Source organism: Mesorhizobium sp. M0276, assembly GCF_040321755.1.
GTDB lineage: Bacteria > Pseudomonadota > Alphaproteobacteria > Rhizobiales > Rhizobiaceae > Mesorhizobium.
In genome coordinates this window covers 55484-113154 of the sequence record NZ_JAMYSC010000018.1, presented here as the reverse complement: position 1 = coordinate 113154, position 57671 = coordinate 55484, and the positions used below count along the sequence as shown (strand labels likewise).

General features: G+C 62.7%; 50 protein-coding genes and 1 pseudogene (2 of these 51 running past the window's edge). 27 read left to right on the top strand and 24 right to left on the bottom strand.

Annotated elements, in window-relative coordinates; genetic code table 11:
- Positions 1-7333 carry the 5' portion of an inverse autotransporter beta domain-containing protein gene (locus NKJ01_RS16485; RefSeq protein ID WP_352729411.1) on the bottom strand. Its footprint begins 3425 nt before the window's first position, so 7333 of the gene's 10758 nt are visible here — the first part of the coding sequence; the start codon lies at positions 7331-7333; its stop codon lies off the left edge, out of view.
- Between the two features lie 320 nt (positions 7334-7653).
- On the opposite strand from NKJ01_RS16485, the gene NKJ01_RS16480 reads away from it, so the two are divergent.
- The gene (locus tag NKJ01_RS16480; RefSeq protein ID WP_352729410.1) at positions 7654-8202 is read left to right on the top strand and encodes an invasion associated locus B family protein; all 549 of its coding nucleotides are present in this window, start codon (positions 7654-7656) and stop codon (positions 8200-8202) included.
- A 110-nt stretch (positions 8203-8312) separates the two neighbouring features.
- On the opposite strand, the gene NKJ01_RS16475 is transcribed toward NKJ01_RS16480, so the two are convergent.
- Complete coding sequence (locus NKJ01_RS16475; protein ID WP_352729408.1) at positions 8313-9320, bottom strand: AraC family transcriptional regulator; 1008 nt, start codon at positions 9318-9320, stop codon at positions 8313-8315.
- Between the two features lie 218 nt (positions 9321-9538).
- Here NKJ01_RS16475 and NKJ01_RS16470 point away from each other — a divergent pair, with 218 nt between their 5' ends.
- The 9 genes from NKJ01_RS16470 (at position 9539) to NKJ01_RS16430 (ending at position 19235) form a co-directional block, all read left to right on the top strand.
- Positions 9539-10921, top strand: coding sequence for an FAD-binding oxidoreductase (locus NKJ01_RS16470; RefSeq protein ID WP_352729406.1), 1383 nt, complete (start codon positions 9539-9541; stop codon positions 10919-10921).
- Positions 10922-11098: 177 nt separating this feature from the next.
- Positions 11099-11629 (top strand): hypothetical protein, encoded by a 531-nt coding sequence (locus NKJ01_RS16465; RefSeq protein WP_352601592.1) that lies wholly within the window; start codon positions 11099-11101, stop codon positions 11627-11629.
- A 60-nt stretch (positions 11630-11689) separates the two neighbouring features.
- Positions 11690-11896 (top strand): hypothetical protein, encoded by a 207-nt coding sequence (locus NKJ01_RS16460; protein ID WP_352601590.1) that lies wholly within the window; start codon positions 11690-11692, stop codon positions 11894-11896.
- Positions 11897-11994: 98 nt separating this feature from the next.
- Positions 11995-15090: an ATP-binding protein gene (locus NKJ01_RS16455; protein ID WP_352729403.1), complete on the top strand. Its 3096-nt coding sequence runs from the start codon at positions 11995-11997 to the stop codon at positions 15088-15090.
- Positions 15090-16238, top strand: a complete 1149-nt coding sequence (locus NKJ01_RS16450) for a YcaO-like family protein (RefSeq protein WP_352729401.1) — start codon at positions 15090-15092, stop codon at positions 16236-16238. The genes NKJ01_RS16455 and NKJ01_RS16450 overlap by 1 nt, the downstream gene beginning before the upstream one ends.
- A gap of 61 nt (positions 16239-16299) precedes the next feature.
- Positions 16300-16968 (top strand): TfuA-like protein, encoded by a 669-nt coding sequence (locus NKJ01_RS16445; RefSeq protein WP_352729399.1) that lies wholly within the window; start codon positions 16300-16302, stop codon positions 16966-16968.
- A 65-nt stretch (positions 16969-17033) separates the two neighbouring features.
- On the top strand, positions 17034-18233 hold the full coding sequence (locus NKJ01_RS16440) for a gluzincin family metallopeptidase (protein ID WP_502905883.1): 1200 nt from the start codon (positions 17034-17036) through the stop codon (positions 18231-18233).
- Positions 18234-18261: 28 nt separating this feature from the next.
- The gene (locus NKJ01_RS16435; RefSeq protein ID WP_352729395.1) at positions 18262-18984 is read left to right on the top strand and encodes a hypothetical protein; all 723 of its coding nucleotides are present in this window, start codon (positions 18262-18264) and stop codon (positions 18982-18984) included.
- A 17-nt stretch (positions 18985-19001) separates the two neighbouring features.
- Complete coding sequence (locus NKJ01_RS16430; protein ID WP_352729394.1) at positions 19002-19235, top strand: hypothetical protein; 234 nt, start codon at positions 19002-19004, stop codon at positions 19233-19235.
- Positions 19236-19257: 22 nt separating this feature from the next.
- On the opposite strand, the gene NKJ01_RS16425 is transcribed toward NKJ01_RS16430, so the two are convergent.
- Complete coding sequence (locus NKJ01_RS16425) at positions 19258-20187, bottom strand: LysR substrate-binding domain-containing protein (RefSeq protein WP_352729392.1); 930 nt, start codon at positions 20185-20187, stop codon at positions 19258-19260.
- Positions 20188-20466: 279 nt separating this feature from the next.
- Between NKJ01_RS16425 and NKJ01_RS16420 the strand changes: the two genes are divergently transcribed.
- The 10 genes from NKJ01_RS16420 to NKJ01_RS16375 all read left to right on the top strand — a co-directional run bounded on the left by NKJ01_RS16420 (position 20467) and on the right by NKJ01_RS16375 (position 30111).
- Entirely contained in the window at positions 20467-21057 is a 591-nt protein-coding gene (locus tag NKJ01_RS16420; RefSeq protein ID WP_352729390.1) for a DUF308 domain-containing protein, read from the top strand.
- A gap of 355 nt (positions 21058-21412) precedes the next feature.
- A complete protein-coding gene (locus tag NKJ01_RS16415) occupies positions 21413-21832 on the top strand; it encodes an acylphosphatase (protein WP_352729388.1) in 420 nt (139 codons plus the stop codon).
- 93 nt (positions 21833-21925) lie between these two features.
- A complete protein-coding gene (locus NKJ01_RS16410) occupies positions 21926-22579 on the top strand; it encodes a Rieske 2Fe-2S domain-containing protein (RefSeq protein WP_352729386.1) in 654 nt (217 codons plus the stop codon).
- Positions 22576-23421 (top strand): aromatic ring-hydroxylating dioxygenase subunit alpha, encoded by an 846-nt coding sequence (locus NKJ01_RS16405; RefSeq protein ID WP_352729384.1) that lies wholly within the window; start codon positions 22576-22578, stop codon positions 23419-23421. The genes NKJ01_RS16410 and NKJ01_RS16405 overlap by 4 nt, the downstream gene beginning before the upstream one ends.
- Positions 23418-24077: a glutathione S-transferase family protein gene (locus tag NKJ01_RS16400; protein WP_352729382.1), complete on the top strand. Its 660-nt coding sequence runs from the start codon at positions 23418-23420 to the stop codon at positions 24075-24077. The genes NKJ01_RS16405 and NKJ01_RS16400 overlap by 4 nt, the downstream gene beginning before the upstream one ends.
- Before the next feature lies 1 nt (position 24078).
- Positions 24079-25458: an amidohydrolase gene (locus NKJ01_RS16395; protein ID WP_352729380.1), complete on the top strand. Its 1380-nt coding sequence runs from the start codon at positions 24079-24081 to the stop codon at positions 25456-25458.
- A gap of 26 nt (positions 25459-25484) precedes the next feature.
- Positions 25485-26582 (top strand): BMP family ABC transporter substrate-binding protein, encoded by a 1098-nt coding sequence (locus NKJ01_RS16390; protein ID WP_352729427.1) that lies wholly within the window; start codon positions 25485-25487, stop codon positions 26580-26582.
- Positions 26583-26585: 3 nt separating this feature from the next.
- The gene (locus tag NKJ01_RS16385) at positions 26586-28106 is read left to right on the top strand and encodes an ABC transporter ATP-binding protein (protein WP_352729379.1); all 1521 of its coding nucleotides are present in this window, start codon (positions 26586-26588) and stop codon (positions 28104-28106) included.
- A complete protein-coding gene (locus NKJ01_RS16380) occupies positions 28103-29203 on the top strand; it encodes an ABC transporter permease (RefSeq protein WP_352729377.1) in 1101 nt (366 codons plus the stop codon). Before NKJ01_RS16385 ends, NKJ01_RS16380 begins: the two co-directional genes overlap by 4 nt.
- Positions 29200-30111 carry an ABC transporter permease gene (locus NKJ01_RS16375; RefSeq protein ID WP_352729375.1) on the top strand — a complete coding sequence of 304 codons (912 nt, stop codon included), beginning with the start codon at positions 29200-29202 and terminating at the stop codon, positions 30109-30111. Before NKJ01_RS16380 ends, NKJ01_RS16375 begins: the two co-directional genes overlap by 4 nt.
- Positions 30112-30302: 191 nt before the next feature.
- Here the strand turns inward: NKJ01_RS16375 and NKJ01_RS16370 are convergent, their stop codons facing one another.
- Positions 30303-30506 (bottom strand): CsbD family protein, encoded by a 204-nt coding sequence (locus tag NKJ01_RS16370; RefSeq protein ID WP_352729373.1) that lies wholly within the window; start codon positions 30504-30506, stop codon positions 30303-30305.
- Positions 30507-30815: 309 nt separating this feature from the next.
- On the opposite strand from NKJ01_RS16370, the gene NKJ01_RS16365 reads away from it, so the two are divergent.
- Positions 30816-31454 (top strand): CPBP family glutamic-type intramembrane protease, encoded by a 639-nt coding sequence (locus NKJ01_RS16365; RefSeq protein WP_352729371.1) that lies wholly within the window; start codon positions 30816-30818, stop codon positions 31452-31454.
- Positions 31455-31473: 19 nt separating this feature from the next.
- Here NKJ01_RS16365 and NKJ01_RS16360 read toward each other — a convergent pair.
- Positions 31474-31648: pseudogene (locus NKJ01_RS16360) on the bottom strand (IS5/IS1182 family transposase); the annotation flags it as partial.
- Between the two features lie 23 nt (positions 31649-31671).
- Positions 31672-32715, bottom strand: coding sequence for a LacI family DNA-binding transcriptional regulator (locus NKJ01_RS16355; protein ID WP_502905884.1), 1044 nt, complete (start codon positions 32713-32715; stop codon positions 31672-31674).
- A gap of 647 nt (positions 32716-33362) precedes the next feature.
- Between NKJ01_RS16355 and NKJ01_RS16350 the strand changes: the two genes are divergently transcribed.
- The 3 genes from NKJ01_RS16350 (at position 33363) to NKJ01_RS16340 (ending at position 37027) form a co-directional block, all read left to right on the top strand.
- Entirely contained in the window at positions 33363-34325 is a 963-nt protein-coding gene (locus NKJ01_RS16350; protein ID WP_031260946.1) for a sugar-binding protein, read from the top strand.
- A 114-nt stretch (positions 34326-34439) separates the two neighbouring features.
- Positions 34440-35978: a sugar ABC transporter ATP-binding protein gene (locus tag NKJ01_RS16345; protein WP_352601844.1), complete on the top strand. Its 1539-nt coding sequence runs from the start codon at positions 34440-34442 to the stop codon at positions 35976-35978.
- Positions 35979-36031: 53 nt separating this feature from the next.
- On the top strand, positions 36032-37027 hold the full coding sequence (locus NKJ01_RS16340) for an ABC transporter permease (protein WP_352729367.1): 996 nt from the start codon (positions 36032-36034) through the stop codon (positions 37025-37027).
- 21 nt (positions 37028-37048) lie between these two features.
- Here the strand turns inward: NKJ01_RS16340 and phnN are convergent, their stop codons facing one another.
- The 9 genes from phnN to NKJ01_RS16295 all read right to left on the bottom strand — a co-directional run bounded on the left by phnN (position 37049) and on the right by NKJ01_RS16295 (position 46656).
- A complete protein-coding gene (gene phnN, locus NKJ01_RS16335; protein WP_352729365.1) occupies positions 37049-37672 on the bottom strand; it encodes a phosphonate metabolism protein/1,5-bisphosphokinase (PRPP-forming) PhnN in 624 nt (207 codons plus the stop codon).
- Positions 37669-38823 (bottom strand): alpha-D-ribose 1-methylphosphonate 5-triphosphate diphosphatase, encoded by a 1155-nt coding sequence (locus NKJ01_RS16330; RefSeq protein WP_352729363.1) that lies wholly within the window; start codon positions 38821-38823, stop codon positions 37669-37671. The genes phnN and NKJ01_RS16330 overlap by 4 nt, the downstream gene beginning before the upstream one ends.
- 47 nt (positions 38824-38870) lie before the next feature.
- Positions 38871-39578, bottom strand: a complete 708-nt coding sequence (locus NKJ01_RS16325; protein ID WP_352729425.1) for a DUF1045 domain-containing protein — start codon at positions 39576-39578, stop codon at positions 38871-38873.
- A gap of 153 nt (positions 39579-39731) precedes the next feature.
- Positions 39732-40544 (bottom strand): 5-deoxy-glucuronate isomerase, encoded by an 813-nt coding sequence (gene iolB, locus NKJ01_RS16320; protein ID WP_352729361.1) that lies wholly within the window; start codon positions 40542-40544, stop codon positions 39732-39734.
- A gap of 5 nt (positions 40545-40549) precedes the next feature.
- Positions 40550-40762, bottom strand: a complete 213-nt coding sequence (locus NKJ01_RS16315) for a hypothetical protein (RefSeq protein ID WP_023761908.1) — start codon at positions 40760-40762, stop codon at positions 40550-40552.
- A gap of 58 nt (positions 40763-40820) precedes the next feature.
- A complete protein-coding gene (gene iolE, locus NKJ01_RS16310) occupies positions 40821-41738 on the bottom strand; it encodes a myo-inosose-2 dehydratase (protein WP_352729359.1) in 918 nt (305 codons plus the stop codon).
- A gap of 184 nt (positions 41739-41922) precedes the next feature.
- Positions 41923-43773 carry a 3D-(3,5/4)-trihydroxycyclohexane-1,2-dione acylhydrolase (decyclizing) gene (gene iolD, locus NKJ01_RS16305; RefSeq protein WP_352729357.1) on the bottom strand — a complete coding sequence of 617 codons (1851 nt, stop codon included), beginning with the start codon at positions 43771-43773 and terminating at the stop codon, positions 41923-41925.
- A 33-nt stretch (positions 43774-43806) separates the two neighbouring features.
- Positions 43807-45741, bottom strand: a complete 1935-nt coding sequence (locus NKJ01_RS16300; RefSeq protein ID WP_352729356.1) for a bifunctional 5-dehydro-2-deoxygluconokinase/5-dehydro-2-deoxyphosphogluconate aldolase — start codon at positions 45739-45741, stop codon at positions 43807-43809.
- Positions 45742-45927: 186 nt separating this feature from the next.
- Positions 45928-46656 (bottom strand): SDR family oxidoreductase, encoded by a 729-nt coding sequence (locus tag NKJ01_RS16295; RefSeq protein WP_352729354.1) that lies wholly within the window; start codon positions 46654-46656, stop codon positions 45928-45930.
- A gap of 138 nt (positions 46657-46794) precedes the next feature.
- Between NKJ01_RS16295 and NKJ01_RS16290 the strand changes: the two genes are divergently transcribed.
- Complete coding sequence (locus tag NKJ01_RS16290) at positions 46795-47685, top strand: AraC family transcriptional regulator (protein WP_352729423.1); 891 nt, start codon at positions 46795-46797, stop codon at positions 47683-47685.
- Here NKJ01_RS16290 and NKJ01_RS16285 read toward each other — a convergent pair.
- Positions 47682-48527: a MurR/RpiR family transcriptional regulator gene (locus NKJ01_RS16285; RefSeq protein ID WP_352729421.1), complete on the bottom strand. Its 846-nt coding sequence runs from the start codon at positions 48525-48527 to the stop codon at positions 47682-47684. The two genes, NKJ01_RS16290 and NKJ01_RS16285, sit on opposite strands and share 4 nt — an antisense overlap.
- Positions 48528-48683: 156 nt before the next feature.
- Between NKJ01_RS16285 and NKJ01_RS16280 the strand changes: the two genes are divergently transcribed.
- Positions 48684-49793, top strand: a complete 1110-nt coding sequence (locus NKJ01_RS16280) for a Gfo/Idh/MocA family protein (RefSeq protein ID WP_352729352.1) — start codon at positions 48684-48686, stop codon at positions 49791-49793.
- Between the two features lie 231 nt (positions 49794-50024).
- Here the strand turns inward: NKJ01_RS16280 and NKJ01_RS16275 are convergent, their stop codons facing one another.
- Positions 50025-50720: a helix-turn-helix transcriptional regulator gene (locus NKJ01_RS16275; protein ID WP_352729350.1), complete on the bottom strand. Its 696-nt coding sequence runs from the start codon at positions 50718-50720 to the stop codon at positions 50025-50027.
- Between the two features lie 128 nt (positions 50721-50848).
- Here NKJ01_RS16275 and NKJ01_RS16270 point away from each other — a divergent pair, with 128 nt between their 5' ends.
- A complete protein-coding gene (locus NKJ01_RS16270) occupies positions 50849-51484 on the top strand; it encodes a LysE family translocator (RefSeq protein ID WP_352729348.1) in 636 nt (211 codons plus the stop codon).
- Positions 51485-51697: 213 nt separating this feature from the next.
- On the opposite strand, the gene NKJ01_RS16265 is transcribed toward NKJ01_RS16270, so the two are convergent.
- The 7 genes from NKJ01_RS16265 to NKJ01_RS16235 all read right to left on the bottom strand — a co-directional run.
- Complete coding sequence (locus NKJ01_RS16265; RefSeq protein ID WP_352603085.1) at positions 51698-52789, bottom strand: 3-deoxy-7-phosphoheptulonate synthase; 1092 nt, start codon at positions 52787-52789, stop codon at positions 51698-51700.
- 223 nt (positions 52790-53012) lie between these two features.
- A complete protein-coding gene (locus NKJ01_RS16260; protein WP_352729346.1) occupies positions 53013-53297 on the bottom strand; it encodes a type II toxin-antitoxin system Phd/YefM family antitoxin in 285 nt (94 codons plus the stop codon).
- A gap of 73 nt (positions 53298-53370) precedes the next feature.
- Positions 53371-54165 carry an SDR family oxidoreductase gene (locus tag NKJ01_RS16255; RefSeq protein WP_352729344.1) on the bottom strand — a complete coding sequence of 265 codons (795 nt, stop codon included), beginning with the start codon at positions 54163-54165 and terminating at the stop codon, positions 53371-53373.
- Positions 54166-54202: 37 nt separating this feature from the next.
- Positions 54203-55198 (bottom strand): inositol 2-dehydrogenase, encoded by a 996-nt coding sequence (gene iolG / locus NKJ01_RS16250; protein ID WP_352729342.1) that lies wholly within the window; start codon positions 55196-55198, stop codon positions 54203-54205.
- A 172-nt stretch (positions 55199-55370) separates the two neighbouring features.
- On the bottom strand, positions 55371-56138 hold the full coding sequence (locus NKJ01_RS16245) for an ATP-binding cassette domain-containing protein (protein WP_023761106.1): 768 nt from the start codon (positions 56136-56138) through the stop codon (positions 55371-55373).
- Positions 56139-56140: 2 nt separating this feature from the next.
- Positions 56141-57217 (bottom strand): ABC transporter permease, encoded by a 1077-nt coding sequence (locus NKJ01_RS16240; RefSeq protein WP_352603091.1) that lies wholly within the window; start codon positions 57215-57217, stop codon positions 56141-56143.
- Between the two features lie 101 nt (positions 57218-57318).
- Positions 57319-57671 carry the final stretch of a sugar ABC transporter substrate-binding protein gene (locus NKJ01_RS16235; RefSeq protein ID WP_023761108.1) on the bottom strand. Its footprint extends 589 nt past the window's final position, so 353 of the gene's 942 nt are visible here — the last part of the coding sequence; its start codon lies beyond the right edge, outside the window; the stop codon is at positions 57319-57321.

The following is a 57671-nucleotide window of genomic DNA, read 5'->3' as shown; positions in this document are numbered from 1 at the left end:
CCACGGCCGTAGTGCTGGTTAGGCCGATGCTCAACGAGTTGAAATTGAGCCCCGCGCCGAGTGTGCCGGTGACGTCCACACCACGTGAACTGATGCCTTGCAGGTCGACCGTGCCGAGATTGATGGCACCGCCGGATGAAGCGACGTTTGTGAGCGCGATGCCGGTGGTCACGCCGCCGCTGGTCGAAACCGAGTTGAAGTTGATGTCGCTGCCAACGGTCACGGCGTTGAGGCTGAGCGCGTTCCCGGTCGACGTGATTGTGTTGGTGGTGCCGGCCACGCTGATCGTGCCGCCGGCCTGGGCGGCGAAGCCGACGCCGCTGGTCGTGTTGATGGCCAGGCCACCATTGCTGAAATCGATGGTGCCATTGGTGTTGCCGACCAGGTTGACGCCGGCGGTCGCACCCGACTGGATCTGCTTGCTGAGGCCGGAGAAGGCGACAGTTGCCGCGGTGCCGTTGTTGATGTTGGCCACGACGATATTGCCGCCGCCGGCAGCGTTCGTATCGCTCAGATTGCCTGACAGTGTCACCGAGCCGCCGGTCAGTTCCTGGATCGAGACGGCTGCACCCAATCCGGCGCTGACGATGGTGCCGGCGTAGGAAATATCAGCGTTGCCGCCGCTGAGATCGGTGCCCGAGCCGACATTGAAGGCGGCGCCCGCGCCCAAATTGTTCAGCGTGCCGGTGCCGAGATCGAGCGAGCCGGTCAGATTCTGCAGATTGATGCCGTGGCCGGCGCCGAAGGAGGCGCTGGTCGAGGTCAAAGTGCCGTTGACGTTTGCCGAAGTGATGTCGACGGCCTCGCCGGCCTGCGCGGTGATGGTCTTTGTGCCGCCACCCGTGAAGCTCAAGCTCGTATTGGCGGGCGTGGCGCCACCGACAGCACGCAAACCGGTGCCGGTGCCGGTGGTGATCGCCAGCGTGCCATCGAAGATGGCTGACGTGGCGCCGGTTGCGTTCTCGATGTTGACGCCGCGGCCGAACGACTGGGAATTGTCGATCGTCGTGTTGCCGAACGTGTAGGTGCCGGCCGAATTGAGGATTTCGATGCCGGCGCCGTTGGAAGTTGTCACGGTGACGGCGTCGAGGTCGACCGCGCCGCCGCTGGCGCCGCTGATCAGCACGCCCTGTGTGCCCGCGTTGGTCGAAGTGACACTGTCGAAATGGACACCGCCGGCGCCGAGTGCGCCCTGCAGCGACAATGCCGTCTGGCCGGTCCCGTCGATCGTCATCGTGCCGGCATCGGCAACGGTCAGGCTGTTCAGCCCGGCAAGGCTGAGGCCGGTGGCGGTCGATGCGGTGATGGCGAGGCCGCCGTTGAAATTGACCGCCGCCGCCCCGCTGCCGCCCGAAATCGCGACGCCGCCGCCATTGACCGTCACCTGGTCGGTGAAGGTCACCGCGCCGCCGGTGCGGTTGGCGATGGTGATGCCGCCGCCGGTCAGCGTGCCTGCCGGTCCGGCGTTGGGCAGGAAGCCGCGCGAGACCGAGATGGTGCCGGTGCCGCCATTCACGTCGAGCAGGGTACCGGCGACGTTGATGTTGTTGTTGATGACCGACAGATTGCCATCAAGGCCGGCAACCTGGACGGCCCTCTGGCCCACCGCGACATTGCTGATCGTCACGCCTTCGATGGTGATGCCGCTGGCATTGCTGAAGCCGACCGCGCCCTGGTCGATGAGGAAGGCAGCGCCGGTGGCGCCGCTGAAGTCGAAGGCGGTGTTACGCACGGCATTGTCGCCGAGCAGCTGCATGAGATTGGCCGTGCCGCTGACCACGGCCTCGTCGCCGGTGATGTTGCCGCCGGTGGCGCCGAGATTACCCTGGACATTGGCCGGCTGGATCGTGCCGGTCGAAACGACGCTGCTATTGCCGAAGCCGGCAATGGTCTGTCCTGAGTCGAGCGTGAAGGCGGTGGCGCCGAGATCGATCGTGCCGACGAAGACGAAGTTCTGCGCGCCGGTCAGCGCATCGGCTGCGGCGAGCGAGATGGAGTTCACGCCCGTGCTGAGATTGCCCGTCGTGCCGGCCGCGATGAAGCCACCCGATTGCGAAACCAGGGTGACCGAACCGGGCGCCGTGGCCAGATTGGCGCTGCCGGTGAACAACACGTCGTCGAAATCGTAGCTGCCCTTCGTCGGATCCAGCCCGACGGTGTTGACGGTGTAGCCACCGGATGCCGCGATGATGAAGGATTCCAGCCCGTCGGTCGAATCGCCGTCGCCGAAGGTAAAGGTGGCATTGGCAGTGGTCGCGGTGCTGAGGCCCGACGACAGGTCGACGCCGATGCCGACATTGTCGATCTTGGAACCTTGCAGGAAGGTGACAGTCTTATTGCCCGTCGTCGACGACAGGTCGATACCGCGTGAGGTCAAGTCGCCGGTGCCGGTGATCGTGGTCAGGCCGAAACCGGCGGTCGTGGACGATCCGCTGAAGTCGATGCCGGTCTGGTTGGCGCCGACATTGCTGATAGTCGTGGTACCGAACAGGACGTTGGCATTGGTGCCGCTGAAATTGATGCCGGCCGTGTTGGCGGACGCGCCCAGCGTCACGGTGGTCACGCCCGAGAACGTCACCGGGCCGGCATTGTTGCTGATGTTTATGCCATCGCCGCCGGCGGTGGTGAGGTCGAGCCCGCCGGTGAAATTGATTGCGCTGCCATTGCCGCTCAAGTCGATCGCGTTGGCCGCACCGGTGCTCGCGGTGATCTTGCCGGCGAAAGTGGCGCTGCCGCCGGTCAGGCCGGAGATCTTGACTGCGTTGGCCGCCGTCGCCTGGTTGATCGTACCATTATAGGTGACGTTGGGCGTCGCGACGTTGATGTTGAAGGCTACATCGCCCGTATTGGTGATGGAACTCGCGGCCCCGAAAGTCAGCGTGCCACTCGAGCCGGTCCAGATAGCGACGCCCCCGCCGCCGCCACTGATGTCGAGGTCGTCGAAGGTGGCCGTGCCGTCGAAATCATTGGCGAACAGCCCGACATTGGCGGCATTGGCGATCGTCGTGCTGCCGGTGAAATTGACCGTCGCGCTCGAATTGGCTAGCGCGATGCCGGTTTGGCTTGCGTTCTGGATGTCAAGATCGTCGACGGAGACCGTGCCCGTCACGCTATTGAGGAAAAGACCTATCCCGGCACTGCTGACCGTCACGCCGTTGATCGTTGCGCCGTTGACGCCCAATCCGTAGATGGCAAAGCCGGAGCTGCTGACGGTGAGGTTCTCGACGACGTTGCCGTTGGCCAGGTCGATGGTCTTGCCGGCTGAATTGTTGAGCGTCGCACCGCCATTGCCGAAGGGGTCGTCCTGCACCTGCGTGCCGCTGATGACATTCGCACCGGTGACATTGGCGGGCGGCGAGCCAAGGCTCACGGAAGCGCCATTGGCGAAGGACACGATCGATTGGCCGTCGGCCAGCGTAAAGCCGTCGGAATCGGTATTGATGTTTCCGGCGCCGTTGTTGACCAGAACGAAGATGGTGTTGGCCGGGGCCGCCAGCGCGTCCGCCGCGGTGGCGTTGATCAGGTCGTTGACGCTGGAGCCATCGCCGAGGCCCGTGTTGGCGGCGCCGACGTAGATGACATTGGCGATGTCGAACAGCTGCGGACCGTTGAGCACCGTGGTGTTGAAGGCATAGGTGCCGCTGCCTGGCGACAGGCCGCGCATGTCGAGCGATGCCGTCGTGCCGGTGATGGTCGCGCCGCCGGCGGCGCCGAACGAGAAGATCGTGTTGGCGGTGGTTCCGGACGCGCCATGCGTGCCCATCTGCACGCCGGTGTCGGCCGAAATGGCGCCGGTGCCGATTGTCACCGAGCCGCCGGTGGTGCCGGAAAGATCGATGCCTGTCGACGTGGCGCCGCCGAAAATGTTGAGCGAAGTGGCGGTGAAGGTCGACTGACTGCCCGACAGGTCGAGCCCGGTGGCCTCGACGCCGCCAATGTTGGTATTGCCAAAGCTGATCGTGCCGTTGACACCCTGGACGTCGATGCCGTTGAGGCCCGGGAGACCGATTTCCGTATAGCCAAAGCTGACGGCGCCGCTGTTGGCGCTGAGCGCGATGCCACTGCCGAGCACCTGGGTGACGAACACGTCGCCGCTGAACCCGACCGTTGCAGCGCTGCCGCTGACCGAGATTCCATCGCCCGTGGTGCTGTCGATTGTCGTCGGGCCGGCAACGCTGAAGCTGCCGGTGACGCCCGAAAGGCTGACGCCGGTGGTGCCGCCGACCTGGCCGATACCCCCAAGAGTGACGCCAAGCCCGATATTTGCCGCCGAGAAGGCGGATGTGGTGTTGTTGAACAGGCTCCCGCCCGTCGTCGACAGTGTGCCGGCGCCGGTCGACGTCGCGCTGACGCCGCTGCCGCCATTGCCGTCCGAATTGAGCGCGCCGAACCCATAGGTTCCGTTGCCGTTGATCAGCAGGCCGTCGCCAGCGTTGCTCGACAGGGTCGTCGTGCCACCGAAAGCGTAGGTGCCGTCGCCCTGGATCGACAGGCCCGCGCCGCCATTGCCGCTGGAGCCGAGGTTGGTGCCGGAAACGGTGTTGGTGCCGTCGAACAGCACACCGCTCATGCCTGCGCCGGAAACATCCACGCCGGAGATCGTTACCGTACTGACGCCGTTGCCGTAGATGCCGTAGCCGGCGCCGCCGGAAATGTTGAGGTCGAGCACCGCCGTATTGTTGGCCAGCGTCACGACGTTGCCGCTGGAAGCGGTCAGCGTCGCCGCGCCGCCGCCGGGGTCCGAGACGATCTGGTCGTGCTCGACATTGTCGCCGGTGACGTTGATCGGAATGCCGCCGAGCGAGAAGCTACGTCCGTTGCCGAACGAGCCCAGTGTCTGGCCGTCGTCCAGCGTGAAACCACTCCCGGCGTCGATCGGCGTGTTGGCCGGATTGTTGACCAGCACGAAGATCGCGTCGCTGTCGTGATTGTTGTTGGCGGTGATCGCCGATGCGAGATTTGACAGCGACGACCCATCGCCGCTGCCGGTCGCCGCGGCGCCGACGAAGATGACGTTCTGCACGTCGAACAGCTGTGGGCCGACAAGGTCGGTCGGGCCGAACGCATAGAGCCCAAGCGTCTGGTTCAGCCCGCGCGCGTCGAGTGATGCGACCGTGCCCGTGATCGTGCCGCCGCCGAAGGAGAACGATGTGTTCGCACTCGCACCCGCCGCGCCATGCGTGCCCAATTGCACGCCGGTGCCGACGGCGATGGTGCCGCTGCCGATGGCCACCGATCCGCCGGTGGCGCCCGAAAGGTCGATGCCCGTCGATGTGCCGGCGCCGGTGATGTCGAGCAGCAGGGCGGTGAATGTCGATGTGCTGCCCGACAGGTCGAGCCCGGTATTGCCGCTGACAAGCTCCGATATGTAGACGTTGCCGAAGCCGATCTTGCCGTTGATCCCCGAGACGTCGATGCCGCCCGCATTCGGCGCCTGGATCGTCACATCGCCGCCGAAGCGGATCTCAGCCGGCGAATTGGTGATCTGGATCGCCACTCCGGTCGTGTTCTTGGTCGTGGTCGTGCCGGTGACGGTGAACTTGCCCGAGACCTGATCGAGCACCACGCCCGCCGGACCGCCGTTCTGGTCGATCGAATCCAGCACCACATGCGCGGTGATCGGATCGATGAAGACAGCCATACCGCCATTGCCGGAGATGGCGCCGCCGGTGGTGGTGACCGTGCCGCCTGTTGACGTGCCCTGCACGGTGATGCCGCGGTCGGCGTTGTCCTTCGCATTGACGGTGGCGAAGGTGTAGGTGCCCTTGCCGGTGATATCGAGGCCGTCGTCGAGATTGCCCTGCAGCAATGTCGTGCCGGTAAAATTGTAGGTGCCGTCGCCTTCGATGTGCAGGCCGTCGAGGCCGTTGCCGGTCGCGGTGAAATTGGAACCGGTGATGCCGGTCGAGCTGCCCGTGAAGTCGGCGCCGTTGCCGCCCGCGCCAGTGACCGTGACATTGGTCAGCGTCGCGCCGGTGATGTTGTCGCCCAGGATGCCATCGCCGCCGCCGGTGATGGTGATGCCGTTGAGCGTGTTGCCATTGCCCAGCGTTATGACCGGGTTGGCGACGTTGGTGCCCTGGATCGTGCCGTCGCTGCCGCCCAGGTTGAAGGTGCTGGTGCCGCCGCCAAAAAGCTTGGCGGTGACGCTTTCGCCGCCGCCGATGACGGTCTGGCCATCGGCGAGCGTCACACCGTCGGTTGTCAAATTGCCGTTGCCGCCGAGCGCTACCACAAACCCGCCGCCGCCGGCCTTGGTGACGGCATCGTCCAATGTTGTCGGATCGGCTTGGGTGCCTGCGCCCGCCAAGCCGCCATCGGCAAAGTAGAATTTTCCGAAGGCCGCATTGGAGGCGGCGTTGATGGCGACGCGCGTCGTCGATCCGCCGTTCAGTTCCTGCGACTGGATCCTGACGCCGATATCGCCGCGCACCCGCTCGTTGACGCGTTTGCGCAGCCCCTCGCTGACCGGATAGACCGGCTCCGGCCCGCTGTCGGCCCCGCTGTCGGCATTGTCCGAACCGTGGCCTGGATTGAACGGGATGTTCAGTCGCACGCTGCCGGCGAACTGGGTATCGTCGTGATTGTCGTTGCGGACCTCGCCGGCGAGCACCAGCTCGGTGCCGCTGCCGAAGACATCGCCGATCGTGTATTCGAACCCCGCCTTGGCGCCGGTGACGCTGTGGTCGTTGTCGTGCGGATCCTCGAAATGATAGCCGCCGATGTCCAGCCGCAGCGAATGCTTGTCGGGTAGGTTGACCGGCACCTGCGCGCCGATCTCGCCTTCGATACCCCATGCCGCGTAGTCGCGATGGTCGAGGACCGAAATCTGCTCCAACAGCTGGTTGCCGACCATCGACAGCGCCGAACTCGACGACTGATCGGTGTGGTCGCCCTTGATTGGCAGATAGACGTTCACATGCGCGTCGAAATGCGGCGTGATGGCCTCGGCGCCCAGCGTGGCTGATGTGAACTGGTTGGAGTTATAGTTCTCGACGTTGAGATAGGCGTAGCCGCCGATCATCAGGTCAGGGTTGACGATGCGGCGAATGCCGAGGCCGACATCCTGGCCGAAACTGTCCTTGAAATCATGCTTGGCCCGGACATCCAGGAACAGCACTGATTCGGCCGTCTGCTTGAGCGGGATGAAGCCTTCGAGCGCGGCGTTGCCGCCATTGTTGTCGGCGCCGATGATGGCGCGGATCTGCGGCTGCCACAGCCCGTTCGGGTCGCCATGGGCGGCCATGCCGGAAAGGCCGATCGCCAATGTCGTAAGCGCCGTCGTCTTCCACAGATACCTTGCAATTCGTAAACTGCGATAGCCGGCGCGCACGTGGAAATCCTCCCCATGCGCCGCCGCCCCACCAACTTGCCGAGAATTCTCGGTAGTTCCCATCCCTGGCGAGTCCTTCCGGGACTACACGTGCCCCGTGTAAATTCTTACTCGAATTCTATTGTATAGCGAGTCTCTGGCCCTTAAATTTCTAGAAGTTTCCTGCAAAGTCGCGTGGTGTGCCCGAAAGGTCACAGTATCTTAGTCGGCTTTCTTGTCTCCGGCCCAGCTTTCGGAACCGTCCCGACTGTTGTATCAAGCCCTACCGAGGCGAATACCTGGTGGGGCGAGGAAACATGCAAGGCATCCGACAAAAGATCATGGTATTTATTTTAGCGCAAGCTAATCTACTTGGCGTGGCGGCGGGATGCGGCGCCCTGTGGCTGGCCTTGGCGGCAGCGGGACCGGCCCTTGCCGAAGACGCCAAGCCGGCCCAGCCGAAACCTTCCGATGCCAATCCGTGGGCGGTGAACTGCTCCAGCGGCTCTGCGAACGCCGAGCTTCAATGCCAGGTGTCGCAGAACCTGACCGAAGCCAAGACCGGACAGCGCGTGCTGACCGTGACCGTGCGCCGCGACAGCGGCAACGGTGGCCTCGCCATGCTGCTTGCCTTGCCGCACGGGCTGTTCCTGCCGTCCGGCGCCTCCTTCCAGATCGACCAGGCCCAGAAGACGACCCTCGCGATCCAGACCAGCGACCAGAACGGCGCCTATGCCGCCACGCCGCTGTCGGCGGACCTCGTCAAGGCCATGAAGTCCGGCACAAATCTGAACATCGCCATGGAATCGGTCACTCGCAAGCCGGTCACCATTCCGGTGTCGCTGGCCGGCTTCACGGCCGCCGTCGCCAAGCTGGAATCGATCAAGTAATTGGGCTGTCCGCTGACGGCCGGTTGGTTGCCGGCAGAAGCGGGCATTCGAGTTCTGCGTCGACGTCGGCTTGGCACGCAGCCCGCGCCGTGAACACGCGCCATTTTTGCCTACTGAACGACGACAGACGCCAACTTTTGGGCTTTCAGCAAAGTCGAACGTCCCTTGCGCCAGGTACCAGGTGGAATGCCGACGAACTTTTTGAAGGCGCGATTGAACGCGGCCTCCGACTCGTAGCCGACCTCAGCTCCCACCTGCGCGATGCTGACATCGGGCCGTTCGAGCAGGCGTCCCGCCAGCTGCAGACGCCAGCGCGCAAGATACTGCATGGGCGAGACCTCGACGTAGTGGCTAAAGCGGCCCGCAAAAGCAGTGCGCGAGAGCCCTACGGCGCGGGCGAGACGGTCCAATGTCCATTCCTCCGTAGGGCGTGCGTGAATGAGTCGGAGCGCCTCGCCGACGTGCGGATCGCGAAGGCCGGACAGCCATCCACGCGAGTCCTCGGGCAGGGTCTCAAGATAGCCGCGGATGACCTCGACAAACATCAATTCGCTCAACTTGGCGAGAACCGTTTCGCCACCGGCGCGCCCGCTGCCACCCTCAGCTAGCGCCTGGCGAAACAGGTCAGTAACCCAGCTGCTGCCGTCGGCAGGTTTGTGGGCGCACAGTATGGCCGGCAACGCGGCGAGCAGCGGATTGAAGGGACGCGCATCGCAGCCAAGGTACCCGCAAATAAACCGGGTCCGCTCGTCTCCACCACCGCCATGAATCACCGCGAACGGCAGGTTCTCGTCTACCGGCCGGTAGTACATTGCCATGTTGGCTTTGCCCCGCGTCCCCGGCGAGGAACTCATGACATTCGGGGCACCTCCGGGGAAGACGACGATATCGCCGGCGTTAACCTGTACCGGAGGCATAGAATGGTCTCCCAGCGCAGCCCAGCACGATCCAGACATCACGGCATGAAAGGAAATGACGTGCTCGGCCTCCGGCATGATGGCGGCGGCAATCTGGGCGGTACCCGGCGACTCGCCGACCCAGGGAGAACTGGCGTCGATATCGAAATAGATCGCACCCGTCAGGCGAACGGCTCGGAGCACATCGGAAAGGACATCCATGCACTACACCTCCGGAAACGATCGACTACCCCCTGAATGACGAATTTTTCGGCCGGACATCCGAACTATCCAGCAATACGGCCATATGAGCAAGCGCGCATATGCGCGATCCTACTCTGAACGATCGGGCAACAGAATTGGACGATGTGACATTTTCGCGAGCACCGGATGGGCTAGCGTCCATCGACCGGCCGACAGGTTCGGTAGGGAGGAATGCCATGAACGACGAAGACATCACCAAATTCGCAGCAAGCCTGCGGGGCGAAGTAATCCGCACAGGCGACGCGAACTATGACGAGGCCCGCAAGCTCTACAACGGCATGATCGACAAGCGACCGTTGGTCATCGCTCGCTGCGTCGACGTCGCCGACGTGATCACAGCGGTGAATTTCGGTCGCGACAACAAGTTGCTGGTTGCGGTACGTGGCGGCGGCCATAACGGACCGGGGTTAGGGAGCTGCGACGACGGTCTGGTGATCGACCTGTCGGCGATGAACGGCGTGCGCGTCGATCCGGACGTCTGTACGGCGCGGGTAGGCCCGGGCTGCACTCAAGGCGACGTCGACCACGCCACCCATGCCTTTGGGTTGGCTGTCCCGGCGGGCATCATCTCGACCACTGGGATCGCCGGACTGACGCTGAGTGGCGGCCACGGCTATCTGACGCGCAAATACGGTCTGACCATCGACAATCTGATCGAGGCCGATGTCGTGCTTGCCGACGGAAGCTTCGTCACCGCCAGCAAGGAACGGGACCCCAACCTGTTCTGGGCGCTGCGTGGCGGTGGCGGCAATTTCGGCGTCGTCACCAGCTTTGTGTTCCAGCTTCACCGGGTCAACATGGTCTTTGCGGGGCCGATCGCATTTGATCAACAACACGCCCGTACCATCATGCAGCGTTATCGCGAGTTCCTGCCGGACGCGCCCGAGGAACTCGGGATCTTCCTCGGGCTCAAGACGGTCCTCTCGAGCGCGCCGTTTCCGGAAGAGTTTTGGGGCAAGCGGATGTGTCTCCTGATGTGTTGCTATAGCGGTCCGGAGGAAAAGGGTAGACAGGCGCTGGCCCCGCTCATCGATGCGCTCCCTGCGCCTTGGTTCAATTGGATGGGAACGATGCCCTATCCCGCCGTGCAGAGCATGTTCGACGGGCTCTACCCGAAGGGGATGCAGTGGTACTGGCGGGGCGATTTCGTCAAGACACTGTCTGACGCGGCGATTGACGCTCATCTCAAGCAGGCGGCGAAGACGCCGAGCGAGCTATCGCTCATGCATCTCTATCCGATCGATGGCGCCGTCCATCGTATCGGCAAAGACGAGACAGCTTGGAATTGCCGTGATGCGACCTGGTCGATGGTTATCGCAGGGATCGATCCGGACCCACAGAAAGCGGGGCCGGTGACGCGCTGGACCAAGGCCTATTGGGAGGCGGTGCATCCGTTCGATCTGGGTGGCGCCTACCTGAACTTCATGATGGATGACGAGGGCGATGCAAGGCTCAAGGCTGCTTATGGAGACAACTACGAGCGCCTGGCTACGCTGAAGAAGACATACGACCCGAACAACCTCTTCCGGGTGAACCAAAACATCCGGCCGGCTGCCTGACGGGCGGCCGCTCGTCAGGCGGACCGGCGTCACATCCTGAGTGACCCCCGGTAATATGAGGAGTATCTTATGTATTCGGCGCGTTCCAGGTCCTAGGGCAGCAGCCAACTCCAAAGAGCGGGAGCTGTGCTCGTTGCGAACGCGCCGGCAAAATCTGCGCTCGCTAAGGAGGAGGAAATGCGCATCCATTCAAGCCCTGTGGTCCTGGCAGCTATTGCCGCCGCTTGGGCATTCCCCGCACCTGCGGCTGATAAAAGCGATGAGCAGTTGATTGAGAATGCGATTACGGCAGCACCGGACGCTGTCGGCAAAAATGCCGCCGTCGTGAATTGGGAGATGAAGACGTTGAGGAAGGGCACGAACGGCTTCACTTGCATCCCGGACGACCCTGGAACTCCCGCCGACGATCCGATGTGCACAGATGAGAACGGGATGGCGTGGATGCACGCGATCATGTCAAAGAGCGAGCCGCCGAAAGGCAAGGTCGCTTTCGCTTACATGCTGAAGGGCGGCGACGCAGCCAGCAATACCGACCCCTTTGCAACCAAGCCGGCGGAAGGGGCCGAATGGCTACATGACGGTCCCCATGTCATGATCATGAACGCACCGGAAATCATGGCGTTATATCCCCACGAACCAAACCAGACACAGCCATATGTCATGTTCCCCGACACGCCCTACGCGCACCTGATGATTCCAGTGAAGTAGTCCAAGCAAGACCTGCCGCTTAACGCAGTGGCAGGTCACCCTCGTGGACGGGAGGTTTGGGTGTTCAAGCTCGCGGCCATGACGTTAGCAGCCGTGCTTATTGCAGGCGCTGCGCTGGCGCACAAAGAGGCGACGGGTACCATCGCCGAGCGCATGACGGCGATGAAAAACATGGGCCGCGAGCTGAAGGCAAGCGAGAGGTCCCGAGCAGCCGTCGCAGGTTGCGGCGATCGCCGCTCTGTAATTTGTGCTCTGTCATACTTTTGATAGTATGCCCTGTCAGCGAGGGTGACATGTCGCATAAGAGCCGAGTTGATGTTCCGAAGGCGGGGACTGGCTCGCGCCTTCCGATCGGCAGGGGGTTGATGGACGACGGCGTCGAGTCCCGTCACGAGCGGCGCGTATTAACCGCCCTTTGCTACGATCTTGTAGGCTCCACCGAGTTGCTCGGCCTGCTCGGCATCGAAGATTTTGAGGAACTTATCTTGGCGTTTCAAATGGCCGCCAAGAAAGCAATCGTATCGTGCTCCGGAACCGTGAGGGTCGAGGTCGGCGACGGCGGCGTCGCCGTGTTCCCAGTCGATCTGGGTGCGAAGGATGCGGCGTCGCTGACAATCGGCGCCGGACTTGAGATCGTCAGGGCGTGCAAGCTCCTTGCCGCGGAGAAAGGGAGGAGCGACCTGCATGTAAGGGTCGGCGTGGCGACCTCGATGACGCTAATCCTGAAGGGCGACACCGCTGTAGGGCAAGACACGGTAACCGGTCCTGCATTTGCGCTGGCAACCAGGCTGCAGGCAATCGCCCGGCCAGATACCGTCGTCGTGTGCAACGAGACGCGCAATCTGACACGGCGCTCACACGTATTTAGCTTCTGCGGTTCTCACGTCATCAAAGGCTTCGCGCAACCCGAGCAGGTCTGGCAGGCGCTGAGCCACAAACGGGGGGTAGACCGTTTCTTCGCGTTCGGACGCCTCACCAGCCCCTTGATCGACCGCACGGATGAGGCCGAGCTGATCCATGAATGTTGGAATGAAGCTGTTTCGGGACGTGGCCAGGTCATCGTGATCGAGGGCGAAGCCGGTATTGGCAAGTCGCGCATCCTGCACGAGGTGCGCCGGCGAACGCGTTTCCAACGCAACAGGTTGCTCCTCTTCCAATGTATGCCAGGCGACTCGCGTTCGACGCTGTATCCACTGCGGCAGGCGATGCTGGGCAATTTCGACGACGGCGAGCGTGCACTTACCCCTGCGCTTCTAGCCGAGGCGTTCGCCGCACATGACGTTCACGACGCCGAAGTCGTCGACATCTTTTCTTTTCTGCTCGGCGTGGAAGGCGCGGGGTCCGGTTTCCATGAGATGGGCCCGGAAGCAATCCGGGAGAAGGCCGATTGGGCCGCGCGCCATGCGTTACAAGCAACGTGCGCCGGTGGCCCAGTGGTGTTGATCGTTGAAGATATTCATTGGATCGACCTGACGTCGAAGCAGCTGCTGGGTGAACTTGCAAAGCTGGTTCCGAGTTCCCCCGTGCTCTTGATCGCAACGACGAGGCCGGGATCTGGCGACTGGCTGGACGAAAGAAGCAAGCATGTCCTGCTCGCTCCCCTTGAGCATGCCGACACCTTGCGGGCAATCGCAACGATGTGGCCTCAAGGCAAGCGAGCGCCTGCGCCTGAGTTGATAGAGTTGGTCGAGCGCGTCACCGGCGGTGTACCCCTGTTCATCGAGGAGGTTTGCCAATGGATGGCGGAGAATGCCGCTAGCGGTACGGAGCAGCTGCCACAGGACGTTTCGCTCGGCCGCGCGGCGGTGTTGGAAACCGTGATAGATGCCCGGCTGGAGCCTCTCGGCCGCGCCCGTGAGGTGGCGCGAGCGGCCGCCGTCGCCGGCAACAGATTCAGCCTGGACTTGCTGTCGGCGCTCTTGCCGGAATTTGACCGGGGCACAATCTCTGCGGCGCTCGATGCCCTGGCCGAGGCAGGCTTCGTACGTGCCAGGCACGCAGCAGCGACAGTGTACGCGTTTCGGCATACGCTCATCCAAGAGACGATCTACAATGGAACACTGCGGAAACGGCGGCAGACTCTGCATCAGCGTCTTTACGTGGTGGCTAGCGGCAACCGCAGCCTCGTTGGCTGGCTAACAACGGCAGCTCTTGCCGATCATGCTGAGCGAGGCGGCCTGCTTGACGAAGCGATCGGCGAGTTCGTCAATGCCGGCATGGAAAGCTCATCCCGCTCGGCCATGGCTGAGGCAAGGCAGCTGCTCGAGCATGCCATTGCGCTTTGCGGGCAGGTTTCTGATCATGACAAACGGGATGCGCTGCGGCTCTCGGCGATGGTGGCGCTCGGGCCGATACTGACTGCCGTCGAAGGACCAAATTCCGAACACGCCCGCAGGCTCTATGACGACGGCGTAATGATCACCCGGCGTCGGCCGATAGCGGAGCGCGCCAAGTGGTTCCCGATCTATTGGGGTTGGTGGTTCACGGGTTCGGTCGTTGATGGCGAGCGGGCGCAGGCCGTCGTCAATGATTTGAAGGAGGTTAACGACCCCGAGATTCAGCTTCAGGCCAGGCACTGCTTGTGGGCAGTCGATTTCAATCGCGGAGACCATGGCGGATGCATAGCCGCGATTGATGCTGGATTGCCGCTCTATGACGTGAGCCAGGGGCACGCGAATGCCACGCGTTTTGGGGGGCACGACGCGCGCGTGTGCGGCTTGGCCCATCGTGCACTGTCGCTGTGGTTTTCGGGACGAGCAACGAGCGCTCTCCGCTCCATGTCGGAGGCCCGCCGCTTGGCGCAGCAGACTGGCCATGTCAGCAGCATTGCGCATGCCTGTATCAACGACGCGATGCTGAGTTGCTATCGCCGCGACTTCGCTTCGTTGCGTGACGTGATTGAGGATCTGCGACAGCTGACCGCGCTTCATCACCTGCCTTCGATAGTCGTCTCGGCACAGATCTTCGAGGGCTGGTGCGATGGCAACGCTGGCCAACTTGAGCGGGGCAAGGACAAGATGCGTGAGGGCCTCGGGCTGCATGGACAAGTGCAGACACCCGAGGACGAGCCCGTCTATTGCGGCATGCTGGCGGAACTTCTCGCGCGCTCGGGTGAGATCGGTCATGCGCTTGCGCTGCTTCATTCGGCGGTGGCGCAGGCCGAGGCGGGTGGCAGCCGATATTGGCTGGCGGAACTACACCGGCGAATTGCACAACTGCTCGTCCTTGACAGGGCGGCAGCCAGCCGGGTGGCAGCTGCCCTTGAGAAGAGCCTCAATACTGCAGCCGAGCAAAATGCCGTGCCCATCCTCATCGCGGCCTACGAGACGCTCAGCGCGTCAAATCTCTCGCCCGTACTGCTTCGGAGCTACAACGACCGTGTCGAAGCGGCAAGGAAGTCGGTTGAGCCCGGCGAACCGCTGGTCGTGAACCCTGAGCCGGAACTGCGGGCCAGCCGATAGTGGAACAATATGAGCGCATTGGTCCTCCGGCAGACGAAGCGCTGACCTGTCTGATGTCGATGCGACAAGCGTTGGGCATCACCCGTATTGCGGACATTACCGGCCTGGACCGTGTCGGCATCCCGGTCGTGCAGGCAACGAGGCCGTTCTCGTTTTCAAATGCGGTCGCGCAGGGAAAGGGTGCCAGCCTGGCTCGCGCTGCCATATCGGCCATTTTGGAATCCGCTGAGAGCTTTTTCGCCGAGCGCATCGAACATCTTGATGCAGCTTACGCTTCGGCCAAGTTACTCGGAATACCCTACGGGCGATTTGAGACGTGGCTGCGAGAGCCCGCACCTGCTGATTGGCGCGGCCGAGAAAACGCTTGGGTAGAGGCGGAGAACCTGCTGGGCGGCGGCCGTGACTTCGTTCCGCTGGAATTGGTGCACACGGCCTATCTCGTACCGCCCAGCCCCCGTGACGGAATTTTCACGCCGACGACAACCGGACTGGCGGCCGCGCTTGATGAAACAGACGCCATCACACACGGAATATTGGAATGCGTCGAACGCGATGCCATCGCCCGCGCTCTCAAGACACATGGTTTTCTGCAACACCAGCGAATCGATCCAGCGACCATCGATGACGCAAGGGTCTTGGCCCTATTGGATGAACTTGCACGAAAGGACATGATCGTCGGCCTTTGGCTTGCGCCGTCGCCTGTTGGCCTGCCTGTGATTTGGTGCCATCTGATGGAAAGCAATCCTCGCGAGACGGCATTGCTCCATCTGCCAGCCGACGGCTCGGCCGCTGCATTCGATCCGGCGGCAGCTGCCGTCCAAGCGATCCACGAGGCGGCGCAGGCGCGGCTTGCGGCAATCTCTGGTGCACGCGATGACATGACACGGGCGTCTTATCCGAAATATCCCGACTGGCAGCTTATCGAGGCGCACCGCCAGCTGATCACCGGCGGCCGCAAGGACGTGAGCTTCACCCGTCAGCCTGCCTATCGAGTGGCGGGCGGGCAGACCTTGCTTGGTAGCCTTCTCGCGAGACTGGAGGAAAGCGGAATCAACGCCGTGTATCTGATCCGCCTCAACACCAGCCCTTGGAACCGACTGTCGGCCGTCAGGATAGTTATCCCCCAATTGTACCCTTTGGTGGAGTGACCGGATGCGACCTCGGCTCGTTTTCACCGGCCCCACGCTATCGCATCCAGAGGCACAGCAGGTGGCCGACGTGATCTGCCTGGCGCCCGCGGTGCAAGGCTCGATCATAGCTGCGGTGCAGCGTTATGACCCGGCTGCAATTGTCATCATAGACGGCGCCTTCCAGGCTGAGCCGGCAGTGAGGCATAAGGAGATACTGTGGGCGATCAGCCAGGCCATCCCGGTGATTGGTGCCGGAAGCATGGGAGCCTTGCGAGCCGCCGAGCTTTACCCATACATGCACGGTGTTGGCCTTATCTATCGATGGTACCGCCGCTTTGCTTTCCTGCCTGATGACGCAGTGGCAGTGCTGTACGGTCCGAAGGCGGTGAATTTTTCGCCCCTAACGCACGCTTTGGTTGATTTGCGAATGACCGTTCGCGCCGCTTGGAGGCGGAACCTGATCTCCACCGATTTGTCAGGAAGGCTTGAGAATGCGGCGCGGAACCTCAATTTTAGGGAACGTACGCTGTCGCGAATGGTCCGCGAGGCATTACGGGAAGCCAGTGACCATGATATCGAAGCCTGCCGGCAAATTCTCGCAGGAGCTTTCGTTCAGCAAAAGAAGCGCGATGCACTGTCAGCTCTGCAACTTGTGCGAGAAAATGCATTGGTGGCGGCGGAATTGAGGAATTTCAGAATGACGGTCGCGTTTGCCCAAGATCTGGAGGACGCCGGCTTAGCAATCTGACGACAGAGTTGCCGGCGATACTTGGTGCAATTTACGAAGTGCAGACTTCGTGCTAGTGTCCGACCATGAGAGGGGCCGCGCAGGTGAACGCGCTCGATGTGGCCGGTCGGGCGGGGATGTCGGCCGGAACACGCTTCCTGCTATACCCACAAGCGCCTCACGTTTCTGGGTACGAGCAACCCGAGGCGGTCTGGATTTCAACATCGCCTGGTTTGATCCGTCCGGGCCCGGAGGATCATCGCATATACGTGCGTGATCCCTTGCTGGACAAGCAGCCGTACGGGTATGCCTACCTGCCGCCCTTCGTTGGTGCGTATTTCCCACCCGCCGAACCCGGCTTTGATGGTCATTTCGACCACCTCGCTCTTCAGTCGCGCCAGTTCCTTGCAGCGCATGCGTTCGCGGCTGCGAGCCGGGTGCTGGACATCTGGGAAAGCTATCTGGGCAAACCGATTGTCTGGTATTTCGCCGAAACATACGAGCGGCTTGAGATCATTCCCTGGGTTGACTGGGAGAATGCGCAATCGGGGTATGGCTATCTGGAGCTTGGCCGCGAGCGTGGAGCCGACGGGAGCGGCCATCCGTACGCCCTCAACTTCGATGTGATCGCGCATGAAATGGGTCACTCCATACTCTTTTCTCTCTTCGGAGTGCCCACGCAGGGCCTGCAGAACGGCGATTTCGGGCCGTTCCACGAAGCCAACGCCGATCTTATTTCGCTGCTTTCGTTCCTGCATTTCGACAGCGGGATGGATCGATTGTTACGGCACAGCCAGGCAAACCTGCTTGTCCTCAACGAGCTCAACCGCATCGCCGAACTGACGGGCGACCGACAGATCCGCCTCGCCAGTAACTCGCGCAAGATGACGGAAGTGACCGAAGAGATTCATGACCGGTCTCGCCCATTCACGGGAGCGGTGTTCGATACCCTGGTCGATCTCTACCATGCCGGCCTGGTGCGGCAGGGCCTGGCCGACGAGCGCCTGCTTCGCTTCGACATCAGGCAGGTTAGTGAAGCCGACATGCGGCGCATCTCTAACTTCACGGGCGATGCATTCCGGGCCAGTCCGTTCCTTTTCAAGACCGAGCTAATCAAGGCGCGCGACGATGTCGCGCTTTCGCTCGCGCGCGCGTGGACGCGCCTCGATGCCGACCATCTCACATTCGCAATCGCAGCCTCCACCATCATCGAAGTGTCCGACCGCGTCGGCCCGGCGATAGCGGCAAGCTTCGAAGAGAACTTCAGATGGCGGGAAATTTTATGAATTGGTGATTGCAACGGAGGGTAACGACATGAGCGACGATTTTCACCGACCGACACTGACCTTTCCCGATGGCGCATATAACGCCAGCCAAGTAAGGCTCTACGGCATCCCCGGGAGTGGTGGTCTCGTTTTCCCAGGGAGCTCAAAGGCCGTCGGCACAAAAAACACAAGTATTTCGTCAAACATGTCGACGGGTGATCCCAAAAAAGATGAGAAAGCAAACGCAGAAGTTAAGAAAATCGTAGAAGAATTAAGAGGTAAAGGAAGAAATATATTATCTGATGAAGAAATATTCAAGAAGCTTATTACACTACCGCCGTTTCCATTGCCTACAGGAATGTCGTACCACATTGTACTCGACACGCGAAAGTTTGGAAAAATTGCTTTATCAACATTAGTAACACTCGAAGAGGCAGCAAGGGAAGGGAAACTTCTTTCCTGTGGCATTATTGTTGGTTATTCATATGAAGGACAGTGCTATGATTTACCAAAACCGAAAATCATGCTGATCTCGGCCTTTCCTCAAGAAATTCCACTCGACGATTGCGGCTATGACAAGAAAAAGCCGAATGTGGGGGACAGATACATGCTTTGGATAGTCGACAAGCTTGATCAGTGCATTGAATTCGAAACGAACCAGGGGTTCGTCGAGCAGATCGTTCTCGAAGCCAATATGCCGGGTAAGCGCTCGCCCACGATGTATGCTTCCCGGATGATGACGGGCCATCGCGGGGGGAGACTTGGCGACTGACAGACGCGAGTGCGCGCATGACCGATGGCGAGTTGTTGCCGGCTAGCCCCCCGGCTCGGCTTCCATGGTTGTTGTCCAAATCCACCGGCCTGTGGCGATTATACACTGCTATAACTCAGCTTGCCGGACTACTGGCCGCTTTGACCGTTGTTGGCGAATTGGCGGTTTTCGCCACGGTGGTGATGCGGCAGTCGGCGGCAAAATCGCACAAGCTTTCGCTTGGCGCGATGATCTCTGGAAGATCACGCTGAGGCGTCGCGTGATCGTCAGTTCTCAAGTTATGAAACTGGCAGCGACCTCTTCGAGCGTCCGTTCCATCCATAGATGGCCGGGATCACTGTCGTTCCGCCGGTGCCAGTAGAGCCGTTCCTCGATGATCGGCATCTCGAAGGGCACTGGAAGCGCCCTCACATTGTAGCGGTCGCTCTGCATCGCAACCAGCAGCGACGGCAGGATCGTCGCCATGTCAGTCCTGCCGACCGTATTCAAAGTGAGATGGAAGTTCGGCAGCCACCCGCATGTGTGCGGTTGCTTAGGCTGCTGGCGCCAAAGCTGCTCAGCGACGCCAGCGATCACCCCGCCAAACCGAATCTCGATATATCCCATCACACATAGCTCGTCGAAAGTGATGGTCTTGGCGGTGTGCGCATTATCTTTGGAGATCGCCACAACGAATTTGTCGGTGAATAGTTTCTGCGACCGTATGAACTCGTCATAGGCCTGCATCTTGTCGAGCAGTCTGGCTGAGATTGTGATCGCGAAGTCGATCTGACCGTCCAGAATGCGGTCTGCGGTATCCGCCGACAGCTCCTCGAACTGCACGCTGATCAGCGGAGCGATCTCCCGCAGCCGAGATATCAAATGCGTGGCCAGAAGCTCGCAGCAGTAGGTTGTCGCAGAAATCCGAAAAACACGTCGCGCGGCCGACGCATCGAAGCTGGTCGGCTGATCGTTAAGCTCGCTGACCTGAGAGAGAATAGTCTTGACAGGGTCGGCGAGCGCGCGGCCCCTGGCGGTCAACTCGAGATTGCGGCCGATTTGCTCTAGCAGCGGATCGGCGAAATGGTGGCGCAACTTCCGCAGCGCCGCGCTCATCCCGGGCTGAGAGATGTGAATGCGCTCCGCGGCGCGGGTGACATTCCTTTCGGTGAGGAGCGCATCGAGCGCAACCAGAAGATTGAGATCGAGCCCTCGAAGATGCATCCGCTCCCCCAACATGTGCCCATAAGAGCGAGGGTTTCTGGCTTTTTAGGTCCGTTCGAGCACCAATGCAAATAAAACACCTGGTTAGCACGGAGCCTTCTCTGCCGATCTTGCGGGGGTTCGCGGATTACAGACGAACTCGGCGCCCTCGCGGCAAGGGACTGATGATCAAGGGATTCCTGCGAGGAATATCCGAGCTGGATTGCTGGTATTTGAACAAACGATTTCCGTGCCGATGATCCGTCTTCTAGCTGATAGGCAATGAATAGGAGACTCGACATGGTTACGCAGACGATCGAACACCGATCCGCCCCATCCGCCTCGGGCTGGCTCAAGCGCTATTATTTCACCCGGTTCGCCTTCTCGGCGGCGTGGGTCGTGATTGCCTTCTCGGTCGCCAAGAGCGTGCCACCGCTCGCCGCGATCATGCTCGTCGGCTATCCGGCCTGGGACGCGCTCGCCAACTTCATCGATGCCCAGCGCAGCGGTGGCCTCGGCCGCAACAAATCGCAGCTGCTCAACTTCATCTTCAGCATTCTCACCGCGATCGCCGTCGCTGTCGCGCTTCGCAGCAGCATGCACAGCGTGCTGATCGTCTTCGGCATCTGGGCCGGCTTCTCCGGCATCTTCCAACTCGCCACCGCCGTTGGTCGCTGGAAATCCTTCGGCGCCCAGTGGGCGATGATCCTGAGCGGCGCCCAGTCCGCCCTTGCAGGCGTCTTCATGATCTTGATGGCCCACGGACCAGACCCGGTCGGCATCGCCAACATCGCCCCCTATGCGGCGTTCGGCGCCTTCTATTTCGCCGTCTCGGCCATCTGGCTCGCCATCAGCGATGCGCGAAAAGGCGTGATTCGCACCGCGAGCTAAGACGCGGCGCCAGCCACGCCTTCGGGCCGCGGCTCCGGCTCCATTTCCCAGTAGGATTGATCCCTGCCTCCGGCCCACGTGCGCTGCTTCTAACCCAGAGCGGCAGCGCACATCCCACCACCCGAGCTGCCAACTCAGGACAGTCGGCGCCAGACAGGCGTCCGGTGAAGCCATCGGCCGCTCACTACACCACACTGCCTGCTGAGCATTTCAACGATTCGTTAGAGGAACGGACATGACCTCGACGTCAAATATCGCACGAGCGCCACCGCCACCGCACCAGTCCGGCCAGGTGCGGCTCTAACCATTCGGCTTTGGCTTTTTATGCCCTTTCGCCCCTCGCAGCCATTCGCGTATGGATCCGCTGCAATTGCACGCGTCGATTACCACTTCCGCCCGTTCGGTCAGACGCTATGCTGCTGACCATGATACCAAAGCCGCGAGGTCCTTCTTGATGAAGCAAGGTCAGCACCATGAGCGGATGACCATTCGCGGCCAGCTCCAACCGGCGTCCTTCCTGCCTTGGATCATGCGCCATGCGACCAAGCTCGGTCTCGCGCACCATGTCACTCATGCAAGTACCGATCGCATCGAGCTCGATATTGCCGGTGCGGCGGAACTGATCGACATGATGGAGATGGGATGTTCGCTCGGGCCCATCGAGGTCTGGGTCGAGACCATCGACCGCGCGCCTGTCGAGCAAAAAACACATGGCTTTGCGCGTGGTTACCGTCCGTCTGCACTTAATTTAATCAATATTGCAGTTGCGAAATAATTATGCATACGTCAGACTATCGAGCGGTTCGCCAACTCCTTGTGCTGGCATCTCTGGCCGGCAAACAGTGGTATCAGTACGGAAAGTAAGGTCATGCTGTCCGACAAGACGGACACCTGGGTGCCGGTCGCCCTTTCCCAGGATCTGCCGACAGGACAGGCAATGCCGGCGCGGACGCCCGCCGGTCCCGTTGCCCTCTGGCGAAGCCAATCGGGGCGCTTGGCGGCATCGGCGGATCGCTGTCCGCATCGTGGCATGCGCCTCTCCCATGGCTTCGTGCGCGGCGAGGCGCTCTCCTGCATCTATCACGGCTGGACCTATTCGCAGGCCGGTCGGTGCCTGCGCATTCCCGCCCATCCCAATCTCACGCCGCCGGAGACGATTCGCGTTGCGACCCGCTCGGTCGAAGAGGCAGGCGGCATCGTCTGGGTCGCTGATGGAGAGCCTGAAGGCAAGCCGCCGCTTTTCGAAGGTTACGTGCCGCTCCGTTCATTGACGGTCCGTGCTGGAGGTTCGGCGCTCTCTGCGGCTGCCGGAACGAAGGCCGCCGTTGAAGGATTCGTCTGGCAGGCGCCCGGCGCGCCGGCAATCCGCCTGCTGCCCGTCCCGCAGGAGACCGGCGAGACGCTGGTCCATGTCCTTGTTCCAGCCGATTGCGGTGCGTCCGAGCGCATTGCCGCCTCGCGAGCCGCCGAGAGCCTTCGCCGCATGGCCGAACGGATCGAGGCGAAAGAGGCCGTGTCATGAACGACGATGCGATGCGCGACGAATGGTATCCGGTCGGGCTTTTCAGCCAGCTCGACCGCGATGGGTGCGAGACCACCCTGATGGGCGCGCCGATCAAGGTTGCGCTCGACGCCAATGGCGCGGCGAAAGTGACAGGCGAAAACGGTCGCCTGCTGCCGGTCTCGGTGCGCTATGGCCATATCTGGTCATCACTCGGTGAACCCAAGAAACCGGTCTTTCCGATTCCCGAGGCGGACCAGCCCGGGCGCCGCTTCGTCGATGTCGGTGTGGTGCGGGTGCGCTGCTCGCCGCTCCGCGCCGTCGAGAACTTCCTCGACATCGCACACTTCCCCTTCGTCCATACCGATATCCTCGGCTCGGAGCCGCATACCGAGGTCGAAGACTACAAGGTCGAGATCCGCGAGGAAGAGGACGAGGTCTGGGCAACCCAGGTGAAGTTCTACCAGCCGCAGGCGGCGAAATCGGCGAGCGGGGGTATCACGACGGAATATATGTACCGCGTGCCGGCCCCGACCTGCTCGGTCCTTTACAAGACCTGCCCGCCGCGCCCAGGCGAATGGGATGTCATCGCGCTGTTCGTCCAGCCGCTTGCCGAGGATCTCTGCGACGTCTGGCCGTGGATGGCGCTCTTCGACGACGAGACCCCACTGACCGACCTCATCCATTTCCAGCAGACGATTTTCCTGCAGGACCGCTCGATCCTCGAAAACCAGATCCCGCGGCTTCTGCCACTCGATCCCGGCATGGAAATCCCGACGCGCGCCGACCTGACCTCGGTCGCCTATCGCCGCTGGCTGAAACGCCACAATTATACCTACGGCGCGCAGCTGGTGGCACAATGAGGCTTTACGACTACGTCCTCTCCCCAAGTTGCTACAAAGTGCGCCTGATGGCGTCGCTGTCAGGCGTGAAGCTCGAAATCCGTCCGGTCGACTTCCATCCCGGCGCCGAGCATCGCCGCCCCGAGCTTATGGCGCTTAATCCGGGAGGCTCCATCCCGATCCTCGAGGACGGCGACCTGATCCTGACCGAATCTTCCGCCATGCTTGGCTATCTCGCCGCGAAGGCAGCACCGGCCTGGCTCGGCAGCGGCGCCCCCGAGGAGACGGCGCGCATCCAGCAATGGCTTTCCTTCTCGCACAGGCTGACCGCCAGCCTCGGCGGCGCGCGCCTGCACGAGATGCTGCTGCGCCCCGGTGACATCGGTGCGCTTCAGGCCAATGGCATAGCGGCACTGCGTGAACTGGAAGCCGGCCTCTTCGAACAAAAAATGCGTGGCAATCGGTTTCTCGCGTGCGACCGGCCGACGATTGCCGACATTGCCTGCTTTCCCTATGTCGCGCTCTCGCCCGACGGAGGCGTTTCCCTCGACCCGTATCCCACGATCCGGCTCTGGTCGCGAGCGCTCCGCAGCCTCGACAACTTCATCGAGATGCCCGGTATCCACCGGCTGCACGAGCTGAAGCCCGAACCGCGACCATGCCCGGACGAGGCTTGAGATGACCGGCTATCTCCTGAAAGATTGCGCGGCGGTCATCATCGATGACGGCAGGGGTCCGAGCGTCCGGCGCAATGTCGATGTGCTGACGAATGGGCCGCGGATCGAGGCAATCGGGGAAGGCCTGCACAGAGGCGAACTGCCGGCCGGCACCATCGTGCAGGACGCCGACGGCTGGTTCGTCTATCCCGGCCTCGTCAACACCCATCATCATTTCTTCCAATGCTTCGTGCGCAACCGTGCCGAGCTCGACTGGACGAAGCTGTCGGTCATCGAATGGCTCGACCGGATCTATCCGATCTTCTCCCGGCTCAACGAGGATTGTTTCTACCACGCCTCGGTCACGGCGATGGCAGAGATGATCAAGCACGGTTGCACGACGGCCTTCGACCACCAGTACAATTTTCCCCGCCATGCCGGAAAGCGGCTCATCGACCGGCAGTTCGAAGCGGCCGATCTTCTCGGCATGCGTTTCCACGCGGGCCGCGGCGGCAACACGCTGCCGAAGTCGGAAGGCTCGACCATTCCGGACGAGATGCTGGAGACCACGGACGAATTCATCGCCGACTGCGCTCGCCTCATCGACACTTATCACGACACCAGCCCCTTCAGCATGCGCCAGGTCGTCGTCGCTCCCTGCCAGCCGGTCAATTGCTACCGCGAAACCTTCGTGGAATCGGTTTCGCTGGCGCGCGATCGCGGGTTGCAGATGCACACCCATGTCGGCGAGGGCGAAAGCCCGGTCATCGAAGCCCGCCATGGCATGCGCACGGTGGACTATCTCGAGGAACTCGGATTTGCCGGCCAAGACACTTTCTATGCCCATTGCTGGGAGCTGACGCATGACGAACTGCGGGTGATGGCGGCGAGCGGCACCGGCGTTTCGCACTGCCCGGAGCCGGTCTATCTGGTGGGTGCGCAGGTGACCGATATTCCCGCCATGTCCGCCTTCGGCCTGCGCGTCGGTCTCGGCTGCGACGGTGCCGCCTCGAACGACAATTCCAACCTCATGCACTGCATCCATTCCGCCTACATGCTGCAATGCCTGGCGGCCTCGACGCGCGCTCATCCGGTGCCCGCGCCGGCCGATTTCCTCGGCTATGCGACAACGGGCGGCGCCGCGCTTCTCGGTCGCAAGGACATCGGCCGACTGTCGCCCGGCATGGCCGCCGATCTCTTCGCGATCGACACGCGCCGCATGGATTATGTCGGCACGCGCCACGATCCGTTGAGCCTGATTGCCAAGGTCGGCATCGGCATGCCAACCGACATGACCATGATCAACGGCCGCATCGTCTGGGAAAAGGGTGCGTTTGCCGGGCTGGACGAGGCCCGGCTTGCCGCGGACGCGGAAGCCGCGCTTGCTACGGTGGAATTCTGACAACTTAAAAAAGGGGAACTGACATGCTGAACTACCTGACCCGCAGAACTCTAATGAAGGGCCTTGCCGCGACGGGGCTTGCCGGCGCGCTTGGCGGCCGTCCCGCCTTTGCGGCCGACGAGCCGCTGGGTATCACGCTCGTGCTCCCGTCGCCGGTCGGCGATGTCGGCTGGGGCCATGCGCTCGCCGCCGGCCTCGAGCCGGTCAAGGCCGCATACGGCGACAAGGTGAAGATCACCGTCATCGAGAACATCGCCGAGGGGCCGGACGCCGACCGGATCATGAACAAGACCGTCGCCGACGGGAACAAGTTCCTGATCGCCGGCTCGTTCGGCTACCAGAATGGCGCACTGCAGATCGCCCGCCGCGATCCTGGGGTCACCGTGCTGCATGCCTCCGGCTTCCAGACCGCGCCGAATTTCTCGCCCTTCGCGGCGAAGTATTTCCAAGGCACTTACCTGCTCGGCATGGCCGCCGCAGCTCTTTCCAAGACCGGCAAGCTGGGCTCGGTCTCGGCCTTCGCCATTCCGGAGCTGATCACCTCGATCAACGCATTTACGCTCGGCGCACAGACCGTAAACCCCGCTATCGAGGTATCGGTCGTCTGGGTGAACTCCTGGTTCGACCCGGCCAAGGAACAGGAAGCCGCCAAGGCACTGATGGCGCAGAACTGCGACGTGATCTTCTCGAACGCGCAGGATACGCCCTCGGTCATCTCGGCCTGCGAAGAGGCTGGCGTCTACGCGTTCAACCTCAATTCGTCGATGAAAAAATATGCGCCGAAGAAATATCTCGGCTGCATTGCGACGGACTGGTCGCCCTTCTTCAAGGCTTCCGTGGATGCCCATATCGCCGGAACCTTCAAGGGCGCCAACGCCTTCCTTGGCGTCGCCGAAAAGGTGGTAGAGGTCGTGGACTGGAACTCGGATGTCCCAGCCGACACCATGGCGAAGATCAAGGAAGTGGCGGCGAAGATCGCCGACGGCAGCTTCTCGCCCTTCACAGGCCCAATCACCAAGGCCGACGGCAGCGCAGCCGCCGCCGCCGGGGCGACGATTGCGGATCCCGAGATCGTCGCGATGGACTGGCACGTCAAGGGTGTCACCACACCGCTGCCGAAGTAAGTCATGACCCCGCCCCTTCTGTCGCTTCGCGGCATCTCGAAAAGCTACGGCCAGATCCGGGCCAACCAGGCTATCGATCTGGACGTGGCGCCCCAATCGATCCATGCGATTCTCGGGGAGAATGGGGCGGGCAAATCGACGCTGATGAAACTCATCTATGGCGTTGAACAGCCGGACGAGGGCACCGTCGTCTGGAACGGAGAGCTCCTGAGCCTTGCCTCGCCGGCCGAGGCACGGCGTAGGGGCATCGGCATGGTCTTTCAGCATTTCTCGCTGTTCGAGACGCTGACCGTTGTCGAGAACATCCAGCTCGTCGTGCCCGGCAGCAAGGCGGAGCTGGCGGGGCGCATCCGCATTCTCGGCCAAGATTTTGGCCTTGAAGTAGATCCGCTCGCCGATGTGCACGCGCTTTCGGTCGGCGAGCGGCAGCGGGTGGAGATCATCCGCTGCCTGATGACGGATCCGAAGCTGCTCATTCTCGACGAGCCGACCTCGGTGCTGCCGCCGCAGTCGGTGAAGAAGCTGTTCGAAACGCTCAGGCGCCTTCGCGACCGGGGCGTGTCCATCCTCTTCATCTCCCACAAGCTGGAGGAAATTCGCACGATCTGCGACCGGGCGACCATCCTGCGTGGAGGGCGCGTTACGGGCACCGTCGACCCGCGCGACCACGATACGCACGATCTCGCCCGCATGATGATCGGCCGCGACATGCCGGAGGTGATGCCGGCGTTGGCCATGCCCGAGGGGGAGAAGCGGCTGGAAATAATAGGCATGGATTACACGCCGGATGACCCCTTTGCCACGCCGCTCTCCGGCATCAGCCTCACGGTACGATCAGGCGAGATCCTTGGCATAGCCGGAATCTCGGGCAATGGCCAAGGCGAACTTGCCGCGCTCATCTCAGGCGAAGCGATGCTGAAGGAACAGCGCGACCGGATCTACATGATGGGCCGCGACGTAGGCACACTCGACGCGGCGGCGCGCAGGAGACTCGGGTTCGCCTTCGTGCCCGAAGACCGGCTCGGACGCGGCGCGGTCCCTGAAATGTCGCTCGTGCTCAACACCGTTCTTACCGCCCATCCTTTCGATCTCGTGAGGCACGGCCTCATCGACAACGCCGGAGCGACGGCTTTCACCAGCGAATGCATCCGCCAGCACGATGTCCGCGCCTCCGGCCCGGCTGCCGAAGCGGGCTCGCTGTCGGGCGGCAACTTGCAGAAATTCATCGTCGGTCGCGAGATGATGCTCTCGCCAAAACTGCTCTTCGTGGCGCAGCCGACCTGGGGCGTAGACATCGGCGCCGCGTCCGCCATCAGAAGGCGGCTCATTGCGTTGCGCAACGAGGGCATGGCGATCCTCGTCATTTCCGAGGAACTCGAGGAACTTTTCGAACTCTGCGATTTCATCCAGGTGCTGCATCATGGGATGCTCAGTCCGCCTCTGATCACGCGGGACACGCGCCCCGAAGACATCGGCCGATACATGATCGGCGCTCATGCCTCGCCAGAGAAGGTTTCTGCATGAACATTTCGGCCGCGACGTTCCTCCCCGCGCTCGTCCGCCGGGAGCATGCCTCGCTCGTCGCGGCCATGCTGGCCCCGGTTGCCGCGCTTGGCATGGCGATCATCCTCAATCTGGGCCTTTATGTGCTGATAGGCCGAGATCCGGCGACCGTGCTGTACGCGATGCTTCTCGAGCCTTTCCTGTCCTGGGCATCGTTCGCGGAGGTGCTGCTCAAGGCCGGGCCTCTTCTCCTCATCGCGCAGGGGCTGGCGATCGGTTTTCGAGCAAAAGTGTTCAACATCGGCGCGGAGGGCCAGTTCATCCTCGGCGCTATTTTCGCCTCGGCGATCCCTGTCTGGTTTCCGCAGGCGACCGGGCAGTGGATCTGGCCGCTGATGCTGCTTCTCGGGGCCGTCGGAGGTGCGCTTTGGGCATCTATCACCGCCTTCTGGCGCGTCAGGTTCAATGCGAACGAGATCCTGGTCTCCCTGATGCTGAGCCTCGTTGCCGCGCAAGTCCTCAACTACCTGCTGCTCGGCCCGTGGAAGGACCCGGCCGGCTTCAATTTCCCGCAATCCGTGATGTTTCAGAACGACGCGATGGTGCCGACCCTGATCGCGGGTACCCGCGTCAACGTCTCGCTGCTCATCGCACTCGCGCTTTCGCTGGCGGCCTGGGTTTTCATGCAGCGAAGCTTCATGGGTTATAAGCTCCAGGTCGGCGGCCTTGCCCCGCGCGCGGCCGGCTACGCCGGCTTTAGCGAAGCGCGTGCGATTTGGCTGTCGCTTCTGATCGGCGGCTTCGTGGCGGGACTGGCAGGCGCCGCGGAAGTCGCGGGGCCGCTCGGCCAGTTACAGCGCTCGATCTCGACCGGCTACGGCTATGCGGCCATCATCGTCGCCTATCTCGGCGGCTTGCATCCGGTCGGCATCATCTTTTCTGCGCTCTTCATGGCCGTCCTTTACATCGGCGGCGACAATGCGATGGTGTCGGCAAACTTGCCGATCGCCGCCGTCCGCGTCTTCCAAGGCAGTTTGCTGCTCGCCTATCTCGTCGCCGTGGCCTTCGTGCGCTACCGCATCGAGTGGCGCCGCCCCCATCTCCGGAGCCAGCCATGAACGCCGTCGAGTTCATTATTTCGGGCATGCTCGCAGCCGCAACCCCCTTTCTGCTTGCCGCACTAGGCGAGCTGGTGGTCGAGCGCGCCGGCGTCCTTAACCTCGGCGTGGAGGGCCTGATGGCCCTCGGCGCGGTGCTCGCGTTCATCGTCGTCTACCACGGCGGTGGACACCTGCTGGGCTTCGTCGCCGCCGGCCTCGGCAGCGCCGTCCTGTCCCTCGTCTTTGCAGTGCTGGCACTCGGTTTCAGGGCAAACCAGGTCGCCACGGGCCTTGCGATCGGCATCCTCGGCCAAGGCCTTTCGGCGCTGTTCGGCAAAAGCTACGAGAGCCTGACGGTCAAGGGGCTCCCGAAACTTGCCTTTCCCGGCCTCTCGGAAATCCCGGTAGTCGGCAGGCTGTTTGTCGAAGACGTCGTCGTATGGCTTTCCCTTGCCGTGACGTTCGCGATCTGGGCGATGTTTGCCTATACGAGGGTCGGCCTTGTCGTGAGGGCAATCGGCGAGAATCCCAAGGCTGCCCACGCCATCGGCTATCCGGTCATCGCCATCCGTGTCGCGGCAATAGCCTTTGGTGGCATGATGGCTGGTTTTGCCGGCGCCTATGCGGCAGCGGTGTACACGCCCCTTTGGGCGGACGGCATGATTGCCGGACGCGGCTGGATCGCGATCGCACTGGTTGTCTTTGGTACGTGGCTCGCTGGCCGCATCTTCCTGGGTGCCTGCCTCTTCGGAGCGGTTTCGCTGATGAGTCTCGCCGCCCAGGCGACCGGTCTGGACGTGCCGTCGCAACTGCTTTCCAGCCTTCCCTATCTCGTTACGATCGTCGTGCTCGGTATCATCTCGGCGGACCGCCGCCTGCTCAGGCTGAACGGCGTCGCCTCGCTTGGCGAGCCCTTCGAACGCTAGCCACGATGTGGATTTGCGAAGCTCGGCGCAAGTTGAAGCGCCCTTGGCGGCGGTCTACCGCTCGCAGGCAATCAGGCAGCGACTGGTAAAGACTTACGGCACTCGACGTGGCGGTCGAAAACCGCCGAGATCGCTCCAACGAAGGCGTCGCAATTCCATAACGCCTTAAAAATTGATTGGTTCAAAGCTGTCTACCAGCCTTGCCGGCCATACCATTCGTCGATGTCTCGGCGTACGCAATCCTTCGCCAAGCCGTAGCGTTCCTGGATTTTGCCTTCGAGCTGATCGCGCTTGCCGGCGATGCGGTCGAGATCATCATCAGTGAGCTTGCCCCACTGTTCCTTCACCTTGCCTTTGACCTGCTTCCAATTTCCTTCGACGCGGTTCCAGTCCATGGTGGCGAACTCCTTCGTTTCTCTCGTGGAAAAACGGTCGTATGGGCGTGGGGTTCCGCTACAATGCCGAGAAGCGACAACCGCGATTGGAAGCGGATTTCGTTTCGATCAAACAGCCTCGATGGAACATTAGCAGTTTCTAAATGTTGATGTGTGCGGCAGGCGATGCCCTCCATCGCCTGCTGAAGATTGGGGCGACAGCCCCGATCGGCCCGCGCTCTCCGCCAGAGGCGCGGGCTTTATGATCTGATCAAGGGAATAAACTGGCCCGGGGAATTAACTGGCCAAGGGAAGCGATGACCGAGGGACATGGCAGGCTTCTTTAGGCCCTCGCGGCGGGTTTTTCTATTTAGGGTTTGTCGATTACTGTTGGTCGCTGGAGGTGCGGCGATGACGGCTTGCGATGGTTCGGCTACCGGCCAGTCCTGGCGGCGTCTCGGCCTGCGGATCTTGCCGCGCGGCGCCCATCCGCTGGTCATTGCTATCGGTGCCGGCCTTGCCTTTGGCGCCTACATGGCGTTGGCCGATGCCATTCTGTTCCGCGACGTCACGCCCGCTGCACAGATTGCACTCGTGGCGGGATCGTCGGCTCTTGAACGGATCGCCCATTTCGCCCGTCTCGCGGTGCTGGATGAACTGGAATTCCGCCTCGTCGCGATGTCGATAATCGCATGGCTCCTGGTCAGCGTGGCGGGTAAGCAGGCATGGTGCTTCTGGGCAGCGATCCTCCTCACGGCGCTGGTTGTCTTTCCAGCATTTCACCTCCCCTATCTGTCGGCGCTGACACCCTCATTCCCAACAGCATTGCGAGAGATCATGCTGCATGGCGGCGCCGGCATCCTGTGGGGATATCTTTATTGGCGGCACGGTTTGGTTGCCGCCATCGCCGCACACGTCAGCGCGCATCTTTCACTGCAGCCACTGTTGGCGATCGGTCCCATGCACTGAAGGTGTCGTCTGGCTAAAGCCGCTGGATGAGCTTGGCATCGGTCGGGAACATGACGTTCTTCGGCTGTACGGTGGTGTCGACGATCACTTGGCGCGTGTCGGCCGGTTTCATCGCACCGGTCTTGATCGTAAATGCCGAGGCTTTCCTGCAGGAGCACGACGACCCGCTCCTCGCTCATGCGGCTATGCCAGCGTCATCGACGAGCGGCCGCCATGGCTAGGGCAGTGTCCCCATCCCCCTTACACTCTCCCGCTCCACCAGCGGGCATTCCAGCTTGGTGATCGGATACCTTCCCCGCCCCGGCACCGCCGGCGCTTCGAGCTGTTCGATCGCCCATTGGCCCATCGCCATGTGCGGCAGGATCGAAGTCGTCAGCGGCGGGAACAGATGGCGGGCGATTTCCTCGTCGTCGTAGCCGACGACGGAGATATCCTGGGGGATGTGCAGGCCGGCTTCCTTCAGCGCTTCGTAACAGCCGATCGCGGTGCGATCGTTCTGGCAGAAGATGGCGGTCGGACGGTCCTTCAGCGCCAAGAGCTTGACGGTCGCGGCATAGCCGGCACTGGCCGACCAGTCGCCCTCGACCACCAGCTCGGAATCGAACGGGATGTCGGCGGTGGCGAGTGCGCGGCGATAGCCCTTCAGCCGGTCTTGGGCCGCCTGCATCCACGGCTCGCCGGTGATGGTCGCGATGCGGCGGTGGCCGTGGCTGATCAGATGGCGGGTCGAGTTCTGGCCGCCGGCGATCTCGCTCGGCACCACGGCCGGGAAGGCGTAGTCCGATGTGTAGCAGTTGAGCAGGATCACCGGGATGTCGAGGCCGTAGAGATAATCGGGCGCGGTGATCTCGCGGGTGAAGATAGTCATGTAGATCAGCGCCGAAATGCCCCGCTTGGTGAGTGCCGCGATGGCGCGCGGCTCCATGACTGCATCGCCCAGCGTCTGCGCCACCAAGAGCACGTTTCCGGCATTCCACGAGGCCTGCCGCGCGCCCTCGATGGCGACGACGGCTTCCGGGCTGGTGGCGAGCTGGTCGACGACGAAGCCGATCACACCGTCGAGTCCTTCGAAGGCGGGCTCCTTGAAGGCAGGCAACGCCGGGTGAAGCGCCGAGAAGGCGGGCGCCGTATAGCCAAGGGTCCGCGCGGCCTCGATCACCCGTTCGCGGGTCTGCTGCGACAGCTTGATCCCTGGCGAATTGTTGAGCACGAAGGAGACGGTCGCCTGCGAGCATCCGGCCGCCCTGGCGATATCGGTCATGGTGACACGACCCCTGGCGCCCTTCGCCGGCGCCTTGCGGCGCCTCGCTTTGTCGATGGCCGGACTATCGCTCATGTCACTCCCTCAGCCCGTCTGGCGATGGCCTGTCGGGGCCGCCAAGATGGCGTGGACGTTGTCGGCTTATAGAAATCGCCACAGCTCATTTATATGTATTAGCGACCTTGAGGTCCACTCGCTACGCGAATCTGGACAACTCACAACTCAAGTGTCATAAAGCCCAGGCGTTGTCGCAGCCAGGCGACGGCTCGCGGCAGATACGCGCGAAACCGAAATCCCGTCCCGAGTGCCACCGCGAAACTAATACTGTTTACTAATACAAGAATGCGCTGTACCGTCGATTTGTCGCGTCCGGGCCGCCTGGGCCCGGGACCGGGGGTGTGCGCAAATGGCCGATGGCGAGCGGATATCATCTCCGCGAGCCTTGTCTCGGACTTACGATATGTCAGACAAATCGGACTATTTACGAACGAGAGATGAGTCTCTAAGGTCCATGATCGTGGCTGGAAGGGCGCCATTCTTTCGTTGCCGGAAACCCTTTGAGGAGGAGGGGCGTCCAAGCTGCAAACGGCAAATTCAGGTGACTAAGACCAGTCTGTCTGATGACTAAACCAAATGGGAGGTTGAACATGAAATCTTTGATACGAAACGCATCCGTGGCCACCGCGGCGCTGCTGCTCGGCCTGTCGGCCACGGCAATCGCGCGCGCCGACGACAAGCCGACGCTGGCCTTCGTCGTCAACGGCGCTTCCGATTTCTGGAAGGCCGCCGAAGCCGGCGTCAAGAAGGCGCAAGGCGAACTGCCGGATTACAATCTCGAACTCAAATATCCCGAGCAGTCCTCGGTCGCCATCCAGCAGCGGCTGATGGACGATCTGGTGACGGCTGGCGTCAAGGGCATCATGGTCTCGGCCGTCGATCCCAAGACCTCGACAGACGGGCTCAACAAGATCGCTTCGGAAACGGCTCTGTTCACCACGGACAGCGACGCCCCGCAGACCAAGCGCGTTGCCTATATCGGCTCATCCAACGTCGATGCCGGCAAGCAGGCGGCTGAAATCGCCAAGAAGGCGATGCCCAATGGCGGCAAGTGCCTCGGCTTCGTCGGCCTGCTCGGCGCCGACAATGCCAAGGAGCGCATCCAGGGCATGAAGGACGGCCTGGCCGGCACCAAGATCGAGCTGATCGACGTGCGCGGCGACGACATCGACCAGGCGCGCGCCAAGAAGAATGTCGAGGACGCGCTGGTCGCCAGCCCCGACGTCACCTGCATGGTCGGCTTCTACTCCTACAACACGCCGCGCATCTATGAAGCGCTGCGCGACGCCGGTAAGCTCGGCTCGATCACCGTCGTCGGCTTCGATGACGATCCGATCACGCTGGGCGGCGTCAAGGAAGGCACCGTTGCCGCAACCGTCGTGCAGCAGCCCTTCGAATGGGCCTATCAGGGCATGAAGCTGATGGCTTCCTATCTCAAGGGCGACAAGTCGGGCATCCCGGAAGGTGGCCTCATCATCGTTCCCACCAAGATCATCGGCAAGGATGATGTCGACGCCTATGCCGCCAACCTGAAGGCAATGTCTGGAAACTAAACTTGAAGCAGTTCAGCCGGCTCAACTTCGCTTGGGCCGGCTGCTCGCATTGACGAACCGCGCGAGGATCGTCAGTCTGCCACAAGATCAGCCCGCCAACTGCTGTCAGGCATGATGAACTATTCCGACACATCCATCGCTACGACCACCCCGTTCCTCAGCCTCGAGAACGTGCGCAAGACCTATCCGGGCGTCGTCGCGCTCGATGGCTTCTCCATGGAGGTCAGGCCGGGCGAGGTCATCGGCCTCGTCGGCGAAAACGGCGCCGGCAAATCGACATTGATGAAGATCCTCGGCGGCGTCACCACGCCCGACACCGGCACGATCACGGTCGACGGCACCGCCCACAAGGGCTTGACCGTCGAAGCCAGCCTGGGCTCGGGCATCGCCTTCGTCCACCAGGAACTCAATCTGTTCGAAAATCTCGATGTCGCCGCCAACATCTTCTTCGGCCGCGAGCCGTTGCGCGCCGGGCCGTTCAAGCTCGTCGACCGCGCAAAACTGCGCACCATGGTGGCGCCGCTGTTGAAGCGCGTCGGCGCCAATTTTTCCGCCGACACACCGGTTGCGACCCTGTCGCTGGCGCAGCAGCAAATGGTCGAGATCGCGAAGGCGCTGTCGATCGAGGCAAGGCTGGTCATCCTCGACGAGCCGACATCGAGCCTGCCGCTCGCCGAGACCGACAAATTGCTCGACGTCATCAAGGCGCTGAAGGCAGACGGCATCAGCGTCATCTTCATTTCGCACCGCCTGCACGAAGTCGAGCGAGTCGCCGACCGCGTCGTGGTGCTGCGCGACGGCATGTTGGCCGGCACCTTGCCGAAGAGCGACATCGGCCATGACCAGATGGTCAAGCTGATGATCGGCCGCATGCTGAAGGAACGCGAAAAGGCCTCCGAGGCCGCGCGCGCGCCCGGCGCCACGGCGCTTTCGGCCAAGGCCATCCGCACCCCGGCCTATCCCGGCCGGCCGGTCGATCTCGACGTCAGGCGCGGCGAAATCCTCGGCCTTGCCGGCCTTGTCGGCTCCGGCCGCACCGAACTGGCGCGGGTGTTCTTCGGCATTGACTCAAGCCTTGGCGGCGCGCTCGAGCTCGACGGCAAGCCGCTCGTGCTGGGCTCGGCTGCCGACGCCGTCGCGCATGGCATCTTCCTGGTGCCGGAGGACCGCAAGCTGACCGGCATCCTGCTCGATCTGTCGATCGCCCAGAATATTTCGCTGCCCAATCTGCCGGCGCATGCGCGCCGTTCGCTGGTGTCCACAAGTGCCGAGATCGCCACCGCCGAGAAGCAGAAGAAGGATCTCGGCATCAAGGCGCCGTCCGTACAGACGCGCACCGGCACGCTGTCGGGCGGTAACCAGCAAAAGGTCGTGCTCGGCAAATGGCTGGCCATGAATCCGAAAGTAATGATCCTCGACGAGCCGACGCGCGGCATCGACATCGGCGCCAAGGCGGAAATCTACGGACTGATGCGCGCTCTGGCCGATGCCGGCGTGGCCGTGCTGATGATCTCCTCCGACATGGAAGAGGTGATCGGCGTGTCCGACCGCATCGCGGTCATGCATGAAGGCCAGATCTCTGGCATTCTCGACAAGGACCGGTTCAGCCAGGAAAACGTGCTGCTGCTGGCGGTGGGCAAGCAGCCGAAATAGGTTTTTGCCGGGGTCTCGCGCAAGCGCGGGTCGCTCGGCATGGGGAGAAAACGATGAGCAAAAAAGATCTCGGCCTGCTGATCCTGATCCTGGTGGTCGGCGCCATCGTGACGATCATCAATCCGCGCTTCCTGTTGCCGATCAACCTCGCCAACACCTCCAACCTGATCGGCCTGTTCGGCATCCTGTCGATCGGCCAGGCCTTCGTCATCATCACCGGCGGCATCGAACTGTCGGTCGGCTCGGTGGTTGCGCTGCTGGGAACGTTGTTCATCGACTTCATCGCCGTGCGCGAGGTGGGCTGGCCGCTGGCCTTCGTGCTGATCTTGTTGCTCGGTGCCATCATCGGCCTGGTGCATGGCTGGCTGATCACGCGGCTCAAGCTGCAGCCGTTCGTCGTCACGCTGTGCGGCCTGTTGATCTACCGCGGCGTCGCCCGCTTCTACACCGCCGATGGCACCGCCGGCTTTGCCTTCGGCCAGAATTTCCCGAACCTCGAATTCCTCACGGCCGGGCGCTCATATGGCGTGCCGAACAGCTTCATCGCGCTGATCGTAATCGCCATCGTCATGTGGGTGGTGCTGCACCGCTCGGTGTTTGGCCGCTATCTCTACGCTATCGGCAAGAACGAGGAGGCGGCGAAATATTCGGGCATCCGCACGGGCCGCATCGTCATGGCCGCCTACGTCATATGCGGTGTGCTGACGGCGCTGTCGGCGATCTATTTCGCCATGTATACGCGCTCGATCTCGCCGGCCAGCCACGGCCAGTTCTACGAACTCTACGCCATCGCGGCCGCCGTGCTCGGCGGCTTCTCGCTGCGCGGCGGTGAGGGCTCGCTGATCGGCGTCATCCTTGGCACGGTGCTGCTGCAGGAGCTTCAGAACCTCGTCAACCTGCTCGGCATCCCGTCCTCGCTCAACTTCGCGGTGATGGGCGGCGTCATCCTCATCGGTGTGCTGGTCGACCAGCAATGGGGCGTGTTCCGGGAACGGCGGCTGATGGTCGACGCCACTCGCAAAAGCGCCGCTGGTGCGGCCGCGGAATAGGCCGGCTCGAAGCAGGTTAGATCAGCCCCGACATGTCGAAAAGGCCATCGCCTTGCGCAGTACCTCGGCGAAGCGCTCGCCGGCCGCGTCGCGCGGGCCGCTATTGTCGATCGAGGTGACGCCAGGGCCGGACAGAGTGACATTGGCGCTGCGGGCCAGCCGCGCCAGCACTTCGCCGCGGGACTCGCGGCCGCGCATCGCCAGCCGCTCGGCCAGCACTTCAGGCGAGGCGGTGATCTCGACGATGGCCAGATTGGCATAGCGCTCGCGCAGCGTCGGGATAATCGCGCGCGACACATTCGCCACCGCGACACGGCCATTGGCGACGGACCAGTCGACATCGACGGGGATGCCATAGCGCAAGCCGTGCGCCTCCCAGGAAATGGCGAAGGCGCCATCGGCTTCGGCTTCCACGAAAGCGGCCTCGGCCAGCGTGTCGTGATCCTCGCTGGCGGCATCGCTCGGCCTGGTGATGACCCGGCGGACGAACTCCAGCCGGGTCTCTTCACTGAAGCAGGCGCGGGCAAAGCCGATCACCGTGTCCTTGCCGGCGCCGCTAGGGCCGACGACGGCGACGAAGACGCCATCGCGGATCGGAAACGTCTCCGCCGACAATTCACGCTCGATTGACGCCGAGACCATCATGCGACCCGGCGTCCCTGGCGCCAGACGGTGCGTACCACCGGGACATGGTCGTCGACGCGCACGCGCACGAGGTCGGCGCGGCGGCCCTGCTCGATGACGCCGCGGTCGGTCAGGCCAATCGCTTCGGCCGGGTTTTTCGAGACCATGGCGACCGCCTGCGGCAATGAAATGCCGTCGACGACGTCGCCGAGGAAGAACGCCGACTGGATAAGGCTGAAGGGGATATAGTCGGACGACAGGATGTCGAGCAGGCCGTCGCTGGCCAGCGTGCGGGCCGAGACATTGCCCGAATGCGAGGCGCCGCGCATGACGTTGGGCGCGCCCATCAGCACGCCGAGTCCGGCCTCTTTCGAGGCCCTGGCGGCTTCCTCCGTGGTGGGGAATTCGGCGACGCGCACGCCCTGTTCGATCGCCTCGCCGACATGGCCAAGCGTGGCGTCGTCGTGGCTTGCCAAAACGATGCCGCGCTCGTGGCAGGCGGCGGCGATCACTGCCCGGTTCGGTACCGAATTGCGCGCCGATTCCGCCATGCGTTTTTCGCAGAACAGTTTGAAGTCGCGATCGGTCAGCTTGAGCTTGCGCTGGTAATAATAGGCATAGGTCTCGAGATTGACGAACTGGCGCTGGCCAGGCGCATGGTCCATCAGCGATGCCAGCTTCACCCGTTCGTCGCCGTCGAAATTGGCAAACGCCTTGAGGCAGTCCGGCGCCGAAACCTCGCAGCGCAGATGGATGAAATGGTCGGCCCGCAGACGGTCCTGCTGCACACTGTCCTCGATCGCATCGGCCAGCTTGCGGATATCGGCGGATGTCAGGTCGGCGTCCTCGTCCATGCCGACGCGCAAGGCGTCGAGCACGGTGGTGATGCCGGCGGTCGCCACTTGCGCGTCATGGGCGAGCACGGCGGCGATCGGATTCCAGCGCACCTTGGGCCGCGGCGCGTAGTGGCCTTCGAGATGGTCGGTGTGAAGCTCGACCAGCCCGGGAATGATGTAGTCGCCGCCCATATCCTCGCCGGCCATGCTCCCACTGGTTTGGCTGGTGCCGACGTCGATGCCGGCGATAAGGCCGTCGCGCAGCACCAGCGAACCCTCGACGATCTCGTCGGCAAGCACGATGCGGGCGTTGTGGAGAACAGTCTCGGCGGTCATTTCAGGCAGTCCTTGGTTATTCCGGCTGGGGTTATTCCGGCTGGGTGTCAGGCAGTTTTTCTGGCCGGGCGGCGCCCGAGCGCATGATGCGAAAGCACCATGAAAGGTGCGCCCGGTTCGGTTTCGACGAACAACGTCAGCGCATCCACCAGCAGCGGCTGTTGCAGCACCTGCGCAAACAGACTGTCGATTGCTGCGCGCAAACGAGGGCTTTCCTGTGGCCCCGCTCGGCCGGACAGCGTCATGTGGAAGCGAAAGGTCTCGAAGACATAGGGGTAGCCCCATTGGCAGAGATTGCGGAACTCGGCCGGCTTCAGCGAATCCGGGCTGCGCCGCTCGATTTCTGCCTCGGTCAACGGCGCACGAAACCGGTCGAAGCCGAGCACCACATCATCGGCGAAGCGGTTGAGCGCAGGCAGCGGGCCGTCCGGCACCAGTGCGAAGAAGCCATCGATCTGGCTGACGATGAGACGCGGGATGCTCACCGCCGGCGTCGCCTCGGCAAAATGGTCGAGTGCGGCGCGCAGCGAGGCTTCGGTTTCGCTGGCGGCCAGGCGGAAAGGGGCTTTCAGCGTGGCGTGAAAACCATAGCGGCGCGCCGAAGCTGTGTGGAAAGCAACCTCCGCCGCCGACAGGTCGGCCACCGCCTCGGCCGGCCTTGTCGCGCCGCCAAATGGGTCACGGCCAAGCCAGTTGGCGGCGATCCGCGCCAGTGGCTCGTCCTGCCGGGGGGTGAAATAGAGGGCGTAGCGCATTAGGAAGTCCTCGTCAGTCCCGTTGCCATAGGTGATTTCCATGACGGATTGACGAAGCTTTGAAGGGTTTTCGAAGGCAAATCGAGCCTTCCGGTCCTTAGCCGGCATTTTTTTCGGGTTGGACCAACAGCTTTACCCGGAAGAGACGATCGATCAGGCCTTCATCAGCCATTCGTGCTCAGGAGCATTGTGGAATTTCCACGTCCGCTTAGGCCCGGCCATCACGTTGAGATAGTAGAGGTCGTAGCCGTGGCAGGCGGCGCAGGGATGATAGCCCTTGGGCACCAGGACGACATCGCCATCCTCGATCGCCATCGCTTCATCGAGCGCGCGATGGCCGTTCTTGTCGGCGTCGGTGTAGACGCGCTGGAAGGCAAAGCCCTGCGGCGGGTTGAGCCGGTGATAATAGGTTTCCTCGAGATAGGATTCCTCAGGCAGATTGTCCTGGTCATGCTTGTGCGGCGGATAGCTCGACGTATGGCCGCCGGGCGTGATGACCTCGACCACCAGCAGCGAATCGGCCGGCTTGCCCTCCGGCAATATGTTGGTGACGTAGCGCGTGTTGGTGCCCTTGCCGCGCACCTCCTGGCCGAGATCGTCCGGTGCGATCACCCGCACCGGCAGACCGCCGCCAAGGCCCGGCGCCGAGCAGACCGCGAGTTCCAGCTCGGTATCCGCCGTCACCGACCAGTCGGAGCCTTGCGGAACGTAGACCGACCACGGCTTGCCCTCGAAGGGCGACATGCGCTCGCCAAGCAGGCCGAGATCCTTGCCGCCGCCTCTCGCGTTGCCCTTGCCGGTGACGAACACCAGGCAGACTTCGCGATCATCGGTTTTTCCGGAAGCGCTCTCGCCGGGCCGCAGCCGATGCAGGTCGAAACCGACATAGCTCCAGCTTGCGTTCTCCGGCGTCACATGGGCGACGCGGCCATGGCCCTTGTCGGCCTTCACCAGCAGCTTCGACATCCCTGTCACTCCTTCGGTTCGGCCTCGGCCTTGCCCTCGTCCGCGGGCTTGTAGAGGTAAAAAAACTGCCAGACGGCGTAGCCGGCGAAACCAAGCGCGATGACGCCCCAGAACGGCGTGCCGGTGGCGAACTCGATGATCGACCAGATGACGCAGACCGCGACGACGGCGACACGCCGCCACAAAGGCCGGAAGAAGGGGTGTTCGTAATCTTTCATCGGGCCAATCTACAGCAATCGGCTTCGCCGGGAACCCATCGCATCAGGCCTCCCTTGATCAGACATTTGGAAAGCCTTGCGTTTCGACCGTGTAGCCGGCGGCGGTCATGACGCGCATCAATTCCTTGTAGCCGACCTGCGCCATCCTGAGCGGCGGGTTCTTCTTCGGGTCCTGCTCGGCCTCGACCACGAACCAGCCCTCATAGCCATGGTCGGCAAAGCGCTGCACGATGGCGCCGAAATCGAGCGAGCCGTCGCCCGGTACCGTGAAGGCACCCAGCGCCACCGCGTCGAGGAAGGACTGTTTCGTGCGGTCGAGTTTCTCGATCACGCCCATGCGCACGTCCTTCACATGCACATGGCTGATGCGCTTGTGATGGTTGTCGATGGCGCGCAGCACGTCGCCGCCGGCGAATGCCAGATGGCCGGCATCGAGCAGCAATGGAATGCCATCGCCCGAATAGCGCATGAACGCGTCGAGCTCCGGCTCGGTCTCGACCACCGCCGCCATGTGGTGATGATAGGACAGCGGCATGCCTTGCTCGGCGCACCATTCGCCGAATTCGGTGAGGCGCTTCGCATAGGCCTTCATCTCGTCATCCGAAAGCTTCGGCTTGGTGGCCAGCGGCTTGGAGCGGTCGCCCTGGATCGAGCGGCCGACCTCGCCATAGACGATGCAAGGCGCGTTCACCGCCTTGAACAGGTCGATCATCGGCTGGATGCGATCCTTATTGTCGGCCATCCCCCCATCGACCAGCGTGCCGGAGAACCAGCCGCCGCACAGGGTCACGTCGGCTGCCTTGAGGATCGGCAGCATGACATCGGGGTCATTGGGAAAACGCCGGCCCATTTCCATGCCGGTGAAGCCGGCCGAACGCGATTGGCGCAAACACTCCTCCAGCGACACGTCATCGCTGAGTTCCGCAAGATCGTCGTTCCACCACGCAATGGGGGACATGCCCAGTTTGGCTTTCAAGTCGTGACTCCAGTTTCAGTTCGTATTCACTCTCCCCCTTGTGGGGGTCCGAAGGACGGGCGAGACCCGTGGCTCGCCCCGGCAAGTCGCTGCGAAGCAGCGGGTGGGTGCGGCGCCGGACTCCCACCCGGACCTTCGGTCCGACCTCCCCACAAGGCGGAGGTAGGGGCTTGGCCGCGTTACATCAATCGCCGATTGTCTGCATCTGCCGCTTCTCATCATAGGCTTTGCGCGCCGCGTTAACCTGCGGCCGCGCCGATACTTCCGGCACCGCCACATCCCACCAGTGACCGCCGGCATCGGTGGAAACCAGCGGGTCGGTGTCGATGACAAGCACCGTGGTGCGGTTGTTCTTCGTGGATTTTTCCAGAGCGTTTTCCAATCCGGCGATCGACGGCACCTTTTCGGCAATCGCCCCCATGCTCGCCGCATGCGCGGCGAAGTCGATATCGGGCAGGACTTCGTGACGCGCGTCCTTCAGGAGGTTGTTGAAGTTGGCGCTGCCGGTCGCCATCTGCAGCCGGTTGATGCAGCCATAGCCCCTGTTGTCGAGCAGCACGATGGTCAGCTTCAGGCCGAGCATCACCGAGGTGGCGATCTCGGAATTCAGCATCAGATAGGAGCCGTCGCCGATCATGACGACGACCTCTTCGTCGGGCTTCGCCATCTTGGTGCCCAGCCCGCCGGCAATCTCGTAGCCCATGGTCGAGAAGCCGTATTCAGCGTGATAGGAGCCAGGCGCGCCAGCCTGCCAGAGCTTGTGCAACTCGCCCGGCAGACCGCCGGCGGCATGCAACAGCGTCACGCCAGAGCCCATCGCGCGCTGCACGGCGCCGATCACCTGAGCATCCGACGGGAAGGCGGCATTGGTCGACGCCGTCACCTTTGCCGCCTCGGCCTGCCAGGCCGTCTTGCCGCTGGTCGCATTGTCCGTCCAGGTCACCGGTGCCTTCCAGCCTTTCAGCGCTGCACCCAGTTCGGCCAGACCTTCGGCCGCGTCAGTGACCAGCGGCAGCGCGCGGTGCTTGCCGGCGTCGAAGGGCTGGACGTTGAGCCCGATGATGGTCTTGCCGGAGTTCTTGAACAGCGCCCACGAGCCAGTGGTGAAATCCTGCAGGCGTGTGCCGATGGCAAGCACGACATCGGCTTCTTCGGCCAGCCGGTTGGCGGCCGAGGTGCCGGTGACGCCAACCGCCGCCATGTTGAGCGGATGGTCGTCCGGCAGCGAGGATTTGCCGCCTTGCGTCTCGCAGACCGGAATGCCGGCGCTTTCCACGAATTTCGCCAGCTCGTTCGAAGCCTGGGAATAGAGGACGCCGCCACCGGCGATCACCAGCGGCTTTTTTGCTCCCTTCAGCGCCGCGACCGCGGCGGCCAATTCGTGGCGATCAGGGCGCGGCCGGCGCTGGTGCCAGACGCGCTCGACAAAGAAGCTTTCGGGATAGTCATAGGCTTCGGCCTGGACATCCTGGCAGAGCGACAGCGTCACCGGGCCGCACTCGGCCGGATCGGTCAGCACAGCCATGGCACGGCTCAGCGCCGGAATGATCTGCTCCGGCCGGGTGATGCGGTCGAAATAGCGCGACACCGGACGGAAGCAGTCATTGACCGTCGCCGTGCCGTCGGAAAAGTCCTCGGCCTGCTGCAGCACCGGATCGGGGATGCGGTTGGCGAAGACATCGCCGGGCAGAAACAGGACGGGCAACCTGTTTACATGGGCGAGCGCCGCAGCCGTCACCATGTTGAGCGCACCGGGACCTATCGAAGATGTCGCGGCCATGAAGCGGCGGCGGAAGTTGGCCTTGGCGTAGGCGATCGCAGCATGCGCCATCGCCTGCTCATTGTGGGCGCGGAAGGTCGGCAATTCGTCGCGCACCTGATAAAGCGCCTCGCCTATGCCGGCGACATTGCCGTGGCCGAAGATCGCCCAGACCCCGCCGAAGATCGGGACCTTGTTGCCGTCGATCTCGGCCATCTGCTTGCTGAGAAAGCGGGTCAGCGCCTGCGCCATCGTCAGGCGGATTGTCTTGCTCATGGTGTCTCCTCCGCAGTCGTTGTGCCGCGCTTCTTATGCCGCTTTGCGGCCGCGCGCGGCAAGCCACGCTTCGGTCAGCTGTTCGAAGCGCTGCGCCATGTCGGCGATAGCCTCGTCATCCGACATCTTGCCGGCCAGCCATTGTTCGGCCGCATGGACGAAGATGGTGCGGCCGACGGCAAAACCCTTGACGATTGGCGCCTTGGCGGTGGCTGCGAAAGCCGCTTCCAGCTCGTCCTGCGGCGCTTCCAGCCCAAGCAGCACGACGCCGCGGCACCACGGATCGTGCTTCAGGATGACGGCTTCGATCTTCGCCCAGGCACCGCTCGACGCCTGCGGCTCGAGCTTCCACCAGTCGGGCTTGATGCCGAGCGCATAGAGTTCCTCCAGCGCGCGCGGGATCGTCGTGTCGTCGAGCTTGCCATGCTTGCCGGCGATGATCTCGATGAGAAGTTCTCTGCCTACTTTCCGCGCGCCTTCGAACAGCGCGCGCAGCTTCTGCTGCTGTTCTTCCTTCAAGGCCGCCGGATCGTCGGGATGGTAGAAGCACAGGCACTTGATGCAGTGATCTACCGGCCATTCGGTGAGCTGCGAGCCGATGTCCTGCGAGAATTCGAAGCGCAGCGGCCGCGATCCCGGCAGTTCGACCGGCCGCCCGAGCCAGGCGAAGGGATGGCGGGCGAATTCGAACATCGCCTTGCGGCCGTGCTTCTCGTCGATCAGCATGCCGTAGCCGTCGCGGCCGGCGGCGACCTTCGCTGCCGCCTTGACCGCCAGCACCTTGAATTCTTCGATCCGCGCCGGATTGGCGCCGGCTTTCGCCGCCACATCCTCGAGCTGCACGCGGTGGTCGCAGGCGAGCGCCATCAGCGAGGGAATGTCGCGCCGGCGCGTCGTCGCCCAATGGATGTGGTTGATCGCCTCGTCCTTGCGCAAGGCGAGATGCTTGCTGCCGTGCTTGAGGAAGAACTGCAGCTCCTCGAAGGTCGGATATTCCGGCGCGCAGAGCAGCCGCGATACGGCGAAGGCGCCGCAGGCATTGGCCCAGGTCGCCGCCGTCGCATGGTCTTCGCCACCCAGCCAGCCGCGCAGGAAGCCGGACATGAAGGCGTCGCCGGCGCCGAGCACATTGTAGATCTCGATCGGAAAGCCCTTGCCGACAATGCCGTCCTCGAGATCGTCGCTGATCGGTCCGTCATAGACGATGCAGCCCATGGCGCCGCGCTTCAAGACGATGGTGGCGGACGACAGCGAGCGGATCGTCTTCAGCGCGCTGAGGCAATCATCGGCGCCCGACGCGATCATGATCTCTTCCTCGGTACCGACGATGAGGTCGCAATCGGGCAGCACCGTCTTCAGCTGGGCCGAGACGCGGTCCGATTTGACATAGCGCTCGAAGCCTTCGGCGTGACCGGCAAGACCCCAGAGATTGGGCCGGTAGTCGATGTCGAACACCACCTTGCCGCCCTTGGCCTTCATGATGCGAATCGCCTTGCGCTGCGCGGCATCACTGTTGGGGCGGGAAAAATGGGTACCGGTGACGACGACCGCGCGGGCCGAAGAGATAAACGCTTCGTCGATATCCTCCTCGGCCAGCGCCATGTCGGCGCAGTCCGAGCGGTAGAAGATCATCGGCGAGACGCCTTCATCCTCGACCGAGAGCAGCACCAAAGCGGTCAGCCGCTCCTTGTCGGTCTTCAGCCCGTCGACGTTGACGCCTTCACGTTTGAGCTGCTCGCGGATGAAGCGGCCCATCTGCTCGTCGCCGACGCGGGTCAGCAGCGCAGAGCGCAGGCCGAGCCTGGCCGTGCCGACCGAAATGTTGGCCGGACAGCCGCCGACCGACTTGGCGAAAGAGGTGATATCCTCCAGCCGCGAGCCGATCTGCTGGCCATAAAGGTCGACGGAAGCGCGACCGATGGTGATGACGTCGAGCGGCGCCTGTTTTGCGTCCACGGCTTCGCTCATTGGAACCTCCCGTCGGCCTTGTTGTCATGAACAACATTGTTGGGTAACACGCGCGAGCGGCAGCGTGGTGCCGGGAATATGAAATAATAATTCCAATCCATAGTCAATATGGAATGAGCGTTCCTTCGGCGAAAAGTGCCGTTTGGTGATGCATGCGGGAGGAGACTCTGCCGGGCCTGGCTCCGCTCACCACGGCAGCGGGCCATCGTCGTTGAAGTACCCGGCGTTCGGACCATCGGCATCCAGGGTCGCCAGGTGTATGACGATCTCGGCCGCCTGCTGCACGGTGCGGTGGCCTCTAAATCCATTCAGGTCGGTGGCGGTATAGCCGGGCGCCGCTGCATTGACCTTGATGCCTTGTGGCGCAAGTTCGCGGGCGAAGGCGACGGTGATGGCGTTCAGGGCCGTCTTGGAACTGCCATAACTCATCAGGTTGACCGGCGGGTTCGGCGTGCCCGAATCGAGCGCGCGCCCGATGGATCCCGTGGAACTGCTCACCATCACGATGCGGGCGGCCGGCGCTGCAAGCAGCAGCGGCAGGAAGGCCTGGGTCACGCGGATCGGCCCGAAGACGTTGACGTCATAGGTCGCCCTGACATCGGCGAGCTGCTGCTGGCTCGGCGGCAGCTCGTAGTTGATGGCGACGCCGGCATTGTTCACCAGCACGTCGAGACAAGGGCTTTCCGCCTCGACAGTTCTGGCGGCCGCTGCCACGCTTTCGTCCTGTGTGACATCCAGCGCAAGCCATTGAACATCCAGGCCTTCGCTGAGCAATTCCTGCGCTGCCGCCATGCCGCGCTCGGCATTCCTGGCGCCAAGCCACACCTTGAAGCCCATTGTCGCCAATCGCCTGGCAATCTCGCGGCCGATGCCCTTGTTGGCGCCTGTCACCACGGCGGATTTCGATTTCGTCATTTGGGTTCTCCATTTCTCCATGTCGAAGACCGAGAGATGGCGTCCTATGAGAAATGCCGCGCGCCGAAAACTCTTCGGCTCTTGCCTAATCCTCTCATATGGGTTGCGTGGCCGAGATGGATGCGCGAAGCTGACATCATGAGCGAGGCACTGCAGGAGTTGATCGAAATCGCCGGCCGTCATGCGCGCGGGCGACGAACGACAACGGCGATCCCCCGCGTTTCGATCGGCCGCAGCGAAGTCGCCACGGCGCCAATGGCGGGGGTCTGGGGGTCGGGAATCCTGTTCGTGCTGCAGGGTGCGAAAACGGTTCTGATCGGAGACCGGACCCTCCGCTATGATCCCGCCAGCTATTTCATCTACACTGTCGACACGCCCACCATCAGCCAGTTGGTGGCAGCCAGCCCCAGACATCCCTACCTGGCAATCGGCTTCGCCCTCGACCTGCAGGCCGTCGCCGCCCTCCTCGTCGAGCACGAGCCAGCGCTCGGCGGAGACAATTTCTCCACCTCGCCCGTCAATGAGGACCTGCTCGACGCATTGCGGCGAATTATGCGACTGCTCGACCGGCCAGGGGAGATTCCTGTGCTGTCGGCCATGCTCGAACGCGAGATGCTGTTTCGGCTGCTGCAAGGCCCCCAGGGCGCAAAGCTTCGCCAGCTTGCGCGCGCCGACGGCCATCTGTCCCGGATTGGCCAGGCGATCGCCTGGATCCGCGCACATTGCCATCAGCCGGTCCGGGTCAGCGACCTGGCAGAAATCGCCCATATGAGCAACGCTGCATTCTACCGCCACTTCAAGGCGGCGACGGCCATGAGCCCGATCCAGTATCAAAAACAAATCCGGCTCTTGGAAGCCCGCCAGCTGCTGGCTGCCCAGCCAGGCAATGTTGCAAGCGTTGCCTTCGCCGTCGGCTACGAAAGTGCGTCCCAATTCAGCCGCGAATACGCCCGCCAGTTCGGCTTGCCGCCCGCGCGCGACGCAGCGCGGCTTTCGGCGGCAGGCGAGGCTTCCGCAGAAATTCTCTAACCTTTGCGCTTGCGGCCCGTGTCGCCTCGCTTCTCACCGACGCCGACGGTCAGCGCCATGGCCAGCGCCATCGTCGCCGACAGCGAGCGGAAGCCGGCGAAATCGGCCTCGGCAACCTCGAACCAGACCTTGGCGAACTGGGCAAGCGGCGAAAACGAGCTGTCGGTGATGGCGACGATAGGCACGCCCCGTTCCGAAATGCTGCGCGCCTCCTCGATGGTGGCCGGCGCATAGGGCGAGAAGGAGATGGCGATGACGGCATCCGCCGGAGTGGCGAAACCGATCATCTCGGCATTCAGGCCGGCGGCTGATTCGATCAGCTGGTTGCGGATCTTCAGTTTGCCCAGCGCATAGGCGATGTAGGACGCCACCGGATAGGAGCGGCGTTTGGCCAGCACGTAGATGGTCTCCGCCCTTGCCAGCAGCGAAATTGCGTCTTCCAGATGCGTGTCGTCCAGCGTGCGCGAGATGTCGTTGAGCGAGGTGCTGGCGGCGGCGACGAAGCCGTCGAAGATCGCCCGGTGGCCGGCAGCGCCCTCGGCCTTGGCGCGCAAGGCTTGCAGCCTTTCGTCGTAGGATGAATTGCGCTCGCGCAGCCGCTCGCGGAATACCTGCTGCAGGCTGGTGAACCCGTCGAAGCCGAGCTGCTGGGCAAAGCGGATCAGGGTAGACGGCTGCACGCCCGCCGAAGCGGCGATGCTTGCGGCGGTGCCGAAGGCAATGTCGTCGGGATTGTCGAGCGCATAGGCGGCGATCTGGGCGATGCGTCTGGGCAGGCTTTCGCGCCGATCGAGGATCGTTGCGCGTAGCGTCTCGAAGTCGCGAGGTACCCGTTCGTCCATCGTCGCTCTGTCCAAGCTCATGCGTGAAGCGTCCCTCTGTGCCTCATCATAGTGAGCCTGCGCAAGAATGCCATAAAAAATGAGGCAGACATTCCATTCCAAGAGAAAATGGATTAATTCATCCACGCAGCGCTTCAGGCAGTGGAGAAACGGAAAATGGTCGGCGTCGGTCTCATCGGCACGGGTTTCATGGGCAAGTGTCACGCCATCGCATGGAGCGCCGTCGGCGCCGTCTTTCCCGATGTTGCCAAGCCGCGGCTGGTCCATCTCGGCGAAGTCAATGAAGAGCTTGCCCAGCGCAAGGCGGGCGAGTTCGGCTTCGCCAAAGCCTCCGGCGACTGGCGCGCCGTCATCGACGACCCGGAGGTCGACATCGTCTCGCTGACCACTCCCAACCAGTTCCATCCGGAAATGGCCATTGCCATCCTGGAAGCCGGCAAACATTTGTGGTGTGAGAAGCCGATGGCGCCAAGCTTTGCCGAGGCCGAAGCGATGGCGGCGGCGGCGAAAAAGTCCGGCAAGGTCGCGGCCCTCGGTTACAATTACATCCAGAGCCCGGCCATCCGCCACATCGGTACGCTGCTCGACGAGAAGATCATCGGCGAGGTCAACCATCTGCGCATCGAGATGGACGAGGACTTCATGGCCGATCCCGAAGCGCTGTTCTTCTGGAAGCACGAAGCGGCTTCCGGCTATGGCGCGCTCGACGATTTCGCCGTGCATCCGCTGTCGCTGGTCTCAACCCTGTTCGGCCGCGTCGCCAGCGTCATCTGCGACATGGCCAAACCCTATGCCGATCGCAAGGTGGCCAGCGGCGGCCGCCGTGTGGTGGAGACCTACGACATTGCCAGCGTGCTGATGCATCTCGATAACAGCATTGCCGGCACGCTGCTGGTCAACCGCTCGGCCTGGGGCCGCAAGGGCCGCATCGCCATCCAGATATTTGGATCGAAGGGGTCGATCCTGTTCGATCAGGAGCGGATGAATGAAATCCAGCTTTATGTCACCGCCGACCGACCGACCGAGCAGGGCTACCGCACCATTCTTGTGGCGCCGCACCACAAGCCCTACGACGCCTTCCTGCCGGCGCCAGGCCATGGCCTCGGCTTCAACGATCTCAAGATCATCGAGTGCCACGAATTGCTGACGCGGCTTGCCGGCAAGCCGGCGCGGCTCATCGAATTCGCCGAGGGACTGGAGATCGAGCGCACCGTGCACGCGATGGCGCGCTCGTTCGAGGAAAAGCGATGGGTGGATGTGAGGTAGAGCCATGTAGTTCGTCGAGACGGGGAAGGTTACCGACTCTCGGCAGGCAAGATTTTCACCATTCATTTGGTGACCAGTCGCAGACATTCGCGATTGGCCGAAGCCTCCCTGTCGCTTCGCCCCGGGATAACGAAGTACCGGGCGTTTCGACCAATCCCCAAGCCATGCGACCTGCCAAGGTAAGCACCATCCGACCGGTCAAAATTTCCACGCCAACTATCCGCGGTCACCTCAGCCGCCGGCGGCCGGAGTCTCCCACCCGTTGACCCAGACCTGCCGCAACCGGTCGCCTTCGCCCTTGAACTGTAGCCCCGTCGCCTGGCAATCCTCGATCCGGTCGCTGCGGAAATTGCGGATCGCCTGGCGCAATTCGCACCAGGCAACGATATTGGCGGTCTCGGCGTAGTAGATCAGGGCGATCGGGCGGACGAGCCGCTCGGAGGCGCGGCCCATTTCGTCTCGATAGGAGATGTCGAGCTTCTCCTCGTCGCGGATGGCGCGGCGCACCAGCGCCAGATCGATCGCGCCGGTCGAAGGCGCGGCGAACCCCCACGCATGCAGCGCATTGGCATCGAACGCCTGGCGCAAGGGTGGGGGCACCGCACCGGCGATCTTGGCACTGACACGCTTGGCCGCCTGCTTGAGCTCGGTGTCCCCCGTTCGCTCCAGCAGCGCCAGCGACAGGACGATCGCCTCCATCTCCTCGATCGAAAACATCAGCGGCGGCAGGTCGAAGCCGGGACGCAGTATATAGCCGATGCCGCGCCCGCCCTCGATAGGCACGCGCATCGCCTGCAGTGCCGCGATGTCGCGGTAGATCGAGCGCACCGTGACTTCCAGCCGCTCGGCAATCGTCGCCGCCGTCACCGGCTGCCGCGCCAGCCGCATTATCTGGATGATCTCGAACAGGCGTGACGCCTTGCGCATTTTCACTCCGGCATCCGATCGCAACTGACACACCATCGTCAGTTGGGCTGACCTATAGGAGCGCCTATCGGGTTGAGAATCAACGCATTCCACTGCGGCCTGGCCGGGCGAGGCGACGGGCAACTGACATGGATTACGCGGCAAATCTCTGGCTCTTCTGTCTCCTCCTTTTCGGCATCATCATCGTGCCGGGCATGGACATGCTTTTCGTGCTTGCCAATGCGTTGACCGGTGGCGGCAACAGGGGGCTGGCCGCGACAGGCGGCATCATGCTGGGCGGCATGGTGCACACGCTGAACGGCGCGCTCGGCGTCGGCCTGCTGATGCATTTCGTGCCGATCCTCTACAATCCGCTGCTGATTGCCGGCGCCGGCTACATGGCCTTCATAGGCCTGTCGCTGATGCGCAGCTCGATCAAGGTTGGCGACGGGGGACCTGCCGGCAGCCGCTCCGCATGGAAGGCGTTTCGCCAGGGGCTGGTGATCTGCCTGATCAATCCAAAGGCCTATCTCTTCGTCTTCGCGGTCTATCCGCAATTTCTGAAACCGGCATACGGTCCGATATGGGTGCAGGCTTCCGTCATGGGACTGATGACGATCGCCATGCAGTTTGCAGTCTATGGCGGGCTCGCCGTCACCGCCGGCCGCAGCCGAAATCTGCTGGTCGCCAATCCCCAGGCAACCGCCTTTGCCGGGCGGGCGGCCGGACTGCTCCTGGTTGCGATCTCGGCATTCACGGCATGGGAAGGACTGAGAACGGGGTAGGATATGGATTTCTTGCGAAGAGGACCCCACCCTAACCCTCCCCACAAGGGGACCACAAGGGGGAGGGAACGCTGCCGCGCACTCCAATTCGATCCTTTTGGCGCCTGAACCTTGGCAGTTTGCCGTTGTCAGCGCCGACTGGAGTCTCCCTCCCCCTTGTGGGGAGGGGTTAGGGGTGGAGGTCCGTGCCGGGCAAAGGCCGGCAATGGTGGCTTAGGCGGCTCCCTGGCGGCTGTCGATCATGGCGCGGCGCACCGAGCGGCGCCACTCGACGGCGCCGGCAAGGCCGTGCAGCACCGTCTCGGTGGTCGCCCAGTCGATGCAGCCATCGGTGATGCTCTGGCCGTAGACGAGCTGCTTGCCTGCCACCACGTCCTGCCGGCCGGCGACGAGGTTGCTCTCGATCATCACGCCGATGATGCGCTCGTCGCCCGAAGCGACCTGGCCGGCGACATCAGCCGCCACCTTGGGCTGGTTCTCGGGCTTCTTGGCTGAGTTGGCGTGGCTGACATCGATCATCAGACGGGGTGCGACACCGATGCGGGCGAGTTCCGCAGAGGCAGCTTCGACGCTCGCAGCGTCATAATTCGGCTGGACGCCGCCGCGCAGGATGACGTGGCAGTCCTCGTTGCCGGTGGTCGTCGCGATGCCGCTGCGGCCGCCCTTGGTCACCGCCATGAAATGATGCGGCTGGGCGGCGGATTTCACCGCCTCGGCAGCGATCCGCAGATTGCCGTCGGTGCCGTTCTTGAAGCCGACCGGGCAGGACAGACCCGATGCCAGCTCGCGATGGATCTGGCTCTCGGTCGTGCGCGCGCCGATCGCGCCCCAGGCAACGAGGTCGGCAATGTATTGCGGCGTGGTCATGTCGAGGAACTCGGTCGCTGCCGGCAGGCCGAGATTGTTGACGGCGGACAGCACGTTGCGCGCCATCCGCAGTCCCTTGTCGATGTTGAAGCTGCCGTCGAGGTCGGGATCGTTGATCAGGCCTTTCCAGCCGACCGTCGTGCGCGGCTTTTCGAAATAGACCCGCATCACGATCTCCAGCCGGTCCGACAGGCTCTCGCGCAGCGCAGCCAGACGGCTGGCATAGTCCACGGCGGCGACCGGATCGTGGATCGAACACGGGCCGACGATGACGAGCAGCCGATCGTCGGTGCCGTTCAAGATGGCGTGGATGGCGTTACGTGAAGCGCTGACAGTACGCGTCGCCGTCAGCGTGCGCGGTATCTCCCGCATCACCTGGTCCGGCGTACTCAATTCCCTGATTTCCTTGACCCGAAGATCATCTGTGGTGGTCAACACGGCTTTCTGCTCCTGTTTGGGGAACCTGCCGGCTGAAACAAAAAAGCCGCCAGGTGTGGCGGCTGTTCGGATCTTGTTGCTGCAATCTTCAGATCGAGCGCAATCCTCCCGCCGCCAGCGAGCTCCTAAAGTACCAATACGTGGCGGTCAGGTTGATCATGAAGCTCATATAGTCGAAGCCGAAGTGTTTGTCACGTGCCCCGATGGCAACCGAGCAGCAGCCTCACAACGGCAGATCACGCGGGTTCGTCGCGCCGGCGCTCAAGTCAAGATCGGCGCCGCGCAGCGGCGAGCCCTGCAGGAACTCAGCAAGCGTGACCTTGCGCGCGGTCTTGCGATGCCATTCCTCGGCCGAGACGACAACCACGCTTGGTTTGCCGTTTCTGGTGATCGTCTGCGGTGAAGACTGTGCGCGCTCGATAACCTCCGAGAGCCGGGCTTTTGCTCCGGCGACCGTCCAGTTGGTGCCCTCTTTGGGTGCAGATGGCATCTCGACCTCCGTGACCATCCTGACTACATGGAATAGCGATGCGTCGGCAACAGGGCGCGGGTGACGGGCGTTTCCGCTGGACTCGCCGGCGCTATTCCGGCGCCGACCCGGCAATACCCTGGTCGTAGTCGACCAGCGATCCGGTCATGACGCCCGATTGCGGGCTCACCATGTAGCTGATCAGCCGAGCCAGCTGGTCCGGCTTCACCAACTGGCCCATCGGCTGCGCGGCTTCGGCCTTTGCCAGCCAGTCGTCCGGCGCGTCGTGCCATTTCTTCTGGACGATATCCTCACCCTCGGTGTCCATCCAGCCGGGCAGCACGGCGTTGCAGCGGATGCGATTGTGTCGATACGAATTGGCGACGTTCTTGGTCAGCGTCATCAGCGCGCCCTTGCTCGTGGAATAGGGCGTCAGGAAAGACTGCCCGCAATGCGCCGACATGGACAGCACATTGACGATCGAGCCAGGCGCCTTGCGATCGAGCAGATGCGCCACCAGGCCCTGCATCAGGAAAAACGGGCCGCGCACATTGGTGTCGAAGATCTGGTCGAAAAGCTCTTCGCTCGTTTCGACCAGCGAACCGCGCGCCGACGTCGCGGCGGCGTTGACCAGCGCGTTGATTGTGCCGAAATGTGAGATCGCGGTGGCGACAGCGCGCTTGCAGTCGGCGACCTTCGAGACGTCGGCGCTGATGAAGATGGCGTCGACACCCAGCTTCCTGAAATGGGCAACGGCCTTGTCGCCCTTCTCCTGCGAGCGGCCGATGAGCGCCAGCGCCCGGCAGCCCTCGTCGGCCAGCGCCTCCGCAACGGCAAAGCCGATGCCTTGCGCACCGCCGGTGACGATGGCGCGTGTCTGTGAATTGCGATCGGCTGATGTGCTCATCGCGATGCTCCTGTGTCTGGGGTCCGAAATCCGGTTCTTACTTGTCGAGGCGGACGGTCTTGCCCGATGTCGCGGACTTTAGTGCCGCGTCCGCCAGCTTCAGTGCCACGAGGCCATCCGCGCCGCTTGGCGCCGCCTTCTTGCCCGACGTCGCCGCCGCGATGAAGGCAGCGATCTCATTGGCATAGGCGTCGAGATAGCGGGTCATGAAGAAGTCGTGCAACGGCGGGCGCGTATAGCCCTTCTCGTTGGCCAGTTCGATCGACACCGGGCGCTGGTTCTCGGCCGCGATCATGCCTTTCGAGCCGTGCACCTCGATGCGCTGGTCGTAGCCATAGGTGGCGCGGCGCGAGTTGGAGATGACGGCCTGCTTGCCGGATGCGGTTTCGAGGATGACGCTGACGCTGTCGAAATCGCCGGCCTCACCGATCTTCTTGTCGACCAGCACCGAGGCATGCGCGCTGACCGCCACCGGCTCCTCGCCGAGCAGGAAGCGCGCCATGTCGAAATCATGGATGGTCATGTCGCGAAAAATGCCACCCGAGCGTTTGATGTAATCGATCGGCGGCGCACCTGGATCGCGCGAGGTTATCGTCACCATCTCGACGGTGCCGATGGCGCCGTCGTCGATCGCCTTGCGCACGGCGGCGAAATGCGGATCGAAGCGCCTGTTGAAGCCGACCATCAGCGTCGCCTTTGTCTTGTCGACCACCGCCAGGCACTTCTCGACCCGCTTGACGTCCAAATCGATCGGCTTCTCGCAGAAGATCGCCTTGCCGGCCTTGGCGAAACGCTCGATCAGGTCGGCATGGGTGTCGGTCGGCGTGCAGATGACAACGGCGTCGATGTCCTTGGATTTCTCGATGGCGTCGATTGTGCGTACTTCGGCGCCATAGGCGCTCGCCAACTCGGTCGCCGCCTTCTCGAACGCGTCGGCGACGGCAACCAGTTTGGCCTGCGGATTGGAGCCGACGGCGCGGGCGTGGACCTTGCCGATGCGGCCGGCACCGAGGAGGGCGAAGCGGAGAGTCATGGAAATTTCCTCTGGGGATGGGTTCGAGAGAGTGGTGTCTCCACCTTCCTGTCAGGGAAAGGTGGCAGGCGTATTTTTTGTTTTGGCGCAATTCCGGCCGGAAAACCGTGTCACACTTTTCCTGGAATTGCTCAACGCGCCAGATTATTCCTAAACCGGGTGATCACCCTGTTTAGGCCGCGAGCTCTGCCTCCCCGGTCTTGGCGCCGGTGATGTAGGAGACGATATCGTTTCCGTCGGTGTTCTCCTTGCGCAAATTGGCGACGATGCGGCCGCGCCGGAACACGACGATGCGATCGCAAAGATCGAACACCTGGCGCATGTTGTGGCTGATCAGGATCAGCGGCTCGCCATTGTCCTTCAGCGTACGGACGATGTTTTCGACCTGTGCGGTCTCCTGCACGCCAAGTGCCGCCGTCGGTTCGTCCATGATGATCAGTTTTGAAGCGAAGGTTGCGGTCCGGGCGATCGCCACGCACTGGCGCTGGCCGCCCGACATATGGCGGATGGTGTTGGATAAATTGGGTATCTTCACCGCCGTGCGGACAAGTGCGGCCTCGGTCGCCTTGCGCATGTATTTGCGGTCGAGGATCGAGAACGGGCCGAGATTGAACAGCACCTTTTCGCGGCCGAGGAACAGGTTCGACGGCACATCGAGGTCGTCGGCCAGCGCCAGGTTCTGGAACACCGTCTCGATGCCCGCCTCGCGCGCCTCGATCGGCCCCGTAAAGTTCACTTCCTTGCCGTCGAACCAGATCTGGCCGCTGGTGCGTTGCTCGACGCCGGTGATCTGGCGCACGAAGGTCGATTTGCCGGCGCCGTTGTCGCCCATGATGGCGACATGCTCGCCTTTGCGCAGCTCGAAGTTCGCGCCTTCCAGCGCATGCACGCCGCCATAGCGCTTGGTCAGGTTTTCGGTCTTCAGGACGATGTCTGACATGGTCAAGCCCTCATTGCCCGCAGGCGTTGGCGCCACTGGTCGAGAACGACAGCACCGACGATGATCACGCCCTTGACCATCTCCTGGTAGTAGGCGTCGAGGCGCAGGAAGGTAAAGCCGGAGATGATGACGCCGAAGATCAGCGAGCCGATCACCGTGCCGATGATCGAGCCGCGGCCGCCCGACAAAGAGACGCCGCCGATGACCGCCATGGCGATGGCGTCGAGTTCGTACATCACGCCCATGCCGGACTGTGCGGTGAGGTTCTTGGAGCTCAGGACCACGGCGGCGAGCGCGGCGAGCACGCCGGCGATGACATAGACCAGGATTTTGTGGTTGGCGATCTTGATGCCGGACATACGCGCGGCGTCCTCATTGGAGCCAATCGCGTAACAATGCTTGCCGTACCTGGTGTAGGTCATGATCAGCTGGAACAGCACCGCCAGAGACAGGAAGATGATGACCGGCATCAGGCCTTTGCCGATCGCCGCGAAACTCTCGGTGGGAAATGAGATCGGCTGGCCCTTGGACCACCATTTGGCGATGCCGCGCGCGGTCACCATCATGCCGAGCGTCGCGATGAACGGCGGAATGCGCGTGTAGGCGATCAAGGCGCCGTTGATCAGGCCGGCAAACAGGCCGCAGCCGATCGCGACCAGCACCGGCACGATCACCGGCAGGTCGGTCCAGCCCTGCGCGAGAAACATCGCCTTGGGGTTGGGATTGCCGTTGACGGTCGCCACCTGGGCAAAACTCATGGCAATCATCGCCGTCGCGCCGACGATCGAACCCGAGGACAGGTCGATGCCGCCGGTGATGATCACCTGCGTCACGCCGATGGCGATGATGCCGACGATCGACACCTGCAGGATGATGATCTGCAGCCGGGCTTCATTGAAGATCGCGCTGACATCGCTGCGGGTGTTGAACAGGAAGCTGTCGCCAAGAAAGAGCCGGCCGATCAATTCGAAGACGACAACAAGAATAACGAGCGCCAGGAAGACGTTGAGTTCGGCAGGCCATGCGCGCTTCTTCGCATCATAGGTGAGGCCGCCGACGCCATGAGATGTCTGTGCCATCGTTCTATCCTCCGTCAGCCGCAGTTCTCCCCTTGCTGCCTTGCCGGCGCTGAGGGGAAGAGGAGCGGCGCAGTGAGAGCGCCGCTCCGTATGTCCGCTGCTCAGTTCTTCTTCAGGAACTTGTCGATGTTCGCCGGCGTCACCAGTTGGAAGGGGACGTAGACCTTGTGTTCGACCTTTTCGCCCTTGGAGAGCTTGAGCGCCGCATCCAGCGCACCGGCGCCCTGGCCGGCCGCGTCCTGGAACACGGTTGCGTCGAGGTCGCCCGCCTGCATGGCGGCAAGCGCGTCCTGGGTGGCGTCGACGCCTCCGACGACAACCGACTTCATGTCGATGTTGGCGGCTTTCATCGCCTGGATGGCGCCGATCGCGCTTTCGTCATTGTTGGCGATGACGCCGTCGAATGGCTTGCCGGTCGACAGCCAGTTGGTCATCAGGTTCTGCGCCTCGTCGC

Excerpts from the sequence above, each read along its gene's own strand:
- NKJ01_RS16340 (WP_352729367.1), top strand. The coding sequence starts at position 36,032 with ATGAGCAAAAAAGATCTCGGCCTGCTGATCCTGATCCTGGTGGTCGGC.
- NKJ01_RS16405 (WP_352729384.1), top strand. The coding sequence starts at position 22,576 with ATGAACGACGATGCGATGCGCGACGAATGGTATCCGGTCGGGCTTTTC.
- NKJ01_RS16315 (WP_023761908.1), bottom strand. The coding sequence starts at position 40,762 with ATGAAAGATTACGAACACCCCTTCTTCCGGCCTTTGTGGCGGCGTGTC.
- iolG (WP_352729342.1), bottom strand. The coding sequence starts at position 55,198 with ATGACTCTCCGCTTCGCCCTCCTCGGTGCCGGCCGCATCGGCAAGGTC.
- NKJ01_RS16280 (WP_352729352.1), top strand. The coding sequence starts at position 48,684 with ATGGTCGGCGTCGGTCTCATCGGCACGGGTTTCATGGGCAAGTGTCAC.
- NKJ01_RS16330 (WP_352729363.1), bottom strand. The coding sequence starts at position 38,823 with ATGACCGCCGAGACTGTTCTCCACAACGCCCGCATCGTGCTTGCCGAC.
- NKJ01_RS16365 (WP_352729371.1), top strand. The coding sequence starts at position 30,816 with ATGGCAGGCTTCTTTAGGCCCTCGCGGCGGGTTTTTCTATTTAGGGTT.
- NKJ01_RS16275 (WP_352729350.1), bottom strand. The coding sequence starts at position 50,720 with ATGCGCAAGGCGTCACGCCTGTTCGAGATCATCCAGATAATGCGGCTG.
- NKJ01_RS16290 (WP_352729423.1), top strand. The coding sequence starts at position 46,795 with ATGAGCGAGGCACTGCAGGAGTTGATCGAAATCGCCGGCCGTCATGCG.
- iolD (WP_352729357.1), bottom strand. The coding sequence starts at position 43,773 with ATGAGCAAGACAATCCGCCTGACGATGGCGCAGGCGCTGACCCGCTTT.
- iolB (WP_352729361.1), bottom strand. The coding sequence starts at position 40,544 with ATGTCGAAGCTGCTGGTGAAGGCCGACAAGGGCCATGGCCGCGTCGCC.
- phnN (WP_352729365.1), bottom strand. The coding sequence starts at position 37,672 with ATGATGGTCTCGGCGTCAATCGAGCGTGAATTGTCGGCGGAGACGTTT.
- NKJ01_RS16425 (WP_352729392.1), bottom strand. The coding sequence starts at position 20,187 with ATGCATCTTCGAGGGCTCGATCTCAATCTTCTGGTTGCGCTCGATGCG.
- NKJ01_RS16470 (WP_352729406.1), top strand. The coding sequence starts at position 9,539 with ATGAACGACGAAGACATCACCAAATTCGCAGCAAGCCTGCGGGGCGAA.
- NKJ01_RS16245 (WP_023761106.1), bottom strand. The coding sequence starts at position 56,138 with ATGTCAGACATCGTCCTGAAGACCGAAAACCTGACCAAGCGCTATGGC.
- NKJ01_RS16255 (WP_352729344.1), bottom strand. The coding sequence starts at position 54,165 with ATGAGCACATCAGCCGATCGCAATTCACAGACACGCGCCATCGTCACC.
- NKJ01_RS16240 (WP_352603091.1), bottom strand. The coding sequence starts at position 57,217 with ATGGCACAGACATCTCATGGCGTCGGCGGCCTCACCTATGATGCGAAG.
- NKJ01_RS16435 (WP_352729395.1), top strand. The coding sequence starts at position 18,262 with ATGAGCGACGATTTTCACCGACCGACACTGACCTTTCCCGATGGCGCA.
- NKJ01_RS16295 (WP_352729354.1), bottom strand. The coding sequence starts at position 46,656 with ATGACGAAATCGAAATCCGCCGTGGTGACAGGCGCCAACAAGGGCATC.
- NKJ01_RS16325 (WP_352729425.1), bottom strand. The coding sequence starts at position 39,578 with ATGCGCTACGCCCTCTATTTCACCCCCCGGCAGGACGAGCCACTGGCG.
- NKJ01_RS16350 (WP_031260946.1), top strand. The coding sequence starts at position 33,363 with ATGAAATCTTTGATACGAAACGCATCCGTGGCCACCGCGGCGCTGCTG.
- NKJ01_RS16400 (WP_352729382.1), top strand. The coding sequence starts at position 23,418 with ATGAGGCTTTACGACTACGTCCTCTCCCCAAGTTGCTACAAAGTGCGC.
- NKJ01_RS16440 (WP_502905883.1), top strand. The coding sequence starts at position 17,034 with ATGAGAGGGGCCGCGCAGGTGAACGCGCTCGATGTGGCCGGTCGGGCG.
- NKJ01_RS16410 (WP_352729386.1), top strand. The coding sequence starts at position 21,926 with ATGCTGTCCGACAAGACGGACACCTGGGTGCCGGTCGCCCTTTCCCAG.
- NKJ01_RS16260 (WP_352729346.1), bottom strand. The coding sequence starts at position 53,297 with ATGGTCACGGAGGTCGAGATGCCATCTGCACCCAAAGAGGGCACCAAC.
- NKJ01_RS16465 (WP_352601592.1), top strand. The coding sequence starts at position 11,099 with ATGCGCATCCATTCAAGCCCTGTGGTCCTGGCAGCTATTGCCGCCGCT.
- NKJ01_RS16375 (WP_352729375.1), top strand. The coding sequence starts at position 29,200 with ATGAACGCCGTCGAGTTCATTATTTCGGGCATGCTCGCAGCCGCAACC.
- NKJ01_RS16355 (WP_502905884.1), bottom strand. The coding sequence starts at position 32,715 with ATGACCGATATCGCCAGGGCGGCCGGATGCTCGCAGGCGACCGTCTCC.
- NKJ01_RS16395 (WP_352729380.1), top strand. The coding sequence starts at position 24,079 with ATGACCGGCTATCTCCTGAAAGATTGCGCGGCGGTCATCATCGATGAC.
- NKJ01_RS16480 (WP_352729410.1), top strand. The coding sequence starts at position 7,654 with ATGGTATTTATTTTAGCGCAAGCTAATCTACTTGGCGTGGCGGCGGGA.
- NKJ01_RS16455 (WP_352729403.1), top strand. The coding sequence starts at position 11,995 with ATGGACGACGGCGTCGAGTCCCGTCACGAGCGGCGCGTATTAACCGCC.
- NKJ01_RS16300 (WP_352729356.1), bottom strand. The coding sequence starts at position 45,741 with ATGAGCGAAGCCGTGGACGCAAAACAGGCGCCGCTCGACGTCATCACC.
- NKJ01_RS16370 (WP_352729373.1), bottom strand. The coding sequence starts at position 30,506 with ATGGACTGGAACCGCGTCGAAGGAAATTGGAAGCAGGTCAAAGGCAAG.
- NKJ01_RS16385 (WP_352729379.1), top strand. The coding sequence starts at position 26,586 with ATGACCCCGCCCCTTCTGTCGCTTCGCGGCATCTCGAAAAGCTACGGC.
- NKJ01_RS16345 (WP_352601844.1), top strand. The coding sequence starts at position 34,440 with ATGAACTATTCCGACACATCCATCGCTACGACCACCCCGTTCCTCAGC.
- NKJ01_RS16475 (WP_352729408.1), bottom strand. The coding sequence starts at position 9,320 with ATGGATGTCCTTTCCGATGTGCTCCGAGCCGTTCGCCTGACGGGTGCG.
- NKJ01_RS16380 (WP_352729377.1), top strand. The coding sequence starts at position 28,103 with ATGAACATTTCGGCCGCGACGTTCCTCCCCGCGCTCGTCCGCCGGGAG.
- NKJ01_RS16270 (WP_352729348.1), top strand. The coding sequence starts at position 50,849 with ATGGATTACGCGGCAAATCTCTGGCTCTTCTGTCTCCTCCTTTTCGGC.
- NKJ01_RS16430 (WP_352729394.1), top strand. The coding sequence starts at position 19,002 with ATGACCGATGGCGAGTTGTTGCCGGCTAGCCCCCCGGCTCGGCTTCCA.
- NKJ01_RS16415 (WP_352729388.1), top strand. The coding sequence starts at position 21,413 with ATGGATCCGCTGCAATTGCACGCGTCGATTACCACTTCCGCCCGTTCG.
- NKJ01_RS16285 (WP_352729421.1), bottom strand. The coding sequence starts at position 48,527 with ATGGACGAACGGGTACCTCGCGACTTCGAGACGCTACGCGCAACGATC.
- NKJ01_RS16420 (WP_352729390.1), top strand. The coding sequence starts at position 20,467 with ATGGTTACGCAGACGATCGAACACCGATCCGCCCCATCCGCCTCGGGC.